We start from the raw sequence: 55,932 nt of genomic DNA on the forward strand, positions 1-55,932 counted from the left end.
AACAACCCGATCCGCCTGCTGCGCCAGCCGGACTGGAGCGACCGGGAATACGATTTTGATCAGGACCCGCTGTGGCACACCGAGGTCAAGCCGCAGGCATTCGATGCGATTCTCTGGTATCAGTGTGACCATCTGGGTACGCCGATGGAGCTGACCGACCATAACGGTGAGATGGCATGGACGGCGCAGTACAAGGCGTGGGGTGAGGTCAAGGAAACCCGCTCGGAGTGGGCCAAGCAAGTCGGCCTGAGCAACCCGATACGGTTCCAGGGGCAGTACCACGATCATGAGACCGGGATGCATTACAACCGCTATCGGTACTATGATCCGAGGGCTGGGCGCTTCATTAATCAGGACCCTATTAGTTATGGTGGAGGATTGAACCTCTACGAATATGCGGCCAGTTCGACTGGCTGGGTTGATCCACTAGGTTTAGCGAAGAATAAATATGGTGTTGGCGCCAATACTGCAGGGAAAGATGTACTCGCGCGGGGCGTCCACGTTAATGTCGAAGGACCGGGTCTACCGAGGAAGGGAGGGCATGTAAGTTTGCAGCCAGATGCAGATGGAAAGCATGTGAAGCTAGCTCCTGCGGACAAGGCGACGAGAGATATGTCACCTTCTCAGTGGCGTAATGCATGTGAGGCAGTTTCAGGCCATCTAGACGATCCTAAAAATGTTGATCGGTTGGCAAAATCAGCGCAGTCGGGCATTGACGAAAATCCGAAATCAAATCGAGTGTCTGAGTTGACGGAGGTGAAAGGGATTCTTCAACGGCATCACATGCAGGGCACAAATCCAGTTAAAAGGTAGGAAGTGTGAGTTATTTGAATTTTGATTTCATGCACTTGTTTATAATGTTTTTACGTGATGCTGAGTCTATTCATCCTGAGATGTTCGGGCTTGGCAGTTTTGGAGAAGCTGAGCTTTTGTTGCATGGGTTTGATAGAGTTGGCGATGTGGATGACTACTGCCTCTATGAAAAAGATTATCAAGCGATTTACTTCAGGTCTTCGGCGGCCCTATCGCTGAAATGTTATTTCTATAAAGGTGAGCCGCAGGGTCTGGGTATTTCCGTGGCACCAGGAGTGCGCCTGATCACGCTGCTAAAGCATTTGTTTTCGCAACAGCCGAGGGACTGGCGTGAAAGATTAAAGTTTTACTTCTATGAAGATGAGGATGAGGGGGCGGTGATAGTAGATTCCGTGACGGTAATCAGGTTTGGTGCTGATACTGGACGATCCGCTTATCATGTGAGAGAGCTGGAATCTGATCAAAAGGAGGGCGGGGCAGCTATTTCGGTCGGCACTGTAATACGGACAATGGTAAGCTACGATTTCTCGGTGTGGGATAGAAGAAGCAGTAGTTTGGCACTCTCTCAGCTTTTCGAGCTTTTAAATAACATTCACTAAGGATTCTCCGATCAAGTCGGCACAGGCCGTCTGACCTGTGCTGAAATGGCCCTCCGTCCAACAGCCCCTTTACAAGCCCTCCATCCCATGAGTCAGATGAGCTTTTCCGATTTCGAGTACGCCGGTAAGCGCAAGCAAACCCGTCGCGAGCGTTTCCTGGCCGAGGTGGAGCAGATGGTACCGTGGAGCGGTTTGCTGGCATTGGTCGAGCCGCATTACCCAAAGGCCGGCGGTGGTCGCAAGCCGTACCCACTGGAAACCATGCTGCGTATTCACCTGCAATTACCTGCGAGACCAGGGCCTGTCGCTGCGCCAGGGCACGATTGTCGACGCCACCATCATCCACGCGCCCAGCTCGACCAAGAACAAAGAAGGCAAGCGCGATCCGGAGATGCATCAGACGAAGAAGGGAAACCAATACTTCTTCGGCATGAAAGCGCATATCGGCGCCGACGCTGAGTCGGGTCTGGTGCATCACGTCCACGGCACCGCCGCCAACGTGGCTGACGTGCGGAGGTCGCTCATCTGTTGCACGGTGACGAAAACATTGTCTGTGCTGACGCGGGTTACACCGGCGTAGAGAAGCGACCTGAGCACGACGGTCGGCAAGTGATCTGGCAGATCGCTGCACGACGCAGCACCTACAAGCACTTGAGCAAACGCAGTGTTCTCTACAAAGCCAAACGTCAGATCGAGAAGGTCAAAGCGCAGACACGGGCGAAAGTCGAACATCCCTTTCGCGTGATCAAGCGCCAGTTCGGTGATGTGAAAACCCGCTTCCGTGGCTTGGCCAAGAACACGGCGCAACTGACCACGCTGTTTGCGCTGTCGAATCTGTGGATGGTACGCCGGCAATTATTGACTGCTACGGTAGAGGTGCGCCCGTAAGGCCTGATGACTAGGGTTTTTCCTGGTTGTTCAACAATCAGCGCCTGTAAATCGAGCTTTCCTTAGGCCAAAAGTCGTCCATTGTCGGTTGCTCGGCGACTTGTTCGGAGCTTCCCTAACTGACCCAGAAAATCAAAGGTCTGCCTGATGGTGCGAAATTGAAGTTGCAGGCAGGTGAGTGATGCGCGTGTAGTCAGATACAGCAGGATAAAACGCATCCGACCCAATGGGATCCTCAGGGCCCAGCCAATCTCCCGCCCAAATTGCCTATGGCCTTTAATTCCCCATTATTTTAGGCTTTCCCCCACTGGCAACGACGCCTCCCTTCAGACACGGAGTTCACCCATGAAAGACATCATCCGCCTTGGCGATTCCACCACCCACGGTGGCAAGGTGCTCGGCTCCTTCGGCAACACCAACGTCAACGGCAAGCCTATCGCCGGGATTGGCCACATGGTCAGCTGCCCATTGTGCAAGGGCGTGTTCCCCATCGTGGAAGGCAGCGCCACCTACAGCGTCGACGGTACACCTGTCGCCCTCGATGGGCACAAGACCGCCTGTGGCGCGGCGCTGATCGCCAGCGGCCCGAAGAGTGGCGTCGCCAGCTGAGGCCGGGCTGTTCGGTACCTCACAAACCGCTCGCCCGGCGCATGCGGCGCCCGCTTCGCTGGTGCCATGATCTGCGTCATCACACTTCCCTGATTCTTGGCTAGGCTGAACCCTTGGCGGTATCTGTCTACCGCCACCGTGATGACCTAGAGGCACCGGCTGCATGCCAGGTGCCCGAGAACCCGATCAGGAGTGCACGATGGATCTGAACCGTCGGCAATTCTTCAAGGTCGCCGCCGTCGGCCTTGGAGGCTCGAGCCTTGCGGCGTTGGGCATGGCCCCGACACCGGCATTCGCCGAGCAGGTGCGCCACTTCAAGCTGGCGCACACCAAAGAAACCCGCAACACCTGCCCCTACTGCTCGGTCGGCTGCGGCCTGATCATGTACAGCCAGGGTGATGCGGGCAAGAACGTCAAACAGAACATCATCCATATCGAAGGTGACGCCGACCACCCGGTCAACCGCGGCACCCTGTGCCCGAAAGGCGCCGGCCTGCTGGACTTCATCCACAGCCCGAGCCGCCTGCAGTACCCCGAGGTACGCAAGCCGGGCAGCAAGGAGTGGGTGCGGGTCAGCTGGGACGAGGCGCTCGACCGCGTCGCCGAGCTGATGAAGCAGGACCGCGACGCCAACTTCATCGAGAAGAACGCCCAGGGGCAAACGGTAAACCGCTGGCTCACCACCGGTTTTCTCGCTGCTTCTGCCGCCTCCAGCGAGGCGGGCTACCTGACCCACAAGGTCATCCGCGCAACAGGCATGCTGGGGTTCGATAACCAGGCACGTGTCTGACATGGCCCGACGGTGGCAAGTCTTGCCCCGACGTACGGCCGTGGCGCCATGACCAACCACTGGTCCGATATCGCCAACGCGAATCTGGTCCTGGTGATGGGTGGCAACGCAGCAGAAGCGCATCCGTGCGGCTTCAAATGGGTGACCGAAGCCAAGGCGCACAACAAGGCGCGGCTGATCGTGGTCGACCCACGCTTTACCCGTACCGCTTCGGTGGCGGACTACTACGCGCCAATCCGCACCGGCACCGACATCGCGTTCATGGGCGGGCTGATCAACTACCTGCTGAGCAACGACAAGATTCAGCACGAATACGTGCGCAACTACACCGACGTGTCGTTCATCGTCAAGCAAACCTATGGCTTCGAGGACGGGCTGTTCAGCGGCTACGACGAAGCCAAGCGCGTGTATGCCGACAAGTCCGGCTGGGGCTACGAGCTGGGTGAGGATGGTTTTGCCAAGGTCGACCCGACCCTGCAGCACCCGCGTTGCGTGTTCCAGCTGATGAAGCAGCACTACAGCCGCTACACCCCGGAACTGGCCAGCATGACCTGTGGCATGCCGCAGGACGCCATGCTGAAGATCTGGGAAGAGATCGCCACCTGCGCGGTACCGGGCAAGACCATGACGATCCTCTACGCCCTCGGCTGGACGCAGCACTCGATCGGCGCGCAGATCATTCGCAGTGCGGCGATGGTCCAGTTGCTGCTGGGCAACGTCGGCATGCCGGGTGGTGGGGTCAACGCCTTGCGCGGGCACTCCAACATCCAGGGCCTGACCGACCTCGGTCTGCTGTCCAACTCGCTGCCGGGTTACCTGACCCTGCCCGGCGATGCCGAGCAGGACTACGCCGCCTACATCGACAAGCGCGCCTCCAAGCCACTGCGCCCGGGCCAGCTGTCGTACTGGCAGAACTACGGCAAGTTCCACGTCAGCCTGATGAAGGCCTGGTACGGCGCCAACGCCACGGCAGAAAACAACTGGGGCTACGACTGGCTGCCCAAGCTCGACGTGCCAGCCTACGACGTGCTGCGCATGTTCGAGATGATGGGCCAGGGCAAGGTCAACGGCTACATTTGCCAAGGCTTCAACCCGATTGCCGCGCTGCCGGACAAGAACCGTGTGACCGCGGCCCTGGGCAAGCTCAAGTGGCTGGTGATCATGGACCCGCTGGCCACCGAGACTTCGGAGTTCTGGCGCAATGCCGGGCCGTTCAACGACGTCGACACGGCCAATATCCAGACCGAAGTGATCCGCCTGCCCACCACCTGCTTCGCCGAGGAAGACGGCTCGCTGGTCAACAGCAGCCGCTGGCTGCAGTGGCACTGGAAGGGCGCCGACGGCCCGGGCGAGACCCGCACCGACGTGCACATCATGAGCGAGCTGTTCCTGCGCCTGCGCCAACGCTACCAAGCCGAGGGCGGCGCCTACCCGGACGCGCTGATGAACATCAGCTGGCCATACAAGATTCCCGCAGAGCCGTCCCCGGAGGAACTGGCCAGGGAAATGAACGGCTGGGCAGTGACCGACGTCACCGACCCGACCGGCGCAGTGATCAAGGCCGGCCAGCAGCTGGCCGGCTTCGGCCAGTTGAAGGACGACGGCAGCACCGCGTCCGGCTGCTGGATCTTCGCCGGCTGCTGGACCGAGCAGGGCAACCAGATGGCTCGCCGCGACAACAGCGACCCGTACGGCATGCACCAGGTGCAGAACTGGGCCTGGGCCTGGCCGGCCAACCGCCGCATCCTCTACAACCGTGCCTCCAGCGACCCGCAAGGCAAGCCGTGGGACGCCGAGAAGAAGCGCCTGGTATGGTGGAACGGCAAGGCCTGGACCGGCACCGACGTGCCCGACTTCAAGGTCGACTCGCCACCCGAGGCGGGGATGAACCCGTTCATCATGAACCCCGAGGGGGTGGCCCGGTTCTTCGCCATCGACAAGATGGCCGAAGGGCCGTTCCCCGAGCACTACGAGCCGTTCGAGACGCCGATTGGCATCAACCCGCTGCACCCGCAGAACAAGAAGGCCACCAGCAACCCGGCCGGGCGGATCTTCGATTCGGTGTGGGACACCCTCGGCAAGCACGAGGAGTTCCCGTATGCGGCGACCACCTACCGGTTGACCGAGCACTTCCACTTCTGGAGCAAGCACTGCCGGCTCAACGCCATCGCCCAGCCCGAGCAGTTCGTCGAGATCGGCGAGGTGCTGGCCAACGAGAAGGGCATCAAGGCCGGCGACCGGGTGCGGGTGTCGAGCAAGCGCGGGCACATCGAGGCGGTGGCGGTGGTGACCAAGCGGATCCGCCCGCTCCAGGTCAACAACCAGACCGTGCACCAGATCGGCATCCCGTTGCATTGGGGCTTCACCGGTACCACCCGGCACGGCTACCTGACCAACACCCTGGTGCCGTTCCTCGGTGACGGCAACACGCAGACGCCGGAGTCCAAGTCGTTCCTCGTCAAAGTGGAGAAACTCTGATGGCCAGCCAAGACATCATCGCCCGCTCGGCCACCACCACCGTACCGCCTTCGGTACGCCAGCAGCAGGAAGTCGCCAAGCTGATCGACACCACCAAGTGCATCGGCTGCAAGGCCTGCCAGGTGGCGTGTTCCGAGTGGAACGAACTGCGTGACGAGGTCGGCCACAACCACGGCACTTACGACAACCCCCAGGACCTCACTGCCGAGACCTGGACCCTGATGCGCTTCACCGAGCACGAGCGCGACGACGGCAACCTGGAGTGGCTGATCCGCAAGGACGGCTGCATGCATTGCGCCGAGCCAGGGTGCCTGAAGGCCTGCCCGAGCCCGGGCGCGATCATCAAGCACGCCAACGGCATCGTCGATTTCAACCAGGACCACTGCATCGGCTGCGGCTACTGCATCACTGGCTGCCCGTTCAATATCCCGCGGATCTCGCAGAAGGACCACAAGGCATACAAGTGCACCCTGTGTTCCGACCGGGTGACCGTGGGCCTGGAGCCGGCCTGTGTGAAAACCTGCCCGACCGGCGCGATCGTGTTCGGCAGCAAGGACGAGATGAAGGTGCATGCCGCCGAGCGCATCGTCGACCTGCAGTCGCGGGGCTACGACAAGGCCGGGTTGTATGACCCGGACGGCGTCGGCGGTACCCACGTGATGTATGTGCTGCACCATGCCGACACGCCGAAGCTGTACGCCGGCCTGCCGGACCAGCCAGTGATCAGCCCGCTGGTAGGGCTGTGGAAGGGCATTACCAAGCCGCTGGCGCTACTGGCCATGGGCGCGGCGGTGCTGGCCGGGTTCTTCCACTATGTACGGGTCGGGCCACAGCGCGTGGAGGACGACGAGCACCCGGCAGCGCCCGACGAAAGCGTGCATCAGGTGGACCCGTCGGTGCATGTCTATGACCCGACCAAGCCCGGTGGCCAGGAGGAGCAGCGACCATGAACGACAACAAACCCATCCTGCGCTACAACGCCAACGAACGCAGCAACCACTGGGTCGTCGCGATCCTGTTCGTCCTCGCCGGGTTGTCCGGGCTGGCGCTGTTCCATCCGGCACTGTTCTGGCTCAGCCATTTGTTCGGTGGCGGGCCCTGGACGCGTATCCTGCACCCGTTCCTGGGCGTGGCCATGTTCGTGTTCTTCCTTGGCCTGGTGCTGCGGTTCTGGCGGGCGAACTTCATCAGCGCCAACGATCGCCTATGGCTGCGTCGGATCGATCGGGTGATGCTGAACAAGGAGGAGGGCGTACCGCCGATCGGCAAGTACAACGCCGGCCAGAAGCTGCTGTTCTGGACCTTGCTGGTGTGCATGTTGGTCCTGTTGATCAGCGGTGTGGTGATCTGGCGTGCCTGGTTCAGCCAGTACTTCGACATAGGCGCCATTCGCCTGGCCACCTTGCTGCATGCCCTGGCGGCGTTCGTGCTGATCCTCAGTATCATCGTGCACATCTACGCCGGCATCTGGATCAAGGGCTCGGTCGGCGCCATGCTGCATGGCCGGGTCAGCCGCGCCTGGGCGCGCAAGCACCATGAATTGTGGTACCGCGAAGTGACCGGCGACAAGACCCCGGGCAGCCACGGACGGAAAGAAGGATGAGCGCTTGAGCACGATACTCGAACCCGGGCAGATCGAAGCGTCGGCAGTGATGCCGCCGTTTCTGCATCTGCCTCCTGCCAACCTGTTCGAGCTGCGCGCCGCGCGGCTGGAGCAACTGGCCGAGGGCAATGCCCTTGGCGATTACCTGAGGCTGGTGGCACGCTTGTGTCGCATTCAGCAGCAGCTTGTGGATAACCCGCCCGGTGGCATGCCGGTGGCCGAGGAGCGTCAGCGCCTGTGCATAAGTCATGGTTTGCCGCCCCTGGCGGCGGACAGCCTGGTGCGGGAAGGGCCGTGGCTGGTCTGGTTAAAGGCCTTGCTCGAACACTTCAACGTGGCCACCAGCGGTCCTTTGGCTGAGGCGCTGCAAGCCCTGCGTGGCAGTGACGACAATCAGTGCAAGGGCTGGGGTATTGCCTTGCTCGCCGGTCAGTACGATGCAGTGCCTGCGGCGCTAGTGCCGTTCATTGGCGCGGCCTTGCAGGCGGCCTGGTCCAGTTGGTTGCTGGCGCTGCCCACCCCAGAGCTCAAGCCTGCCGGCAGCCTGGCCCAATGCCCGGCCTGCGGTTCGCCGGCAATGGCCGGGGTGGTGCGCAACCGTGGCAAGCACAATGGCCTGCGCTACCTGGCCTGTTCGCTGTGTGCCTGTGAATGGCATGTGGTGCGGGTCAAGTGCGTGTACTGCGAGTCGAGCAAGGACCTGCGTTATACCAGCCTCGACGATGACCGTCATGCGCCGGGCAAGGCGCCGCTGCGGGCCGAATGCTGCCCAGGGTGTGACAACTACCTGAAACAGAACTACCTGGAAAACGATGCAGCAGCCGAGCCGCTGGCCGATGACCTGGCCAGCCTGGCCCTGGACATTCGCCTGGACGAGGAGGGCTTCCATCGGTTGGCACCGAACCTGATGCTCGCGCCCGGGTAGTGGGTGAGTGTCTACACTGTAAGACCGAGTCGCCTTCTTCGCGGGTAAACCCGCTCCCACAGGTACCGCGCAAGCCTCAAAAACTGCGCGGGCCTTGTGGGAGCGGGTTTACCCGCGAAGAGGCCAGTACAGACAACGGAATAGTCCAAGGTAGTACCGCATGTCCTCCAGCCTAGCCAGCGACACCCCACGCCTGCCCTCCATCGATACCCTGCTGCGCCACCCGGCCTGCCTGCCGCTGATCGACCGCCACGGCCGCGACGCCGTGCTGGCTACCCTGCGCCAACTGCTCGACGACCTGCGTGACCCCGCCCGCAACGGCCAGCTCAGCGCCGCCGAGCTCGCCGCCGAGGTTCTGCTGGGCCGCGCCGGCGAACGCCTGGCCCACCAGCAACGCAGCCAGGTCCGCCGCGTGTTCAACCTCACCGGTACCGTGCTGCACACCAACCTTGGCCGCGCCCTGCTGCCGGAGGAAGCCATCGAGGCCATGCAGACCGCCGCCCGCTACCCGCTCAACCTCGAATTCGACCTGGCCACCGGCAAGCGTGGCGACCGCGACGACCTGATCGAAGGCCTGATCCGCGAGCTGACCGGCGCCGAAGCCGTCACCGTGGTCAACAACAATGCCGCCGCCGTGCTGCTGGCGCTCAACAGCCTGGGCGCGCGCAAGGAGGGCATCATCTCCCGTGGCGAACTGATCGAGATCGGCGGTGCTTTCCGTATTCCCGACATCATGGCCCGCGCCGGCGTGAAGCTGCACGAGGTCGGCACCACCAACCGCACCCACGCCCATGACTACGAGGCCGCCATCAATCCGCGCACCGGCTTGCTGATGCGGGTGCATTGCAGCAACTACAGCATCCAGGGTTTCACCACCCAGGTGCCCACCGCCGAGCTGGCGCGCATCGCCCACCAACATGACTTGCCGTTGCTTGAGGACCTGGGCAGCGGCAGCCTGCTCGACCTGACCCGCTGGGGCCTGCCTGCCGAGCCGACCGTGCGCCAGGCCCTCGCCGACGGCGCCGATATCGTCACCTTCAGTGGCGACAAGCTGCTGGGCGGGCCGCAAGCCGGGATCATCGTCGGTCGCAAGGCGCTGATCGCCAGGATCAAGAAGAACCCGCTCAAGCGCGCGCTGCGTGTCGACAAGATCACCCTCGCGGCCCTCGAAGCGGTGCTGGCGCTGTACCGCAACCCCGACCGCCTGGCCGAACGCCTGCCCAGCCTGCGCCTGCTGACCCGCAACCCGGCCGAGATCCAGGCCCAGGCCGAGCGCCTGGCCCCTGAGCTGAAGGCCTGCCTCGGTGAGCAATGGCAGGTCAGCGTGGCGCCGGCACTGGGCATGATCGGCAGCGGCAGCCAGCCGGTAGCGCGCCTGCCAAGCGCAGCGCTGTGCCTGCGCCCACAGGTGTCGAAGAAGCTGCGTGGGCGCAGCCTGCATGTGCTGGAGCGGGCCCTGCGTGACCTGCCGGTGCCGGTGCTCGGCCGTATCGACGACGACGCCCTGTGGCTGGACCTGCGCCAGCTGGATGACGAAGCCCAGTGGCTGGCGCAGTTGCCTGCCCTGCAACTGGGGCCGGTGCAGTGATCGTAGGAACCGCCGGCCACATCGACCATGGCAAGACCGCATTGCTGCAGGCCCTGACCGGCCAGGCCGGGGACCAGCGCCAGGAAGAGCGCGCCCGTGGCATGACCATCGATCTTGGCTACCGCTATGCGGCGCTGTCCGAAGGGGCCGCGCTGACCGGCTTCATCGACGTCCCGGGCCATGAGCGCTTCATTCACAACATGCTGGCCGGCGCCCATGGCATCGACCTGGTGCTGCTGGTAGTGGCTGCCGACGATGGGGTGATGCCGCAGACTCGCGAGCACCTGGCCATCATCGAACTGCTGGGTATTCCCCAGGCCCTGGTGGCGATCAGCAAATGCGACCGGGTTGAGCCGGCGCGCCTGGCCGAAGTGCAGGCGCAGGTCGATGCACTGTTGGCGCCGGGGCCCTATGCCGGGGCGCGGCAATTTCCGTTGTCGAGCGTCACCGGCGAAGGCGTCGATGCCCTGCGCCAGGCCCTGCTGGCGGCGCAACAGCAAGTGCGCCAGCGCAGTACCCGCGGCGGTTTCCGCCTGGCCGTCGACCGTGCCTTCGCCGTTACCGGCGCGGGTGTGGTGGTGACCGGCACCGCGCTGGCCGGGCGAGTCAGTGCCGGCGAAACCTTGCTGCTGGGCAAGGCTGGCAAGCCGGTGCGGGTGCGCGGCCTGCATGCACAGAACCAGGCCGCACTGGTCGCCGAAGCGGGCCAGCGGGTGGCACTGAACATTGCTGCCGAACGCCTGGCGGTAGAGCAGCTGCATCGAGGTGACTGGCTGGTGCCCGAGTGGCTGCATGCGCCCAGCATGCGGGTCGATATCGAGCTGAACCTGTTGCCGGGCGAAACCCGCACCTTTGAACATTTCAGCGCCGTGCACGTGCACCTCGGTACCCAGGATGTCACCGCCCGGGTGGCATTGCTCGAAGGGGAAACCCTGCTGGCGGGCCAGCGCATGTTCGCCCAGTTGCTGCTCAACGCGCCGCTGCAAGCGGTGCACGGCGACCGCCTGGTACTGCGCGACCAGCGCGCCCAGCGCACCCTGGGCGGTGGCAGGGTACTCGACCCGTTTGCGCCAAGCCGTCAACGCCGCAGCGAACAGCGCCTGCGCCAGTTACAGGTGCTGCGCGATGCCGAGGACTTGGAGCAGGCCCTGCAGGCTCTGCTCGCCAGCGCCCCGGGAGGCATCGACCCGCAGCGCCTGGAGCGGCAGTTCAACCGCCTGCGCGATACCTGGCAGTTGCCGGATGATGCGCGGGTGGTAGCCACTCGGCAGGGTCAGTTGCTGTTTGCCAGCGACCAGTGGCAGGCGCTCAAGCGCCTGGTGCTGGGGCAGTTGGCGCTGTTCCACGAGCAGGAGCCCGACCAGCTGGGCCCGGACCGTGATCGCCTGCGCCGTTTTGCCGCGTTGCCGCTGGAACGGCCCGCTTTCGTCAGCCTGGTGGAAGAGCTGCTCGATGAGGGCGCCATCGCCAGCAGCGGCCCCTGGCTGCACCTGCCGGAGCACAAGGTGCAGCTGAGCGAAGCCGACAGTGCATTGTGGGCCCGCTTGCAGCCCAGGTTGCTGGCGGGGCAATACGATCCGCCGTGGGTCAGGACACTGGCGAGCGAAGAAAATTGTGCCGAAGCCGATGTGCGCCTGTTGCTGCGCAAGCTGGCCCGGCTGGGCCTGGTGCACCAGGTGGTGCGCGACCTGTTCTACCCCGAGGCGACGCTACGGCGCATGGCAGAGCTGCTGCTGGGGCAGGCCAGGGAAACGCCGATAGTGCAGGTTGCTGCGTTTCGCGATATGTTGGGCATCGGTCGTAAACGCAGTGTGCAGATTCTGGAGTATTTCGACCGCATTGGCCTGACCCGGAGGGTGGCCGATCAGCGTCACATTCGCGCCGACAGCGCCCTGGCCCAACAGCAGGCCAGGCACTGAGTTCAAGGAAGGCAATCGCGCCCGGTGGCGCGGCCGGGCTTCAAACCCGGTTGGGGACGGCAGCCGTTCCCGGGCAGGTTCGACTCCCGCTGCCTTCCGCCATTTTTCTTGTATGTCAGGGCCTCTTTCGCGGGTTTACCCGCGAAGAGGCCTTGAAGCGAGAGGGCTAAGCCCGCTCCCCACACAGATCCAGCGCAAACCACCGCTCTGCGGTATCGACGTCCAGGCCAGCCCCCAGCAGCGCAAGCATCTTGCCCAGCGCTGCCTCGCGGGTCATGCCGCCACCGCTGACCAGCCCGGCCCCGCGCAAGCGGTTACCGGCTGCATAGGTGTCGAATACCACCGAGCCTTCCGGGCATTGGCTGATCGCTGCCAGCAACACGCCGCGCTGGCGCGCCGCGCTCAGCACATCCAGCAGCGCCTGATCGTCCGACGGCCCGGTACCGCTGCCATAGCACTCCAGCAGCAACCCTTGCACGCCACTGCCCAGCACGGCTTGCAGATGGCTGGCCTGCAGGCCCGGGAACACCGGCATTACTGCCAGGTTGACCGGCTGACGCGGATGCCGGTAGCCCAATTCGGCGGGAATCGCCGCCGCCCGCTCGCCGTCGCGATGACGCGGCAGCGCGGCAAAGGCATCGAAGGCCTCGCTGCGCAGCTTCGATGCGCGGCAGCCATGCAACAACTGGCCGTGGAAGTACAACTGCACGCCATCCAGCAGGCCGTGTTCGAACTGGCGCAGCGCGCCACACAGGTTATCCCAGGCATCGCTGCCAGCCGCACCTGCCGGCAGCATCGAGCCGGTCAGCAGCACCGGCACCGGCAGGCCCAGCAACAGGAACGACAAGGCAGCAGCACTGTAGGCCAGGCTGTCGGTGCCGTGCAGTACCAGCACACCGTCGTGGCCAGCGTCCACGGCTGCGACGATGGCATCGCGCATCGCCAGCCAGTTGTGCTGTTGCATGTTGGCGCTGTCGAGCAGCGGGTTCATTTCCTGCAGGGCCCAATTTACCTTCGGCGCATCGGCCATCAAGGCGAAATGCTCGCGCATCCGCGCTTCGAAACCACCTGCCGGCGCCAGGCCTTCGGGGGTTTCGAGCATGCCGATGGTGCCCCCGGTATAAAGTACGAGGAGATTCTTTACTGCACGCATGGAAAGCATCCGTAGCGGTGAGCGGAAAAAGAAAAGCCGCCCGCGGATGGGGCGGCTTGGCAGGCCAGGATATCAGCGCTGGGTTTGCGCTTGGCCAACTGCTTTGTCAGTGGCGCTTTCCACCTGCGGATTGGCAGGCCAGGCGTTGCGGTCCAGGTCGAGGTCGGCGAATTTGGCCGAATCGAACACCGGCTGGTCGACACCCGCCTTGCGCTGGTCGTCGTAGTCGCGCATGACTCGCAGGCCGACCTTGAACAGCAGGGCCAGGGCCACCAGGTTGACGAACGCCAGGCAGGTCATGGTGATGTCGGCGAAAGCGAACACGGTCGACAGGTCTTGCAGCGAACCCCATACCACCAGCGCCAGCACCAGGCCGCGGAACACCATCAGCACCACGCGGTTGCGGCTGAGGAACTGCAGGCTGTTCTCGCCCAGGTAGTAGTTGTAGAGGATGCAGGTGAAGACGAACAGCGACAGTGCAACGCTGACGAACACGCGGCCCCAGTCACCGACCACGGCGGCCAGCGAGTTCTGGGTCAGGACGATGCCGTCACCTTCGAAGCCTGGGGTGTAGAAGCCCGACAGCAGGATCAGCAGGGCGGTGCAGGTGCAGATCACGAAGGTGTCGAGGAACACGCTGAAGGCCTGGACCACGCCCTGGGCACCCGGGTGTTTCACCGCAGCCACGGCGGCGACGTTCGGCGCACTGCCCAGGCCTGCTTCGTTGGCGAACACGCCACGTTTCACGCCCATGACGATTGCGCTGCCGAGCAGGCCGCCAAACGCTGGGTCGAGGCCGAAGGCGCTCTTGAAGATGGTTTCCAGCATGGCTGGCACGTGCTCGATCTGGGTGCCGATCACGTACAGGGTCACGCCGATGTAGGCCAGGGTCTTGACCGGTACCAGCAGGTCCGACACCGCGGCAATGCGCTTGATGCCGCCGATGAAGGTGATGGCCAGCAGCACGGCGAGGACGATGCCGGTGTGCTTGGGGTCGAAGGCGAAGGCGTTCTGCAGCGAGTGGGTCACGGTGTACGACTGCAGGCCGATGAAGGCGAAGCCGTAGGTGACCAGCAGCAGGATCGAGAACACGATGGCCATGCTTTTCAGTTTCAGGCCGTGCTCGATGTAGTAAGCCGGGCCGCCACGGTACAGGCCGTCGCCGTCGGCGCGCTTGTAGACCTGGGCCAGGGTGCATTCGAAGAAGCTGCTGGACATGCCTACCAGTGCGGTAACCCACATCCAGAACACCGCGCCTGGGCCACCCAGGGTCACGGCAATACCGACACCGGCGATGTTACCGGCGCCAACACGGCCGGCCAGGCTCAGCATCAGGGCCTGGAACGAGCTCAGCTGGCCTGCCTGGCCACGCAGCGATTCTTTGAACACACTGAACATGTGAGCGAAGTGACGGAACTGGACGAACCGGGAACGGATGGTGAAGTAGCTACCCAGCCCCACGATCAGCACGATGAGCAGTTTCCCCGAGAGGAAATCGTTGAGTACTTCGAGCATTGGAAAATGACCTCGATTCTTATTGTTCGTGTGGAATGACCAGCGGATGGCAGGCACACCGCTATTCGTTGGCGCGCATGGTTGGCTATGACAAGAGCGGTTACAATTTCGCGGGTTGCTCCAATTTGGTGCGAATTGCTGCTACACTGGCGTCATTCGCGTCACCTGGGTTCCGTGTCATGAGCGATAATTTCGCTACCAACCTCAAATTTGCCTGCAGTCATTACCGCTCTATCTCCGAAGTTTGCCGCCAGCTCTCGATCAATCGCGCCCAGTTCAACAAGTACCTGAGCGGGCAGAGCCGTCCGACGGCTTTCAACCTCAAGCGCATCAGCGATTTCTTCGGCGTCGAAGAATACGAGCTGAATTTGCCGCCCGAGCAGTTCAGCCAGCTGATCGGAGCCCGCGCACCTGCGTTGGTGGAACAACCTGGCGACCCGATCAGCGAGCTGTTCCGCCCGTTGCACGATCACGGCGGCAACCTGTCGCGCTATTGCGGCTATTACCTGGAGTATTCCAACTGCCTGTCGGTGCCGGGCACCGTCCTGGTGTCGCTGGTGCACTTGTGGGAGGAGCGTGGGCGTTTCCTGTTCGAGCGTGAGGAGCGCCAGGAGCGCTCCAGCACCATCGACCACCATGCCGAGGTGCGTTGCCGTTACCTGGGCGCGGCGTTCCAGCTGCAGGACCGGATGTTCCTGGTCGACTACGAGTCGCTGACCTTCAATGAGATGAGCCACACCATCCTCATCCCCAGTTTCAAAAGCCGCATCACTCGCCTGAACGGCTTGAAGGCGGGCGTATCCAGTGGTGACCGACGCAACCCGGCGTGCACCCGGGTGGTGTGGGAGTACCTGGGTGAGCAGATCAATCGGGCCAGCATCTTCCGCCAGGTGAAACTGTACCAGCCGGATGATCCGCGTATAGATGACGATATACGTGAGCGGTTGAGTGAGCGGCCGTTGCGTAACAGCCTGTTCGAGATCGAGTAACGCTCAACGCCTCAAGCAGTGTCGAGGATGAACGTGGCTACCGCATCGGCCACCTGGTCTGCGATGGCTGGTGTACTGCGCAGATGTGCCGCGATGCCATGGTCGCAGTCTGTCAGAAACAGGCATTGCAAACGCGACGGTGAAACGGCCCTGATCAAGGCGAGGGTAACTTCTTCCGGGATCGGGCTGTAGCGTTCAGTGCCGGCAAGCCACAGGTTGCCAGCGCTGGTTCCGGGTGTTTGGCCGAATTTCTGTGAATTGAGGCCGTCGTACTCGCCGATCACCAACATTACCTTCCCTTGAAACTGGTTGAGGAAGGCATAGCTGTCGCTCAGCAGAAAACCAAAAGGCTGGCTGATGGCTGCTGTAAATGCCGGGCCGAACGGCGCAGGGTGGGCTTGGTCTGGATAGACTGCCGGGCAGATCAGTACGATTTTGTCCACTTGAGGCAACTTTGCTGCAAGCTTGAGCGTGATTGCCGCGCCAAGACTATGGCCTATGAGCGTTCGACATCGCGGTGCAATATGCGCGTGGAAGCGCAGTGCTTCATCAAGGTTGGTCGCCAATGATGGCGATACTGCGCCTGGCTCGGCGGCGAGGCTATGGCCTGACAGATTACCGGTAAGTGAACCAATGCCTGCAGCTTGCAGGCGGTAGAGCAGGGGGTTGAGCCGGGTAAAGTCGGAGCGCGCGCCTCCCAGGACGAATGCTGGGGCTGCGCGCTCGACATCAGGTACCAGCAACCGCGCCTGTTGCTGGTAGTTTCCGAAAACTTCATCGATGAATAATTCTGTACCCGGTGCGGGCTCGTCGAACTGCCATTGCAGCCGTTGAGAAGAACTCTTTTGGAAGTGCATGGTAGTTTTCTGGAAGAGCCAATGATTGGTGCCACGGTCACGCAGAACAGGCTAGTCGATACCGTTACCTTGCGCGATTGTCCTTTGCTTTAAGGCACTGTGTGAAACGCCCTGGCTGGCAAGTGGCGAACCTATTATTCAATGCAGTTTTGCTGTGGCATGGAAGTCAGCTCTTCCTGCAGCCTTATAGGGGGATTTCAGCTTGTGGCGGTTTTTGACTGGAATTACCCACGCTGTGGCAGTGAACAGGCCCGGTGTTGGACTTCCCGGGCGGGAAACCGCAAAATGACCCCTTTCCCTTGATCAACCTCTCCGGATCTGTTGACTCTATGCGTATGCGCCTAATGCTGTTGGGTGGTGGCAATGCCCTCGGGCAAGCGCTGATTCGTCTTGGGGCCGAGGAGGACATCGCTTTCCTGGCGCCGCGCCCGCCCGAAAACGGCTGGACCCCGGCCAGCCTTACCCAGTTGCTCGATGACCATCGCCCCGACGCGCTGGTCAACCTGGCCTACTACTTCGACTGGTTCCAGGCCGAGACGGTCAGCGAGCAACGCCTGGCCCTGCAGGAGCGGGCGGTGGAGCGCCTGGCGGAACTGTGCCAGCACCACCAGATCACCCTGGTGCAGCCTTCCAGCTACCGGGTATTCGATGGTTCGCGGGCCACGGCCTACAGCGAAAAGGACGAACCGGTGCCGCTGGGCCTGCGCGGCCAGGCACTGTGGCGCATCGAACAGAGCGTGCGTGCGGCTTGCCCGCAACATGTGCTGCTGCGCTTTGGCTGGTTGCTCGATGAAAGCATCGACGGCGCGCTGGGCCGCTTCCTGACCCGCGCCGAGCAACCGCAGGAATTGCTGCTGGCCGATGACCGGCGCGGCAACCCGACACCGGTCGACGATGCCGCCCGGGTCATCCTGTCGGTGCTCAAGCAGCTGGATTGCAATGCGCCGCTGTGGGGCACCTACCATTACGCCGGCAACGAGGCGACCACGCCGCTGGCGCTGGGCCAGGCGATCCTCGCCGAGGCCGGCCATTATCGCCAGCTGGCGGTACAGGCGCCGACGCCTCAGGCACATGCCGCGCGGCCGGATGCCAGCGAAGAGCCGCAGCACGCCGTGCTGGCCTGCAAGAAAATCCTTCACACCTTCGGCATCAAGCCGCGTGCCTGGCGCGCTGGCTTGCCGCCCCTACTGGACCGGTTCTACCGCCATGGCTGACGCCCCCATCCTGATCACCGGCGGTGCCGGCTTCATTGGCTCCCACCTGTGCGATGCGTTGTTGGACAAAGGCTACGCCGTACGCATTCTCGACGACTTCTCCACCGGCCGGCGCGACAACCTGCAGGTCGATCACCCACGGCTGCAGCTGATCGAAGGCGATGTTGCCGATGCCGCGCTGGTGACCCAGGCGGCGGCCGGCTGCGGTGCCGTGGTACACCTGGCAGCGGTGGCCTCGGTACAGGCCTCGGTCGAGGACCCGGTGCGGACCCACCAGAGCAATTTCATCGGCACCCTCAACGTCTGCGAAGCCATGCGCGTGCACGGCCTGCGCCGGGTGTTGTTCGCCTCCAGCGCAGCGGTATATGGCAACAATGGCGAAGGCGAATCGATTGCCGAAGACACCCCCAAGGCGCCGCTGACGCCCTATGCCGTGGACAAGCTGGCCAGTGAGCAGTACCTGGACTTCTACCGTCGCCAGCATGGCCTGGAGCCGGTGGTGTTCCGCTTCTTCAATATCTTCGGGCCGCGTCAGGACCCGTCCTCGCCTTACTCCGGAGTGATCAGCATCTTTTCCGAACGCGCGGTGCAGGGCTTGCCGATCACGGTGTTCGGCGACGGCGAGCAGACGCGGGACTTCCTCTACGTGGGTGACCTGGTACAAGTGATGGTGCAGGCGCTGGAGCAGGCCCAGGTCGAGGAGGGCGCGGTGAACATCGGCCTCAACCAGGCCACCTCGCTGAACCAGTTGCTGGCGGCGCTGAAGACGGTGGTCGGTAGCTTGCCGCCGATCAGCTACGCGGCGGCGCGTTCGGGTGACATTCGCCATTCGCGGGCGGATAACCAGCGCTTGCTGGCGCGGTTCGACTTCCCGCAGGCGACGCCGATCGTCGAGGGCTTGGCGCGGCTTCTGGGTAAGGGCTGACATCTCCGGGGGCACTATGCGCCCCTATCGCGATGCAAGGCCGCTCCTACCGCGACCGCGAAACTTCGGCTTGCGTGCCCCTCGGCCCCGCGCGCCCCTGTAGGAGCGGCCTTGCGTCGCGATAGGGGCGCATAGTGCCCCCGATAATCACGGATGCTGCACCACTTTGCGCTGGCAATCCTCGGCCGCCAGCACTCGCCCATCGCGGCTTCGAACCTGCAATATCTCCAGCGCCTGCCCGGTAACACCCTCCACCAACGCCGAACGCGCCTCACCGGGTTCGAACAGAAACCGCTCGCCCCATTGCCTCAAGCCGACCACCACCGGAAACACTGATCGGCCTTTCTCGGTCAGCACGTACTCCTTGTAGGCACTGCCATCCGATGCCGGTTGCAGTGTCAGCAGCCCGCTCTCCACCAGCAGCTTCAGGCGTGACGCAAGGATGTTCTTCGCCAACCCCAGGTTTTTCTGGAATTCACTGAAGCGCCGCAGACCATCAAAGGCATCGCGCAGAATCATCAGCGCCCAGCGATCACCCAGCACCTCCAGGGCCCTTGCCACCGGGCAGCGTGCGTTGTTTTCATCGAGCATTGTGGCCAACCTGTCCTGATCGTCTGGTTGCAGATTAAAACCACATTTGCTAGAAAGCCAGCATGTGGTTTCAATTAGAAACCAGATTGGCGAGGCCCATCCTATGCCCCCTGTGCTGACACGCTGGACAACACTGCTGCTCGCCATTACCAGCGCCATGGCCGTGGCGACCGTGTATTTCGCCCAGCCGTTGCTCGAGTCGATGGCCAACGACCTGGGCGTGGCGCAGCAGCGAATCGGTTGGGTCGTTGGCGCAACGCAGGCGGGCTACGCGCTGGGGCTGCTTATGATCGTGCCATTGGCCGACCTGATCGACCGCAAGCGCTTGTTGCTTGGGCTGCTACTGTTCTCGGCCCTGGCATTGGTCGGTGTAAGCCAGGCTCCCAACTGGCCGCTGCTGTTGCTGGCGCTGGCCATTACCGGGCTGATGGCGGTCATGGTGCAGGTCATGGTGGCGCATGCGGCGAGCCTTGCCGCAGCCGGCCAGCAAGGGCAAGCCGTGGGCATGGTCACCAGTGGGGTGGTGCTGGGGATATTGCTGGCGCGGTTGGCCTCGGGCGGGCTTGCCGACCTGGCAGGGTGGCGCAGTGTGTACCTGATAGCCGCAGGGCTGCTGCTGGTGCTGGCCCTGGTGCTGTGGCGCAGCTTGCCTTCGGCGCCGCCGGTGGCGCTGCGGTCTGGCTACCGAGCGCTGATCGTGGCCCAGTTCAGCTTGTATCGGCATGACCGGCTGCTACGCCAGCGCGGAATGTTCGGTGTGTTGATCTTCGCCGCGTTCAGCGTGCTGTGGAGCGCCATGGTCATGCCCCTGGGTGCCGCGCCATTGGCATTGAGCCACACCGAGATCGGCCTGTTCGGCATCGCCGGTGTGGCCGGCACGCTGGCGGCAGCGCGCGCCGGCCGCCTGGCCGACCAGGGGCTGGGGGAGCGCACCACCGGGGTGGCGCTGGCCCTGCTGACACTGTCGTGGCTGCCAACGGCCTTGGTCGGGCAGTCGCTGACGCTGTTCGTGTTGGGTGTGCTGATGCTGGATGTTGCCGTGCAGGCGGTGCATGTCACCAACCAGAGCCTGTTGCTGGCCGGGCGCAGCGCTATGGCCAGCCGCTTGATCGGCGCCTACATGGGTTGCTATTCGCTGGGCAGTGGGCTGGGGGCGGTGCTGGCGAGCTGGGTGTTTGCCCATTGGGGGTGGGCTGCGGTGTGTGGCCTGGGCATGGCCATCAGCACGCTCGCGCTGGGGTATTGGCTGTGGCTACGACGGGCGAGGGCGGCCGAAGCCGCCCTGCAGGGTTCAGGTCAGAACTTGTAGCCAAGGCCGACCATGTACACCCATGGGTCGACTTCGACGTCGACCTTGGTCTTGCTGAAGCCCAGGGCGGATGGGCCGTCGACGGTGGCTTTGGTGTCGATGTCGACGTACCAGACCGCGGCGTTGACCAGCAGGTTGTCGGTGAGCATGTAGTCCATGCCCAGCTGGCCGGCGATACCGACCGAGTCCTGCAGTTTCAGGTTGCTGAAGCCCTGCTGCTTGCGAGCGCTGCTGAGGTCTTCATCGAAGAACAGGGTGTAGTTGATGCCCACGCCAGCATACGGCTGGAATCTGGAGCTGGGCTCCATCGGGTAGTACTGCAGCGACAGGGTCGGTGGCAGTTGCTTGATGTCTGCCAGCTTGCCATCCAGGCCGCCGCCCAGGCCCTTGACGCCGACGGTGTGCTTGAACGGGGTGGCAGCCAGCAGCTCCAGGCCGACGTGGTCGGTGAGCATGTAGGCGAAGGTCAGGCCCAGCTGGGTGTCGCTGTCCAGGGTAGCCTTGGTACCCGAAACCTTGTTGCCATCGAACTTGAGGTCGCCACTGCTTTCGTTGGGAGCGGTGGTGATGGCGCCGGCGCGCAGGATCATATCGCCTGCCTGATAGGCGTGGGCGGCGGGTGCGGCGAGCGCAAGGGCCACGAGTGAGGCGCCGAGCAAGGTCTTGTTCATGGAAGCTCCCAGAGGACGTGAGTAATCGAGTGGCCCAATGGTACGGATGCGTTTGAACAGAAAGTTTGACCCAGCTCAAAGAAGCGTCGTCACGAATTCGAAACAGTTCTCACTTCAGCTCATAAGCGTATATTTTCTCGGCTTCCATCTGGTAGCCGGCATCCGCCAGTTCGCTGGTGGAGGCTCTAACCTGCAGCTTTCCCTCGATCCAGTAAGGCTGGTAGAGGTCTTCGATGCGCACGCCCATTTCGCTGAAGATGTGTACGATCTGGTTCGACGGCGGCGGCGGCACATGAATGCACGCGCCGTAGTAGGGGACCAGCAGGAACTCGGTGGTGCGGCCTTCTTCGCTCACCTCCAGCGGCACGATGTAGCCGGGCAGCTTGATCTGCTGGCCGTCGAGGCTTTTTACCACCGGTGCATCGGGGGCCTGCTGGCGCGCCGCAGGTGCCGATTCGGCGGACAGCGCGTTGCCGAGCTGCGACATGTCGTGCAGCGGCGCGAGTTGCGGCGGAATGACCGGGGCGCCCTCGGGGATCAGCGAAGGCCAGTCCAGCTCGCGCGGTTCGGCGGCCCACAGCGGCATTGCGACAGTCAGCAGCAGGGTCAGCAGTGTGTGCAGTGCCGGCTTCTTCGCGGGCGTGCCCGCGAACAAGGCCGTGAGGTTTCGGATCATTACGGCTCTCACAAATGTATCGACAGGCCATCGGCCAGCGACTGCCGATAGGCCCGCCACGCCGGCACGCTGCCCATCAGCAGCGCAGCCCCCAGGATGATAGCCAGCAATGTCCACTCATGGGCACTGGGCAGGGCCAGCGGCAGGTATAAACCATAGTTGGCTTGCACATAGCCCTGCGCCAGGGCGATACCGGCATACAGCAAGCCAAGCCCGGCGACGATCCCGACCGCTGCCAGCGACAGGGCCTCCAGCACCAGCAGCCCGGCGATGTGCCACGGCCTGGCACCAACCGAGCGCAAGATCGCCATTTCCCGCCGACGCTCGTTCAGGCTGGTGAGGATCGCCGTGAGCATGCCGATCAAACCGGTCAGCACGACGAACAGCGACACCACGAACAACGCCTGCTCGGCAGTCCCCATCAGGCTCCACAATTCCTGCAGGGCCACCCCGGGCAGGATTGCCAGCAATGGCTCGTTGCGGTATTCGTTGATCTCCCGCTGCAGGCTGAAGGTGGCGATCTTGTTGTTCAGGCCAAGCATGAATGCAGTGATGGCGGCAGGTTGCAGGTCCATGGTGCGCGCTTGCTCGGCGCTGATGCGCCCGGCACCACGGGCTGGTACGCCGTTGTGCCAGTCGATGTGGATGGCTTCCATGCCGCCCAGGCTGATATGCAGGGTACGGTCAACCGGCGTGCCGGTGCGCTTGAGCACGCCGACCACGGTGAACGGTTTGTCGTCGTGCTTGACCAGGCTGACCGCGGCCACGCCATGGGCCAGTACCAGCTTGTCGCCAAGCTTGTAGTGCAACGCATCAGCCACTTCGGCACCCAGTACCACCTCGAACGGGTCATCGGCAAATGCGCGGCCCTGGCTGAGCTCCAGGTGCTGGCGACGGCCGTACTGGTAATGGCTGAAGTAGTCAGCGGTGGTGCCCATTACCCGATAGCCCCGGTGCGAGTCGCCCAGCGAGATGGGGATGGCCCATTTCACCCGCGGGTCCTTGGCGTAGTGCTGGTAGCTGTCCCAGCGGATGTTGTTGGTGGCGTTGCCGATGCGAAACACCGAGTACAGCAGCAGGTTCACCGAGCCGGAGCGGGCACCGACGATCAGGTCGGTGCCGCTGATGGTGCTGGCGAAGCTGGCGCGGGCCTCGGTACGCACCCGCTCCACGGCCAGCAACAGGCATACCGAGAGGGCGATGGCAAAGGCGGTGAGCAACGCGGTGAAGCGGCGGTTGGCCAGGCTGGCCAAGGCAAGGCGAAGCAGGTACATCAGGCCTCCCGGGGCTTGGCGGCACGGTTGAGTTCGGCCAGCGACAGGTGGCGGTCGAACAGCGGCGCCAGGCTCTGGTCATGGCTGACGAACAGCAGGCTGGCACCGGCGGCGCGGCATTCATCGAACAGCAGGCGGATGAAGGCTTCGCGGGTGTCGGCGTCCAGCGCCGAGGTCGGTTCGTCGGCGATCACCAGCTCGGGCTGGCCGATCAGCGCGCGGGCGGCGGCCACCCGTTGCTGCTGGCCGATCGACAGGCTGTCGGCGCGGCGGGCGAGCAGCATCGGGTCGCCCAGGCCAAGATGGGCCAGCAACGTGCCGGCCGCCTGGTCGACACTGCCATGGCGCTGCTCGGCACGGGCCTTGCGGCTGCGCGAGAAGCGGCAGGGCAGCTCGACGTTCTCACGTACCGAGAGGAATGGCAGCAGGTTGAATTGCTGGAAGATATAGCCGGTGTGGTCAACCCGGAAGCGGTCACGGGCGCCTTGGCCCAGGCTGCCGAGGTCCTGGCCGAGCAACTGGATGCGGCCCTCGGCTGGCACATTCACCCCACCCAGCAAACCGAGCAAGGTGGTTTTGCCGCTGCCGCTGGGGCCCTTGAGGAACAGGGCCTCGCCAGCTTCCAGGTGGAACGCCGGTATGTCCAGCAGCGCTGGCTGGCCTGGCCAGGCGAACACCAGGTCATGCAGTTCGATCAACGGCTGGCGCATTCAGAACGCGACCGCTGCCTTGGCCGGCGTGGCTTCCACGCCCTTCTGGCCGTTGCGGCCGATCAGCTGCACGTTGATTTTCTGCGTGGCCGGGAAGGCCTTGAACAGCGGCGCGAGGTCCAGTTGCGCCAGTTTGTCCGGGCTGGCGCAGGTCAGCTGGTAATGGGCGCCGATGTCGCTGTGCGAGTGCTCGTGGTCATGTTCATCGCCTTCGTCGTCGGCTTTCGGGGCGTCACCGAACAGCGGGCTTTCCAGCTCTTGCTGGTCTTCCTTGCAACCGGCGGCAGCCGCCAGGCCGAACAGTTTCAGCGGCTGTTCGAGTTGCTGACGCACTGCCGCGACCTTGGCTTTGTCGGCATCGCTGCTGGCGGCGTGTTCGAAGCCGACCAGGTTCATGGCCGGGCTGTCCAGCTCCAGTTCAAGGGTGTTGCCATCGAGCACGGCATTGAGCCTGGCCACGCCATGCTCGTGGGCCCCAAGGGTGCCGTGGGCGTGGTCATGATCGTGGTCATCGTCGTGGGCTTGGGCCACGGCCAGTGGCAACAAGGCGAAGGGCAGGGCGAGCAGCAGGCGGCGCATGGACGACTCCGGGACGGCTGGAAGATGTGGTTATGTTATAACAACTTTTCTGCGCGCTGCCAGCCTGCGTGGCGCAGGTTTCATGTTCGGGTAGCATGGTTGCATTGACCTGGGTTCAAGGAATGCATCATGAGAATTCGTGGACAGATCGGTGACTGGCCGGTGGACCTGACCATCGAGCTGCAGCCGGAAGAGTGGGCGCAACTGCGGCGCCAAGAGGAGCCGGTGCTGGCGCAGACGGCTGCGGCGGCAACGGTGGCACCGCCGCGCCAGGATGACGGGCAATGGACGGCGGCGCGCGACGTGTTGCGCCTGGCGGGGCAGATGAGCGGGCCGGAGTTGCTCGACCGCCTGGAAGGGTTGGCCGGGAGTACGGCAGCAGGTAAACGGCTGCTGGTGCGCTTGCGGCACAGCAGCGAGGTGAAGGTGGAAAGTGGCGTGGATGCGCCGGTTTATCACTGGGTGGGGTGAGCTTTTTCGGGAATTCGGGGCAGCTTTGCAGCCCATCGCGACCACGCCCCTGCAAGGGAGCGGCGAATCATCTGCGTAGGCCGTCCCTGTAGGAGCGGCCTTGTGTCGCGATGGGCCGCAAAGCGGCCCCAACATGCTCAGAACATTGCCGCCGAAAGCTTGCGACGGTACACGCTGACCAGCGGGTGGTCGCCACCGAGCAACTCGAACACCTGCAGCATCGCCTTCTGTGGCAAGCCGTTTTCATAACCACGGTTGCGCTGGAACAGCTTCAGCAACCCCTCCAGCGCCGCCTCATACTGCTGGCGCGCCAGCTGCTGCACGCTCAGCTGGTAGGCGGCCTCGTCATCCTGCGGGTTCTGCGCCAGGCGGCTCTTCAGGTCAGCCACTTCCGGCAGGCTGGCGGCCTGGCGCAGGAAAGTCAGCTGGGCCTTGGCACCGGCCAATGCAGCCTTGTGCTCGTCAGTCTTGACTGCGTCCAGCACCACCTGGGCTTCACCCAGCTCACCGCGTTCGGCCAGGCAGCGGGCGTACAGGATCAACGCCTCGGCATTGCTGTTGTCCTCTCCGAGCAACGCCTGCAGCAGCGCCTCGGCCTCGGCAAAGCGGCTTTCGGCGAACAGCGCCTTGGCCTGCTCCAGCGGCGAGGCGGTAGGTGCGGCAGGCAGCTGCACGTGCGGCTCGAGCATGGCGCGGATCGCCGACTCCGGCTGGGCACCGGCAAAACCGTCCACCGGCTGGCCATCCTTGAACAGCACCACGGTCGGCAGGCTGCGGATGCCGAACTGGGCAACCACCTGTTGCTCCACGTCGCAGTTGATCTTGGCCAGCAGCAGCTCGCCCTGGTAGCCCTCGGCGATCTTCGCCAGCAGCGGCATCAGCGCCTTGCAGGGCGCGCACCACTCGGCCCAGAAGTCGACCAGTACCGGCTTGTGGAAGGAGTTCTCGATCACCAGCTGCTGGAAGGTGGCATCGGTGGCGTCGAAAATGTACGGCGTGTCTTGGCTCATCGCGACTCTCGCAAACTCATCAATGGCACCACTATAAGGTGTCGCGGCTGGCGTGGTACAGGCTGACCCGGCGGAATTCGTGTGGCTCGGCCAGGTCCGGCAGGGTCAAGGCTTCGAGCACCCCCAGTTGCTGGTAGAGCGGGTGGCTGAAGTCGCGCACCCGCGAGTCGGCCACCAGCGCCTGACGGCCGCGGTCGAGGAAGGCGTCCAGCAGCGGCAGGTTGGCGCGGTCATACAGTACATCGGCGACCAGAATCAGGTCGAAGCGGTCGTCTTCGGCGAAGAAATCACGGCTGTAACCCAGCTCCACCCCGTTCAGCGCGGCATTCGCCCGGCAGGCATCGAGGGCCAGCGGGTCGAGGTCGCAGGCCACCACCTCCAGCGCACCGGCGCGGGCGGCAGCAATGCCAGCGATGCCGGAGCCGGCGCCAAAGTCCAGCACGCGCTTGCCAGCTACCCACTGCGGGCGCTCGGCCAGGTAACGGGCCATGGCCAGGCCGCTGGCCCAGCAGAAGCTCCAGTAGGGCGGGTCTTCGAGAATACGCCGGGTCTCTTCGCTGCTGAAGGCGCGGTCCATGTTCTGATCATCGACCAGCCACAGCTTCAGCTCGCAGCCGGGCAGCTCGCTGACGACCAGGCGCGCCTCGCCGATCAGGCTGCTGAGCGCCTGTTGCAGGGCAAGCGGCGCCACTTATGGCGCCTTCTCGAAACGCAGCGGGCCGGTGGCCTGGGTCTGGGCCTGGGTAATACGCACGGGCGGCAGGTGCAGGATCAGTTGACCGGAGCGGCTGGCGCGGCCGCGCAGTTCGACCCGGGCACCGGCGGGGAAGGCCTCGGGGTTGAAGCGCAGCTGGTAGGGCAGGGCCTGGCCGGTGCCGGTCAGGTTGCTGCTGGCCAGCAGGCGCTGCGGGCGGTCGCGCTCGTCGATGACCAGCAAGGCCAGTTCGACCTCGGCCCCGGCCGGGATTTCCAGCAAGGTGCCGCTCAGCTCGCGCTGGTAGGCTGGCAGCGGGCCCGGTACGTTGGCCGGTTTGGCCACCCGGGCCGGCGTGGGCGCCGCAGGGGTATCGGGCTTCGGCCTGTCGCTGCCACAGGCGGCGAGCAAGGCGGCGGCGCACAGCACGACGAGCGCTCGGTAGTGCATGGGGTTGTCCTTCACGGGCAGATTTCCCATGGATGTTAACCCCTTTGGCTTGTCTTGCCAGTGGGATGCGCTACCATGGCCCTCCCTTTTTTTGTTGCCTGCCACCATGCACTGTCCCTTTTGCGGTGCCAACGACACCAAGGTCATCGACTCTCGCCTCGTTGCCGAGGGCGAGCAGGTGCGCCGCCGCCGCGAATGCGTGGCCTGTGGCGAGCGCTTCACCACCTTCGAAACGGCCGAACTGGTGCTGCCCCGGCTGATCAAGCAGGACGGCACGCGCCAGCCTTTCGACGAAGAAAAACTGCGCGCCGGCATGCAACGGGCACTGGAAAAACGCCCGGTCAGCGTCGAGCGCCTGGAAGCCGCGCTGGCCCACATCAAGAGCCGCCTGCGCGCCACCGGCGAGCGTGAAGTCAAGTCGCTGGTGGTGGGTGAAATGGTCATGGCCGAGCTGCGCAAGCTCGACGAAGTGGCCTACATCCGTTTTGCCTCGGTTTACCGGCGCTTCCAGGACCTCGACGAGTTCCGCGAAGAAATCGACCGTCTGGCGCGTGAGCCGGCCAAAGAGTGACCATGCCCAACCAGACTGCCATCCTTGATGCCCACTACATGGCCCGCGCGCTGCAGCTGGCGCGCAAGGGCCTGTACAGCACTCATCCGAACCCGCGTGTCGGCTGCGTGATCGTGCGCGATGGCGAAGTGGTCGGCGAGGGCTGGCACGTGCGTGCCGGCGAGCCGCACGCCGAAGTGCATGCCCTGCGCCAGGCTGGTGAACGTGCCCGGGGTGCCTGTGCCTACGTCACCCTGGAGCCGTGCAGCCACCATGGCCGCACGCCGCCGTGCGCCGAAGCGTTGGTCAAGGCCGGCGTGGCGCGGGTGGTCGCCGCCATGCAGGACCCTAACCCGCAAGTGGCAGGGCAAGGCCTGCAACGCCTGGCCGAGGCCGGCATCGAAGTGGCCAGCGGGGTGCTCGAGGGCGAGGCCCGCGCGCTCAACCCGGGCTTTCTCAAGCGCATGGAGCACGGCCTGCCGTTCGTTCGCGCCAAACTGGCGATGAGCCTGGACGGGCGCACGGCCATGGCCAGCGGTGAAAGCCAGTGGATCACCGGCCCGGCCGCCCGTTCTGCCGTGCAGCGCCTGCGCGCCCGCTCCAGCGTGGTACTGACCAGCGCCGCCAGCGTACTGGCCGACCATGCGCGCATGACCGTACGCGGTGCCGAGCTGGGCCTGGATGCCGAAGCCACCGCCCTGGCGCTCAGCCGTGCACCGCTGCGCGTGCTGGTCGATGGCCGCCTGCGCCTGCCGCTGGACGCACCGTTCTTCCAGGCCGGCCCGGCCCTGGTGGTGTGCGCTGTCGCGGATGACCCGCGCTATGCCGCTGCCGGCCACGAACTGCTCAGCCTGCCGGGCAATAATGGCCAGGTCGACCTGCCCGCGCTGCTGCAGGCCCTGGCTGCCCGTGGCGTCAACGAAATCCTGCTGGAAGCCGGGGCCGGCCTGGTCGGTGCCTTTGCCCGGCAGGGCCTGATCGACGAGTACCAGTTGTTCGTCGCCGGCACCTTCCTCGGCTGCCATGCCCGCCCGCTGCTGGACTGGCCAATGGACAAGATGAGCGAAGCGCCGCGGCTGAAAATTACCGGAATGCGCGCAGTGGGCGATGACTGGCGGGTCACGGCCGTACCCCTGCCGGCGCCCGGCGTATAATGCCCGGCTTGCCCTGCGCAAACCGTTTTTGAGGAAGACCCAATGTTCACCGGCATCATCGAATCCATCGGCACCATCCGCAGCCTGACCCCCAAGGGGGGGGACGTGCGCGTCTACGTCGAAACCGGCAAGCTCGACCTGGCTGACGTCAAGCTCGGCGACAGCATTGCCGTCAATGGCGTGTGCCTGACGGCCGTCGAATTGCCGGGCGACGGCTTCTGGGCCGACGTCAGCGTCGAGACCCTCAAGCGCACCGCTTTCATCGACCTCAAGAGCGGCAGCAAGGTCAACCTGGAAAAGGCCCTGACCCCCACCACCCGCCTGGGCGGGCACCTGGTCAGCGGCCACGTCGACGGGGTTGGCGAAATCATCTCGCGCAGCGATAACGCCCGCGCCATCCAGTTCCGTGTGCGTGCACCGAAGGAACTGGCCAAGTACATCGCCCACAAGGGTTCGATCACCGTCGACGGCACCAGCCTGACGGTCAACGAGGTCAATGGCGCCGAGTTCGAGCTGACCATTGTCCCGCACACCCTGTCCGAAACCATCATGGCCGACTACCGTGCAGGGCGTCGGGTAAACCTTGAGGTCGACTTGCTGGCCCGTTACCTGGAGCGTTTGCTGCTGGGTGACAAGGCCGCCGAACCGAGCAAGGGCAGTGGCATTACCGAAAGCTTCCTGGCCGCCAACGGCTTCTTGAAATCCTGATTGAGAAGGGGGTGCCGCGTGGCGCTCAACAGCATCGAAGAACTGGTCGAAGACATCCGCCAGGGCAAAATGGTCATCCTCATGGATGACGAAGATCGTGAAAACGAAGGCGACATCATCATGGCCGCCGAGTGCTGCCAGCCTGAGCACATCAACTTCATGGCCAAGCACGCCCGCGGCCTGATCTGCATGCCGATGACCCGCGAGCGTTGCGAAACGCTGAAGCTGCCGCTGATGGCGCCGCGCAACGGCTCCGGCTTCGGCACCAAGTTCACCGTGTCGATCGAAGCCGCTGAAGGCGTCACCACCGGCATTTCCGCCGCCGACCGTGCACGTACCGTGCAGGCCGCCGCCGCCAAGGATGCCAAGGCCGAAGACATCGTCAGCCCTGGCCACATCTTCCCGCTGATGGCCCAGCCCGGCGGCACCCTGGCCCGCGCCGGCCATACCGAGGCGGCCTGCGACCTGGCGCGCATGGCCGGTTTCGAGCCGAGCGGGGTGATCTGCGAGGTGATGAACGACGACGGCACCATGTCGCGCCGCGCCGAGCTGGAAGTGTTTGCCGCCGAACATGGCCTGAAGATCGGCACCATCGCCGACCTGATCCACTACCGCATGATCCACGAGCGCACCGTGCAGCGCGTTTCCGAGCAACTGATCGAGAGCGAGCTGGGCGAATTCAACCTGGTCACCTACCGTGACGCGGTCGAAGGCGACGTGCACATGGCGCTGACCCTGGGCAAGATCTGCGCCGAAGAGCCGACCCTGGTGCGCGTGCACAACATGGACCCGCTGCGCGACCTGCTGCTGGTCAAGCAGCCGGGCCGCTGGAGCCTGCGCGCCGCCATGGCCGCGGTGGCCGAGGCCGGCAGCGGCGTGGTACTGCTGCTGGGCCACCCGCTGGACGGCGACGTACTGCTGGCGCACATCCGCGAAAGTGCCGGCGAAGCGCCGGTCAAGGCGCCGACCACCTACAGCACCGTGGGTGCCGGTTCGCAGATCCTGCGTGACCTGGGTGTGCGCAAGATGCGCCTGATGAGTTCGCCGATGAAGTTCAACGCGATATCCGGATTCGATCTGGAAGTTGTAGAATACGTGCCCTCCGAGTGACTTGAGGCGGCATTTGCGCCCTCCAGCTCGAGTCCATACCCCTGTCGAGGCCGCCAGCAAGCGGCCTCGCTCTTGAAGATGAGAATATCGGAATGACCCTGAAGACCATCGAAGGTACCTTCATCGCCCCCAAAGGTCGCTATGCTTTGGTGGTTGGCCGCTTCAACAGCTTCGTAGTCGAAAGCCTGGTAAGCGGTGCCGTTGATGCCCTGGTACGCCACGGTGTCAGCGAAAGCGACATCACCATCATCCGTGCCCCGGGCGCGTTCGAAATCCCGCTGGTGGCACAGAAAGTCGCCCAGCAAGGTGCCTATGACGCGATCATCGCCCTGGGCGCAGTGATCCGTGGCGGTACCCCACACTTTGAATACGTAGCGGGCGAATGCACCAAGGGCCTGGCCCAGGTGTCCATGGAGTTCGGTGTTCCGGTGGCCTTCGGCGTGCTGACCGTCGACTCCATCGAGCAAGCCATCGAGCGTTCCGGCACCAAGGCCGGTAACAAAGGTGCTGAAGCTGCCCTGTCCGCTCTGGAAATGGTCAGCCTGCTGGCGCAGTTGGAGGCCAAGTGATTAGCGACGAAAGCGATCGTTTCAACCCGCGCGATCCAAAACCTGCGGATGCCGGCAAGCCGTCGAAGAGCGCCAAGCGCCGCGAGGCCCGCAAGCTCGCGACCCAGGCGCTGTACCAGTGGCACATGGCGCAGCATTCGCTGAACGAGATCGAAGCGCAATTCCGGGTCGATAACGATTTTTCCGATGTCGATGGCGCCTATTTCCGCGAGATCCTGCATGGGGTCCCGGCGATCAAGAGCGAAATCGACAGCGCCCTGAAGCCATGCCTCGACCTGCCGCTGGAAGAGCTCGACCCGGTCGAGCTGGCCGTGCTGCGCCTGTCCACCTGGGAGTTCATCAAGCGCGTCGACGTACCGTACCGCGTGGTGATCAACGAGGGTGTCGAGCTGGCCAAGGTGTTCGGTGCCACCGACGGCCACAAGTTCGTCAACGGTGTGCTGGACAAGCTGGCGCCGAACCTGCGCGAAGCAGAAGTCAAGGCGAACAAGCGCTGATCCTGGCGCCGCTAGCCCATGGGTGAGTTCGAACTGATCAACCATTACTTCGCCGCCGCGCCTTGTGCGCAAGGTGGCGAGGGCGTGGCGCTGGGTATCGGCGACGACTGTGCCCTGCTGGACCTTCCCCCTGGCGAGCAACTGGCGGTGTCCACCGACACCCTGGTGGCCGGCGTGCATTTCCCTGCGGTGTGCGATCCGCTTCTGCTGGGCCAGCGGTCGTTGGCCGTGGCGGCCAGTGACCTGGCGGCCATGGGCGCGACTGCCATAGGCTTCACCCTTGCGCTGACCTTGCCCGACGTCGGCCCCGACTGGCTCGAGGCATACGCCAACGGCCTCAGCCGCATGGCCCATCGCTGCCGCATGAGCCTGATCGGCGGTGACACCACCCGTGGCCCGTTGAGCATCACCGTGACCGTATTCGGCCGTGTGCCCGTCGGCCAGGCCTTGCGCCGCAGCGGCGCAAGGCCTGGCGACCTGCTGTGCGTGGGCGGTTCGCTGGGCAAGGCCGCCGGTGCGTTGCCGTTGGTGCTGGGTGAGCGACAGGCGCCTGCTGAGCAGGCCAAGCCGCTGCTGCGCCACTACTGGGCGCCGATGCCGCAGTTGACCCTCGGCACCTGGCTGCGAGGCCGCGCTACGGCTGCGCTGGATATCTCCGACGGCCTGCTCGCCGATTGTGGCCATATCGCCAAGGCATCCGGGGTCGCCCTCGAGGTGAACCTGGCCCAGGTACCAGTGTCTGCTGAGGTGGAGGCACTACTGGGTCGTGAGGCCGCACTGCAGGCGGCGCTTAGCGGCGGCGATGACTACGTGCTGGCCTTTACCCTGCCGCGTGAAACACTTGCGCCGCTGACGGGCCTGGGTTTCATCGAAGTGCATGTCATTGGCCGTGTGGTCGAAGGGCAGGGCGTGACCTTGCGCGATGCGCAGGGCCGTGACATCACCCCCGCACAACGCGGCTACCAACATTTCAGGGAGACACCGTGACCGATCACCCCAACCAGGTGCCTGCGGAGTTCGTTCCGCCCTCGGTCTGGCGCAACCCATGGCACTTCATTGCCTTTGGTTTCGGCTCCGGCACCTTGCCCAAGGCCCCGGGTACCTGGGGCTCGCTGGTCGCAATCCCGTTCATCCCGCTGTGGCAGATGCTGCCCGACTGGGGCTACTGGCTGCTGCTGGGCGTGAGCATGCTGTTCGGTTTCTGGCTGTGCGGCAAGGTTGCCACTGACCTGCGTGTGCATGACCATGAAGGCATCGTCTGGGACGAAATCGTCGGCATGTGGATAACCCTCTGGCTGGTGCCGGAAGGCTGGCAATGGCTGCTGGCAGGGTTCCTGATGTTCCGCTTCTTCGACATCCTCAAGCCGTGGCCGATCCGCTGGGTCGACCGCCACGTACATGGGGGTGTCGGGATCATGCTCGACGATATCCTGGCCGGTGTGTTCGCCTGGCTGGGCATGCAGGTGCTGGTGTGGGCGGTTGCCTGATTCGCCGGCGGTTGCCGACGCTGCTGCTGGCCATGCTGCTCAGCTTTGCGCCGTGGCTAGCGGCTGCCGAGCGGGTACCCGCTCAAATTCACCTGGTCAGCGAGCAGTGGCTCGACTACACCAACGCCGACGGTACCGGGGTGGCCTGGGATGTGCTGCGCAAGGTGTTCGAGCCGGCCGGGGTCAAGGTGCTCGCCCAGAGCGTGCCCTATAGCCGGGCGGTCGGGCTGGTCAAACGCGGCGAGGCGGATGCCTGGGTGGGGTCTTACAAGGAAGAGAACGCCGACAACCTGTATCCGCGTTGGCACTTCGACATGGACCACATCTACGCCCTGGGCCTGGCCAGCAAGCCCGTACCTACCCTGGAGAACATAGGCCAGTATCGTCTGGCCTGGGTGCGTGGCTACGACTTCGGCAGCTACCTGCCCAATATCCAGGATTCCCGCGAAGTGCAGCGCCGCGAGAGCATTCTGCCGATGCTCGAACATGACCGGGTGGACTTCTACATCGATGCGGCGGCCGAAGTCGATAACGTGCTCGGCCGGGCTTCCCAGCCCGAGCGTTTCCGCCGCACCCACATCGCCGAACTGCCGCTGTACCTGGCTTTTGCCCGCAGCGACAAGGCCAAGGCCCTGCGTGAGCTGTTCGACAAGCGCATGGCCGAGCTGGTGCGCAGCGGCGAACTGAAACCGATTTTCGAACGTTGGCAGCAGCCGTATCCGTTCGGTCCGGGCAGCAAGCCGCAATAGTGCCGAGGCAGAGCGCCTCAGCATCATGGCTGCTCCCTGCTAAGCATCGAACTTTTCGATCTTACCCCACGGTATTCAGCCAGCGCACAGCCCTCAACCTGCTGATACAATCGGCCCACGAGAAATTTCCTACTTATTCCAGGAGCACAACGTGCCCGTCGTCTTTGTTGCCGCCTCTAAACTCCCGACTCCCTTCGCGACCTTCACCATGCATGGTTTCCTCGACGAAGCCACGGGCCGTGAGCATGTGGTGCTCAGCCTGGGTGACATCGCGGACGGCCAGCCGGTGCTGGGGCGCCTGCACTCCGAGTGCCTGACCGGCGATGCCCTGTTCAGCCAGCGCTGTGACTGTGGCTCGCAACTGGAAGCGGCGTTGCAGGCCATCGCCCGCGAGGGCCGCGGCGTGCTGCTGTACCTGCGCCAGGAAGGCCGTGGCATTGGCCTGCTGAACAAGATCCGCGCCTATGAACTGCAGGATGGTGGCGCCGATACCGTCGAGGCCAACGAACGCCTGGGCTTCGCCGCCGACCAGCGCGACTACGCCATGTGCCTGCCGATGCTGGAGCACCTGGGGGTGAAGTCGCTGCGCCTGATGACCAACAACCCGCGCAAGGTCAAAGCCCTGACCGACATGAACATCGTCGTCGCCGAGCGCGTGCCGCTGCACACCGGGCACAACCCGCACAACCGCTATTACCTGGCAACCAAGGCCGGCAAGCTCGGTCACATGCTGGGTAACGAGCACCAGGGCGAGGTGCCCCAGGCGTGACCCGCGCCGAGGTCAAGCGGCGTCTGGCGCTGGCGTGGTGGCAATACCTGGCGGTGGGCCTGGTGCCGCTGCCGGTCATGGCCTGGGCCTTTGGCGGTGGTGATGCGCTGGTGCCGGTGCTGGCCATGCCGCTGTTCATTGGCGGCGCGGCGACCATGTTCCTCAGCCTGCCGCGCTTCGCGGCCTACAAGCGCGCGTTGATTGCCACCTCGCAGGTGCTGGGCACTGGCGAAGAGCCCGCCGCCTGGATCGAGCTGGCGCGGGTACGGCGCCTGGCCATGCTGTATGCCTGCTTCCCGGCCTGGGTCGCTGCGCTGTCGGTGTTGGTCGGCCTTGAGGCGGTGCCGCAGATCCTGCTGGCGTTGTCCACCGTGGTGGTGCTTTACCTCTACCGCATTCCGCGCCAGCTCGGCTGACGCCTGCTGCCTGGCCCGCTGGGCAGATGCTCGAAGCGATGGGGCACCGATGTGCTAGCGCGCGCTGGCGTCCAGGTGAGATTCGGCGAGGGCTGCGCCCTCGATCGCGACACAAGGCCGCTCCTACAGGAAGGCGCAGCCCTCGGTCGCGGCGCAAGGCGCATCAGGAAGGCGCAACCCTCGTTCGCGATGCAAGGCGCATTCCTGTAGGAGCGGCCTTGCGTCGCGATGGGCCGCAAGGCGGCCCCAGGGGGATTACAGCCCGAGCCTGGCCATCCGAGCCTTCACCGAAGCCTCGATCCCGGCCGCATCCAGCCCACACTCAGCCAGCATCTGCGCCGGCTTGGCATGCTCGACGTAGATGTCCGGCAGCCCCAGATGCAGCAACGGTTTCACGATTGCCTGGCTGGCCAGGAACTCGCCGACGGCAGCCCCCGCACCGCCCATGATGGCGTTTTCTTCGATGGTCACCAGCAGTTCATGGCTAGCAGCCAGCTCCAGCACCAGCGTCTCGTCCAGCGGCTTGACGAAGCGCATGTCGACCACCGTGGCGTTGATCTGCTCAGCCACCTGCATGGCCTCGGCCAGTTGCACGCCGAACACCAGCAAGGCGACTTTCTCGCCCTGGCGCCGCACGATACCCTTGCCGATCTCCAGCGGTTCCAGGTCGCCGCTGATCGGCGCGTTGGGGCCGGTGCCGCGCGGGTAGCGTACCGCCGCCGGGCCGTTGTACAGGTGGCCGGTGCTGAGCATCTTGCGCAGCTCGTTCTCGTCGCTCGGGGTCATCACCAGCATGCCCGGGATGCAGCGCAGGTACGACAGGTCGTAGCTGCCCGCGTGGGTCGGGCCGTCTTCGCCGACCAGGCCGGCGCGGTCGATGGCGAACAGCACGTCGAGGTTCTGCACCGCCACGTCGTGGATCAGCTGGTCATAGGCGCGCTGCAGGAAGGTGGAATAAATCGCCACCACCGGCTTGCTGCCCTCGCAGGCCATGCCCGCCGCCAGGGTCACGGCATGCTGCTCGGCAATCGCCACGTCGAAGTAGCGCTCCGGGTAGCGTTCGCTGAAAGCGACCAGGTCGGAACCTTCCTTCATCGCCGGGGTAATACCCACCAGGCGCTTGTCGGCAGCGGCCATGTCGCATAGCCACTGGCCAAACACGGCGGAATACTTGGGCCCGCTGGCTTTTTTCGGCGCGGCGGGCTTGTCTGCTGGTTCCAGCTTGGTAATGGCGTGATAGCCGATCGGGTCAAGCTCGGCGGGGGCGAAGCCCTTGCCCTTCTTGGTGACCACGTGCAGGAACTGCGGGCCCTTGAGGTCACGCATGTTGCGCAGGGTGGCGATCATGGTTGGCAGGTCATGACCGTCGATCGGGCCGATGTAGTTCCAGCCCAGCTCTTCGAACAGCGTACCCGGCACCAGCATGCCTTTGGCGTATTCCTCGGTGCGGCGGGCGATTTCCCAGGCGCCTGGCAGGCGTGACAGCACTTTCTTGCTGCCTTCGCGCATGCTCGCGTAGGTGCGGCTGGAGAGGATCTTGGCCAGGTAGTTGGACAGGCCGCCGACGTTGCGCGAAATCGACATGTCGTTGTCGTTGAGGATCACCAGCATGTCGGCGTTGACTTCCTGGGCGTGGTTCAACGCCTCGAAGGCCATGCCGGCGGTCAGCGCGCCGTCACCAATCACCGCGATCGACTTGCGCGCGCTGTTTTGCAGACGGGCGGCAATGGCCATGCCCAGCGCGGCGCTGATCGAGGTGCTGGAATGGCCGACGCCGAAGGTGTCGTACTCGCTCTCGCTGCGGCGCGGGAAGGCGGCGATGCCGTCTTTCTGGCGCAGGCTGAGCATGCGCTTACGGCGCCCGGTGAGGATCTTGTGCGGGTAGGCCTGGTGGCCGACGTCCCACACCAGCCGGTCGTCCGGGGTGTCGAAGACGTAGTGCAGGGCGATGGTCAGCTCGATGACGCCCAGGCCGGCACCAAAATGCCCACCGGTCTGGCCCACGGTGTAGAGCAGCTCCTGGCGCAGTTCGTCGGCCAGGGTCTCCAGGTCGGCTTCGGCCAGCCGGCGCAGGCCGGCAGGCGTGTCGGCGCGGTCGAGCAACGGCGTGACCGGGCGTTCGCGGGGGATCTCTTGAAACGTCGTGGGCATCAGGCGAGTCGTTATAGGTGTGTAAGACGCGGCAGTTTACCCCATTGTAGGAAATACTGCCCATTCAGACGGGTGTCGCATGGGCCTGCTTTGCAGCCCATCGCCGGCAAGCCAGCGCGCACAGGGTATTCAGTTTTCTAGCCACTGAGGCGTCTGTGGCCGCTGGCTTGCCGGCGATGGGCCGCACCGCGGCCCCAATCAAATCAGTTGCGGCGCTCGACGATATAGCGCGCCAAGGCTCGCAGCGGCTCGGCTTTTTCGCCAAAACCATCCAGTGCGAGCAGTGCCTGGTCGCGCAGTTCGATGGCATAGGCCTTGGCCGCCTCCAGGCCCAGCAGCGCCGGGTAGGTCGGCTTGTCGCGGGCGATGTCGGCGCCCTGACGCTTGCCAAGGGTGGCGGTGTCGCTTTCCACATCGAGGATGTCGTCCTGCACCTGGAACGCCAGGCCGATGGCCTGGGCATAGGCCTGCAAGGCATCCAGTTGCGCCTGTTCGGCGCGGGCGCTGGCCAGGGCGCCCAGGCGCACGCTGGCTTCGATCAGCGCACCGGTCTTGTGCCGGTGCATGGACTCCAGCGCCTGCTGGTCTAGCTTCAGGCCCACCGAGCCGAGGTCGATGGCCTGGCCGCCGACCATGCCGGCCGGGCCGGCGGCCTTGGCCAGCGCCTGGACCATGGCCAGGCGGATGCTGTCGGCCTGCGGGCTCAGGCGTGGGTCGAGCAGGGCGCTGAAGGCCAGGCTCTGCAAACCATCGCCAGCGAGGATGGCACAGGCTTCATCGAAGGCCTTGTGAGTGGTTGGCTGGCCCCGGCGCAGGTCGTCGTCGTCCATCGCCGGCAAATCGTCATGCACCAGCGAGTAGGCGTGGATGAGCTCTACCGCACAGGCCGCGCCGTTGGCCTGTTCGGCCGGGGCGCCCAGGGCTTCGCAGGCCGCATAGACCAGCAACGGGCGCACGCGCTTGCCGCCGTTCATCACGCTGTAGCGCATGGCGGCGTAGAGGCGCTCGAGTTCCCGGGTGGGGGCGACGAACAGCGGCTCGAGTGCGGCGTCGACCCGCGCCTGGCAGTTGGCCTGGTAGGTGCCGATCATGCTTCCGGCTCCGCGTCGAAGGGCTGCGCGGCCAGCTCGCCGTCGCGTTCCAGCAGGATCTGCACCTTCTGCTCGGCCTGGGCCAGGGCGCCTTGGCAATCACGGGTCAGGGCGATGCCTTGCTCGAAGGCGGCCAGCGACTCTTCCAGCGACAATTCGCCGTTCTCCAGGCGCTCGACCAGGGCTTGCAGGTCTGCGAGGGATTGCTCGAAATCGAGGGAGGCTTTTTTGCGGGCCATGGCGACTGTCTCGGTGGCATTCAGAACGGCGCGACACTAGCAGAGCGGGGCGGGGGGAGCAAACTTCCGGCCACCCGATCGGCTAACGCCGTCAATTGTGTAGGAGCGGCCTTGTGTCGCGAAAGGGCCGCACAGCGGCCCCACGATGTCAGCGCAGATGCACAAATTGCTGGGGCTGCTTTGCAGCCCTTTCGCGACACAAGGCCGCTACAGGCACTGTGTCCCGGTGCGGGATCAGGCTGGCTCTGCTTCTAGCTCCAGCATGGCCTCACGGTACTGCGCCAGTTCCTCGATGGTCAGCACCGGCAAATTGTACTGCCGTGCATACACCGCCACCTGCTCGCCGCGCGCCATGCTGCCATCGGGATTCATCAGCTCGCACAGCACCGCCGCCGGGCGCAGGCCGGCCAGGCGCGCCAGGTCCACCGAACCTTCGGTGTGGCCACGGCGGGTCAGCACCCCGCCATTGCGCGCGCGCAGCGGGAATACATGGCCCGGGCTGACGATATGGCGCTGCTCGGCAGTAGAGCGCAGCGCCGCGCCGATGGTGGTGATGCGGTCCTGGGCGGAAACCCCGGTGCTGATTCCTTCGGCCGCCTCGATGGTGACGGTGAAGCCGGTGCCATGGCGAGCCTGGTTGTTCTGCACCATCGGTGCCAGCTGCAGCTCGTCGACGGTGGCTTCGTCCAGGCACAGGCAGACGATGCCGCTGCAATCGCGAATCATCATGGCCATGGTCTGCAGCGAAATGTTCTCGGCGGCGGCAATGATGTCCGCTTCGTCCTCGCGGTCGTCATCGTCGAGCAGCAGCACAGGGCGCCCGGCCTGGAAGGCGGCGATGGCGGCGGCAACATTGGGAAATTGTGGGTGGTGCTGGGTGGACATGAAACGCTCCTCGTGAATGATCGATGAACGTCTCGGGGCGAACCAAATGCGCGCGCAGGGGCGCCCGGATGGCCCCTGCCTGACGCCTTCTTTCATCCGGACTATGACCGTCGGCCCTGGAATTGCACCAGATCTGCTGACCCCCGGCATGGCCGGGGCGCTCGCGGGCTCATCTTTCGATTTACCGCCGGTGGGGACTTTCACCCCGCCCTGAAGACCGGCCAAGCATACCGCACCTCGCCACCCCGCTGGCAACCCACGGCGCTACGACCTTTGGCGGTATCATGCCGGCATGGCCTTTCAGGAACAGCCCCATGGACATTCTCCAGGTTGCCGGCGGCAAGCCGGTCAAGTTATGGACCGATGGCGTGCCGGTCGAAGACGACGCCCGCCGGCAATTGCTCAATACCGCCAGGATGCCGTTCATCTTCAAGCACCTGGCGGTGATGCCGGACGTGCATCTGGGCAAAGGCTCGACCATCGGCAGCGTGATCCCGACCGTTGGCGCGATCATCCCCGCGGCGGTAGGGGTAGACATCGGCTGCGGCATGATCGCCGCGCGCACCTCGCTGCATGCCCGCGACCTGCCGGACCATCTGCACGGCCTGCGCAGCGCCATCGAGCAGGCGGTGCCGCATGGCAAGACGTTCGGCAAACATGACCAGGGCGCCTGGGCCGATGTGCCAGCCCAGGCCGACCAGGCCTGGGGGCGGTTGGCCGGGCGGTTCAAGGCCATTACCGACAAGTACCCGCGCCTGGCGAAGACCAACAACCGCCAGCACCTGGGTACGCTGGGGGGTGGCAACCACTTCATCGAGGTGTGCCTGGACGAGGCCGACCGTGTCTGGTTCATGCTGCACAGCGGCTCGCGGGGGGTGGGCAATGCGATTGGCAACCTGTTCATCGAACTGGCCCAGGCCGACATGCGCCAGCACCTGGCCAACCTGCCAGACAAGGACCTGGCGTACTTCGAGGAAGGCAGCCGCCATTTCGCCGACTACGTGGAAGCGGTGGAATGGGCGCAGGACTATGCCCGGCAGAACCGCGAGCTGATGATGCTGGCGGTGGTCGGGGCAGCCCGCAAGGTGCTGGGCAAACCGTTCGAGGCTAGCCTGGAAGCGGTGAACTGCCACCACAACTATGTGCAGCGCGAGCAGCATTTTGGCCGCGAAGTGCTGGTGACGCGCAAGGGCGCGGTGTCGGCGCAGAAAGGGCAGCTAGGCATCATTCCTGGGTCGATGGGGGCCAGGAGCTTCATCGTGCGGGGGCTGGGTAACGAGGAATCGTTCTGTTCCTGCAGCCATGGCGCCGGCCGGGTGATGAGCCGGACCAAGGCCAAGAGTCGCTTCACCGTGGAGGACCAGCGACGGGCCACGGCGCATGTGGAATGCCGCAAGGACAAGGAGGTGATCGACGAGATCCCGATGGCCTACAAGGACATCGATGCGGTGATGCGCGCGCAGCAGGAATTGGTGGAGGTGGTGCACACCCTGCGCCAGGTGGTGTGTGTGAAGGGCTGACGGGGGTATTCCTGCACTGGCCTCTCGCGGGTAAACCCGCTCCTACAGGGGCTCCACAGGCTTCAAGATTTGCACGGTACCTGTGGAAAAGTTCAGTGTTTAAGACCTGCACAGTACCTGTAGGAGCGGGTTTACCCGCGAAGAGGCCGGCACAGGTCTACTACGTAATGCCTTCGATCGCGCAACGGCATGAATCGCTGATAATCAGATTTTTCCCGTTGCGTGTAGGCCATTTCTGAAATAGCTTCCTACCGCCTTTGCGCCATTGCGGTGGTGTTCTCAGCGACCTAGTCTGGCCCCGTCGTTGCCAAATCAGCGACCGGGCCTGCAAGCCCGCAGACGATTCAGTACCGCTTTCCAAGTTGCCGCGTGCCGGCGATTTCGGTCAATGGTGGCTGCGTGCGGGAGATCTTCGGATCTGCCGGTTTATCGTCTGTCCGGTCTTGCAGACCCGTACGTAGCCGCCACCCATCAACTGCAAGTGATGTCGTGGCTGTCCCTTCGGAACAGACGAGATTACACCATGCTCAAGATTGTCCCCGATCCACCCCACGATATTCATGCCCTTGAAGACACCCTGATCCAGGCCACGGACTATGCGCTGTGCGCTGCGACCGTCGTGCGCCAGGCAATGCTGCTGCAGCCCAAGTCACCGGCATCGATCCTGATGATGACCTCGATGCATGAGCTGGAGACGCTGCGGGCTTTGCTGGAGACGGCACTGGTTCAGGTGCAGATGCCTACAGAGCCCAGGATTTTGCACTAGGCATTAGTGATGTGTTTTCTGGGCTGGCCTCTTCGCGGGCATGCCCGCTCCCACAGGCTCACCACAGGCCTCAAGGCTTGCACAGTACCTGTGGGAGCGGGCAAGCCCGCGAAAGGGCCGGCCCGGAGAGTCGAGAACTATCAGGGAATTCAACAATGACTACCGACGACACCCAATTCACCGTCGGCAAGACCACCTTCTACCAAGGCGAAAACGGCACCCACCCACTGTTCCGCATCGAGCCCGGCATCCCGTGCGAGGACGCCCGCGAGCAGGCCTCGGAACTGATGGGCTATGTCCGCGAGTTGACCATCACCGGCCTGATGGATGAAAAACCGATGATGATCTGGGCTGCGCACTACCTGAGTGCGATGGCCAAGGCGCTGATGGATGATGCTGAGCTAGGCATGAGGCACTGAAATGAGAGGCCTGCTTCGGACCGAGCGGCCTTCAGTTCCCATGGGTGTGCGCTTTGCCATCACGGTGCATATGTGTCTTCGGAACTGGGTTGCCGGGCGCTGGGTGATGCGCTTCTGAATTGCCCATTGCGTGGTGGCCCGCGCGCTCAGGCGCGTGGCTGCCGTGCTGGCCTTCATGGTTGTGCATTTGGCTTTCGCCACCGCCATGCTGGTGGCCGCTGCTGCTCGCTACCAGCGCGTTGTACTGCTGGGTATCGAGCTTGGGCAATTGGTCGAGGAAGGCCACGATGCCCCAGATGTATTCATCACCCATGCTTTTGCCCCAGGCCGGCATGCCAGTGGCCTTGATGCCATGCTTGATGATCCAGAACGCTGCGGCAGGGTCGCCGCCGAGGCCACGGGTGGCCAGGTTGGGCGGCGAGGGGTACAGCGCCTGGCTGAGCTCGGTTTTCTCCACGCCCGGGGCCAGGTGGCAACCGATGCACATGGCATTGTAGTTGCCCGCGCCAGTACGGATCAGGGCTTCGTCTTGCAGGTCGGGCACTTCGATGTCGTTGGCACGTACCGCAATGGAACGGTCCCGGGCCATGGCCAGAAAGGCATGCACGGCGGGGAAGTGCGGGTCATCGGCGCCGACGTTGACCAGGCCGGAGTAGGCGGCACCCAGCACTGCCGCGCTGGTCAGCACGCCAGCCATGACAAGCGTTGTTATTGTTTTCTTCATGTCAGGGTCTCAAAACCACATGCGGATACCGGCGACGAAACGCGCTTCATCCACATCGCCACCCTCATCCCGGACGAAGTCGGCAGTTTTGCCATAGGAACGTTTCCAGGTGATGCCGATGTAGGGAGCGAACTGGCGGACAATCTCGTAGCGCAGGCGCAGCCCGACCTCGGTATTGGCCAGGCCGGAACCTACGCCGCGCTCAGGGTCGTTCTTGCCGTAGAAGTTGGCTTCAGCGGTTGGCTGCAGGATCAGGCGGTTGGTCAGCAGGATGTCGTAGTCGCCTTCCAGGCGAGCAGCAGCCTGGCCGTTCTCGCCAATGAATGCGGTGGCTTCGGTCTCGAAGTCGTACAGTGCCATGCCCTGGATACCGAATGCCGCCCAGGTCTGGGGCGATTCGGGCTTGAAGTCCTGGCGCACCCCGGCAACCACATCCCACCAGGGGCTGACCGAGCGGCCGTATAGCAACTGCAATTCGGCATCTTCGCTGACGCCGTTGGTGCGTTCGCCTTCGGAGCGGATCCACAACCGGTTAATATCGCCACCTATCCAGCCGGATGCATCCCAGGCCAGGGTGCTGCCTTCGTCCGCATCCTGGTACTCCAGCTGATCCAGCAGCAGGAAGCTGTTGATTGCGCTGTCGTGCATCTGGTGCCCACCCAATGGCGGACAGGCTGCCTGGCGGTCTGCATCCGTCAACACCGGGATCGGGGTACGGCTGGTTGTCGTCGGCGCCTCTGCCGAGCCGTGGTTCATCGTCGAGTGGTCCATGCCATGCATGCTGCCGTGGTCCATCTTGCCGTGGTCCATGCCCTGCATGCTGCCGTGGTCCATCGTGCCATGGTCCATGCCCTGCATGCTGTCATGGTCCATCTTGCTGTGGTCCATGCCCGGCATCGAATCGTGCGACGAGCCGCTATCCATCGGCATGGCATCGTGCCCCATGGCCGAATGGTCCATTGCCCCGGCGGCGAAGCTGGGCGCAGTGCCCAGCATGCCCAGGGCAACGCCCAATGCCAGTAGCGATGGTCGTGCCAGGCTATTGAGCATCGTTCCCTGCCTTAGCTTTATCGCTGCCATGCGATTCCATCATCTTGCCGTGGTCCATGCCTTGCATCGCGCCATGGTCCATTCCCTTCATGGTGCTATGGTCCATGCCTTTCATGGCGTCATGGTTCATACCCTGCATATTGCCGTGGTCCATGCCTTTCATGGCGCCGTGGTCCATGCCCTGTGCGCCTTTGGCGTTTGCAGCATTGGCCGGTTGTTTGCTGGTGTCGCCGGACCACGAGGAGGGGGCATGGACAGCAAGCAGGCCCGCCATCGCGGCAGAGAGGAAAAACGCGCTTCGTTTCATGGCTTTGCTCATCTCGGATCTCCAGTTCATTCGTCCACACGGACTTCTCGGAACATGCCCATTTCCATATGGAACAGCAGGTGACAGTGATAGGCCCAACGCCCCAAGGCATCTGCAGTGACGCGATAGCTGCGTTTCGAGCCAGGCGGCATATCGATGGTGTGCTTACGCACCATGAAGTTGCCGTTGTCATCCTCCAGGTCGCTCCACATGCCATGCAGGTGGATGGGGTGAGTCATCATGGTGTCGTTGACCAGGGTGATACGCAGGCGCTCGCCATACTTCAGGCGCAGTGGCTCGGCATCGGAAAACTTGATGCCGTCGAAGGACCAGGCGAATTTTTCCATGTGACCGGTAAGGTGCAGTTCGATTGTGCGCCCCGGCGCGCGGCCGTCCGGGTCAGGGAAGGTGCTGCGCAGGTCGGCATAGGTGAGCACGCGACGGCCATTGTTGCGTAGCCCAATCCCGGGATCGCTCAGCTTTGGCGTCGGCGACATCGTCTGCATGTCGACCAGCGGGTTCTTGGTCTCGGAGGCCGGGTGGCGCTGCATGGCGGCGCTTGTGCCGGTCATGGCGCCGTGGTCCATGCCGGCCATGCTGTTGTGGTCCATGCCGGCCATGCTGTCATGGTCCATACCGCCCATGTCGCCATGGTCCATGCCCATATCGTTCATCGAGATGATGGGGCGTGGATCCACGGTTGGCACAGGCGCCTGCAAGCCCTCGCGGACAGCCAGGGTGCCCCTGGAATACCCGGTACGGTCCATGGACTGGGCGAAAATGGTGTATGCCTGCTCGCTTTCAGGCTCGACGATGACGTCGTAGGTTTCGGCAACGGCGATGCGCAACTCGTCGACCGAAACAGGCTTGACGTGCTGCCCGTCTGCCGCGACAACGGTCATCTTCAGGCCGGGAATGCGCACGTCGAAATAGGTCATGGCAGAGCCGTTGATGAAGCGCAGGCGGATTTTCTCGCCCGGCTTGAACACGCCCGTCCAGTTACCGTCCGGCGCCTGGCCATTCATCAGGTAGGTGTAGGTGTAGCCACTCACGTCTGCGAGGTCGGTGGGGCTCATCTTCATCTCGGCCCACATCTTCCGGTCGGCTAGCGCAGCCGACCAGCCCATTTCGCTGACGTCGTTGACGAAGTCACCCACCGTGCGCTTGTGGTAGTTGTAATAGTCCGACTGCTTCTTGAGCTTGGACAGCACCCGGGCAGGGTCTTCGTCTGTCCAGTCGCTGAGCATCACCACGTAGTCCCGGTCGTAGCTGAACGGCTCGGGCTCTTTCGCATCGATGACCAGGGCGCCGTACACCCCAACTTGTTCCTGGAACCCGGAGTGGCTGTGGTACCAGTAGGTACCATTCTGCTGGACCTTGAACCGGTACTCGTACATGCCGTCGGGGGCGATGCCGTGGAAGCTCAGGCCCGGCACGCCGTCCATGTTGGCCGGCAGGATGATGCCGTGCCAGTGGATGGAGGTGTCCTGCTGCAAACGGTTACGCACACGCAGGGTGACGGTGTCGCCTTCGCGCCAGCGCAGAATGGGCCCGGGCACGGAGCCGTTGATGGCCATCGCCGTGCGCTTGGCGCCGGTGAAATTCACCGGCAGTTCACCGATGTACAGGTCAAAGTCGGTGCCCGTCAGTACATTCGGTTGGCCAGGGCTGGTCACCGCCCAGACCGGCGCGCGCCACATGCCCAACCCGCCAAGCAGTCCGGTAGCGGCCAGGCCTTTGACGAAGGAGCGTCTCGTGGTTTTGCTTTGCATGCCGTTGCGTCCAGTCAGTCGATAATTTTTCGATAAGCACCAACAGACTGCAGGCTAGCCGGCCCGCGCTGTCAACTGGCTGAGCGCTACATTACTTTTTAGTCAGCTTGCGCAGGCGAGGCGTGCACGCGCAGCCTTGAAGGCAGGGAAGGAATTTCAGGAGGGCATTAAAAAGCCGGCTTGTGGCCGGCTTCTCGGGGACGCTTCCGACTAATTTTTGGTAAGCCGCAATCGCCTTAACTGTGTGGCCATCAAGGCCTGAAAGAATTGGCAGATGCCCGTGTGGGACATCGCCGAGCCCTCTGGACCGCGGCATGCGCCGGTCGGGGCTGAATGTGCGGCGTAGCATACAAGGGCGCGCGCGGGATGCCCAGCAAAAAATGGAACAGGTTGTTTCAGCCAGGCCGTTGCTGGCGAAAATGCGACCAGTGGAAGACCCAGCCGAGGATTTCCAGCCCCTGCGCCTGGCGCTGCACGGTGGTATAGCGTTCGACCGCGTAGCTGCGCCGGTCAAGGCTGTGCAGGTACAGCGTGCCGTGCTGGCCGAGGCTGAGGTTGTTCACCCGGAGCGTGCCATTGTGCAGCAGGGCATAGGTTTCGCCCTCAACCACCTGGGTCATGCCCAGGTCGATGGCAAGGGTGGCCTGCTGCGGCATCAGTGGGGCCATGTTGCCGGCGGGCATGGCCAGGCAGATGGCGTTTTCGGCTTGCACGCCGAGGCTTCTCAGCGCTTTTGCGGGCAGGCACAGGTGCCTGCCGGGCACGGGCGACAGCAGGCCGCTGTGCAATTCGTAAAAGGGCAGCTTCAACACCCGGCCCCCTCGCGCCGACAGCGGCGTGGGCAGGTTGCCGGGCGCTGGCGCCGGGGAATGGTTGCGCGGGATCGGGTTGAGGTGCTTGGGCCCTTCACCGGTGCGCAACCAGCGACGATGTACGCAGAACAGGTCGGCCAGTTCGTCCAGCCGGGCCAACGGCACACCGCGCTTGAACCAGTTGTTGACGTGCTGGGGTGTGACGCTGCGCTGGGCGGCGAAATCGGACGGGGTAAGGCCACATTCGTGGAGGAGAGCTTTGAGGCGGTCACCGGATGTGTTCATGGCGGCGAGTGTAGCGGCGCGGTGCCAGCAAGGATATCAACCGGATGTTGATGAGGTCTGTGTGAAAACAGCGATTTGTAGGGCGTTGGAGTAGGACGGTGTAGGATTTTTTACTAAGCGTCGCACTTGCCACAGGCCGCCTCCACAGCCCCCTGGGCCAGCCTCCAAGCATAAAAAAACCCCGCCGAGGCGGGGTTCTTCGTGCAACCGGTATCAGCCCTTGTAGGCAGCCACCGACTTGGTGATCGCGGCACGAGCGGCGTCGGCGCCTTCCCAGCCTTCGATCTTGACCCACTTGCCCTTTTCGAGATCTTTGTAGTTGGCAAAGAAGTGCTCGATCTGCTGGATCAGCAGGGCTGGCAGGTCGGTGTATTCCTTCACGTCGACGTACAGCTGCGACAGCTTGTCGTGAGGAACAGCGATGACCTTGGCGTCGCCGCCGCCGTCGTCGGTCATGTTCAGTACGCCAACCGGACGGGCGCGGATAACCGAACCAGGGGCAACCGGATAAGGGGTAACGACCAGCACGTCCAGCGGGTCGCCGTCGTCAGCCAGGGTGTTCGGGATGAAACCGTAGTTGGCTGGGTAGAACATCGGGGTAGCCATGAAACGGTCGACGAACAGGGTGTCGCTGTCCTTGTCGATCTCGTATTTGATCGGCGCGTGGTTGGCCGGGATCTCGATGGCGACGTAGATGTCGTTCGGCAGGTCTTTGCCCGCCGGAATCTTGCTGTAGCTCATTGGGCAGTGCCCCCGTGTTTGACCAAAAAAGTGGCGGCGATTATAGGCACATTCTGCCGGGGCATGCCACGCCTGGCCTGATGTGCGGCCCCGTCAGGCGTGGCTTGCGCGGTAGTCCGGGTGTTCGGCCTGCAGCCGGCACAGGCGCGCCAGCGGGTCCTGGCGGTAGAACTGCGACAACTGGTGGTAGACCTTTGGATAAGCCTGCTGCAGCAGGTCGGGGGCACTAAAGAAGTATTCGCTGGTGACGGCGAAGAACTCGGCCGGGTTTTCCGCTGCATAAGGGTCGATGGCGGTTTCGGCGTCGGGGTCGTTGTCCAGCTGGCGGTTGAGGTCGTCGTAGGCCTGTTGCATGGCGCTGGCCCATTCCTCCACAGGCATGCCGTTGTGCAGCGGCGGCAGGCCGTTGGCGTCGCCATTGAGCATGTCGAGCTTGTGCGCCAGCTCATGGATGACCAGGTTGTAAGCCTCCCAGCCGCCACTGGCCAGTACGCCATTCCAGGCCAGGATGACCGGGCCTTGCTGCCAGGCCTCGCCGCTGTGTTCGCCATCCCAGACGTGTTCCACGCCACTGGCATCGCGGTGGCGTTGGGGGCTCTTGAAGTCGTCGGGGTAGAGGATGATCTCGTGGAAACCCTGGTACCAGTTCAGCTCGCCCAGGTGCAACAGAGGCAACTGCGCCTGGGCCGCCAGCAACAGGCGCTGCTCGTCGTCCAGTTCGACGCCGGGCAGGCAGGTGAGGTGTTTGTCCAGCAGGAACAGGATGCAGGCTTCTCGCAGCCAGCGGTCTTCTGCTTCAGTGATGCCGTCCAGCATCGGCAGGCGCGCGCGCACGGCCTGCCATTGCTGGGGGGCGATGGGGTAGCGCGCCAGGGTGCGCTTGCGCCGCCAGGCGCTGAACGACCACATCGGCCAGCTTCAGTGAGCCTTGGCCGTACGGCCCAGGCGGCCACGCAGCAGGCCCAGGATCATCGGCACCAGCGACAGGAGGATGATACCCACCACCATCAGCGACAGGTGCTGCTTGATGAATGGCACGTTGCCGAAGAAGTAACCCAGGGTTACCAGGCCTCCGACCCACAGCAGCGAACCGGCAACGCTGAAGCCGAGGAAGCGCGGGTAATGCATGTGGGCGATGCCGGCGACGAAGGGCGCGAAGGTGCGCAGGATCGGCAGGAAGCGCGCCATGGTCACGGTCTTGCCGCCGTGGCGCTCATAGAAATCGTGGGTGCGCTGCAGGTAATCGCGGCGGAAGATCTTCGAGTTGGGCTTGTTGAACAGGCGTTCGCCAACCGTGCGGCCGATCACATAGTTGGTGCTGTCGCCGAGGATCGCTGCAGCCATCAGCAGGCCGGCCAGCAGCAACGGGTCCATGCCGCCACCGGCGGCCACGGCGCCAGCAATGAACAGCAGCGAATCACCAGGCAGGAAGGGCATGACCACCAGCCCGGTTTCGCAGAAGATCACGGTGAAGAGGATGGCGTAGATCCAGGGACCGTAATTGGTGACCAGCAGATCGAGGTAGGCATCGAGATGCAGGATAAGGTCCAGCGGGTTGAAATCCATGTACAGCACCTGTGTTCTTGGGGCGTAGGCTCGGTTACCTGGCGATGGGTAAAATTTCACACATGACAGGTGGGCCATTATACGGCGAAGTCGGGAACATGCCCGGGGAGTTTGTAGCGGGGGGTTACGGCAGGGGAGTCCTGTTCCGGCCTCTTCGCGGGCACGCCCGCTCCCTCAGGGATATCACCGCTTCCTGAGGCTGTGCTGTACCTGTGGGAGCGGGCGTGCCCGCGAAAGGGCTGGAACAGTCAATCCTGATTGATCGGCAGGATATAGCTCTTGAACTCGTTATCCTCACGAAACCCGATGGACTCGTAAGTCTTGTGCGCGACCTCGTTGTCCGCGCTGGTTGACACCCGCATGCGCACGGCGTTGGTTTCCTTGGCCATCTTCTTCGCCTCGCGCATCAGGTGGTCGGCCACCAGCATGCGCCGCGAATCCTCGGCCACATAGATGTCGTTGAGAATCCACACCCGCTTCAGCGACAGCGACGAATAGCTCGGGTAGAGCTGGCAGAAACCCAGCAGCTTGCTGTCGTCGTCATCCGGCAAGGCCAGGTAGATCACCGACTCATCCCGCTTCAGGCGCTTTTCCAGGAAGCTGCGCGAGCTGTCGGGGTAGGGAAGCTGCCCGTAGAACTCACGGTATTTGACGAACATCGGCGTGAGCAGGTCGAGGTGTTCCAGGGTTGCCTTGATTATGCGCATGTGCGGCCCTCAGAGTCCATTAGGGGAAACAGCGGATTGCCAGCAGCTTTCCTGGGCATGCTGCCCAATGCGCGGCGCAAGTGCAATCCGCCTTCCGTTACAGGTTTTTTACCCTTTGCCGAGCAGGAAGTTGCCCTTCTGGCCGGCGCCATGTTCACTCTCAAGGCTATGGACTTCGGCTTCGTCCTTCAGATTCACTCCGGAAAGCTGACGTCGGCAGGCTTCGCGCATCAGGTACAACAGGCGGTGCGCCGCCATCCCGTAGCTCAGCCCCTCCAGGCGGATGTTGGAAATGCAGTTGCGGTAGGCATCGGTCAGGCCGACCTTCGGCGCGTAGGTAAAATACAGGCCGAGGCTGTCGGGCGAGCTGAGCCCCGGGCGTTCGCCAATCAGCATCACCGTCATGCGCGCACCCAGCAGCTCACCGACCTCGTCGGCCACGGCCACGCGGCCCTGCTGCACCAGCACCACCGGGGCACTGCTCCAGCCGTCGGCGGCGGCCTGCTCTTCGAAGCGGTCCAGGAACGGCAGGGTGTGGCGGTGCACGGCCAGGGCCGACAGGCCGTCCGCCACGACGATGGCCAGGTCGACCCCGCCGGGGTTGGCTTGGGCGTGCTGGCGCAGCGCCGCCACCGAGTCCTGGTTCAGGCGCCGCCCCAGGTCCGGGCGTTGCAGGTATTGGTTGCGGTCGCTGGCGGCGCTGTGCAGCACCAGGCTGTCGCGGCCGCGGTCAGCCAGCTGCGCAGCCAGGCTGGCGTGATCGAACGCCAGGTGCACGGCGTCGCGCGCCTGGGCATGGGCGAACTGGAAGTCCAGCTGCGCGCCGGTTGGCAGGCTGGTGCCGGCACGGCCCAGGGCGATGCGCGCCGGGGTGAGGTTGCGCAGGGCCAGCCAGGGGTTGTCGGGGGTAGGCGTGCGATGGTCCATGGTCATCCCTATGCAAGCTGTGCCAAGGCCTGGCGGAAAGCCGGCGGCAGGTTGTCACCAAAGCGTACCCGGCCATCGGCCTGGGTGAAGATGCCGGTGCGGGCCAGCCAGGCCTCGAATTCCGGCCCGGGTTTCAGGCCCAGGGTCTGGCGCGCGTACAGCGCATCGTGGAACGAGGTGGTCTGGTAGTTGAGCATGATGTCGTCGGAACCGGGGATGCCCATGATGAAGTTGATCCCGGCCACGCCCAGCAAGGTCAGCAGGGTGTCCATGTCGTCCTGGTCGGCTTCGGCGTGGTTGGTGTAGCAGATGTCGCAACCCATCGGCACCCCCAGCAGCTTGCCGCAGAAGTGGTCCTCGAGGCCGGCGCGGATGATCTGCTTGCCGTTGTACAGGTATTCCGGGCCGATGAAGCCGACCACGGTGTTGACCAGGAACGGCTTGAAATGGCGGGCCACGGCATAGGCGCGGGTTTCGCAGGTTTGCTGGTCGACGCCGTGGTGGGCGTTGGCCGACAGGGCGCTGCCCTGGCCGGTTTCGAAGTACATCAGGTTCTGCCCGAGTGTGCCGCGCTTCAGCGAAAGGCCCGCTTCGTAGCCTTCCTGCAGCACATTGAGGTTGATGCCGAAGCCGGCGTTGGCCGCTTCGGTGCCGGCGATGGACTGGAACACCAGGTCCAGCGGCACGCCACGGTTGATCGCCTCGATCGACGTGGTCACGTGGGTTAGTACGCAAGCCTGGGTGGGGATGTCGTAGCGCTGGATGATGGCGTCGAGCATCTCCAGCAGCGCGCAGATCGAAGCGATGCTGTCGGTGGCCGGGTTGATGCCGATCATGGCGTCGCCGTTGCCGTACAAAAGGCCGTCGAGGATGCTGGCGGCGATGCCGGCCGGTTCGTCGGTCGGGTGGTTGGGCTGCAGCCGGGTCGACAGCCGCCCGCGCAGGCCCATGGTGCCACGGAAGCGCGTGACCACGCGGATCTTCTGCGCCACCAGCACCAGGTCCTGCACGCGCATGATCTTCGACACCGCTGCGGCCATTTCCGGGGTCAGCCCGGGCGCCAGGGCGCGCAGGCTGTCCTCGTTGGCTTCATCGCTGAGCAGCCAGTCGCGCAGGCCACCCACGGTCAGGTGGCTGACGATTGCAAATGCCTGGGCATCGTGGCTGTCGATGATCAGCCGGGTGACTTCGTCTTCTTCGTAAGGGATCAGTGCTTCATTGAGGAAATGCGTCAGCGGGATATTGGCCAGGGCCATCTGAGCGGCGACGCGTTCACCGTCGTTGCTGGCGGCGACACCCGCCAGGTAGTCCCCCGAACGGGCGGGGCTGGCCTTGGCCATCACTTCCTTGAGGCTGTCGAAGCGGTAGACCAGGTGGCCCACCGTGTGTACGAAACTTGCCATACAGACTCTCCAGAGCCGCGGGTTGCCCCGCGGCGGGTGGCGGCGATCAGTGCAGGGCCTCTTCGGCCTTCTGGATCGCGGCGAATTCCTCTTCCGGTGTGCCCGCTACCAGGTGGTGGCGGCTGTACAAAGCAAAGTAGGCAATTAATACCGCATAGATCACTGCGGCGCCAATCACCACCCGTGGGTCGACCAGGAAACCGGCGACCACGGCGATGCAGGCCAGTACCAGGGCCACGCCCGAGGTGACGATGCCACCGGGGGTGCGGTACGGGCGCTCCATCTTCGGCCGGCGGATACGCAAGGTGATGTGCGCAGCCATCATCAGCACATATGACAGTGTGGCACCGAACACCGCCACCAGGATCAGCAGGTCGCCCTGGCCGGTCAGCGACAGGGCAAAGCCGATGATGCCAGGGATGACCAGAGCCATGACCGGGGCTTTGCTCTTGTTGGTTTCCGACAGCTTGCGCGGCAGGTAGCCGGCGCGCGACAGGGCGAAGATCTGCCGGGAATAGGCGTAGATGATCGAGAAGAAGCTGGCGATCAGCCCGGCCAGCCCGACCAGGTTGACGAAGCCGCCCATCCAGGTGGAGCCGCCGTAGGCCTTGGACAAGGCTTCGACCAGCGGGTTGCCGGAGGCCTTCAGCGCCTCGGAGCCTGCGCCGCCGGGCCCGACCACCAGGATCAGCAGGGCGAAGGCGAGCAGGACCAGCATGGCCCCGATCAACCCGCGTGGCAGGTCGCGCTTGGGGTTCTTGGTTTCTTCCGCGGCCAGCGGCACGCCTTCGACAGCCAGGAAGAACCAGATGGCGTAGGGGATGGCTGCCCACACACCGACGTAGCCGAACGGCAGGAAGCTGCTGGCGCCCACGGCATCTGTCTTGGCGATGTCGAACAGGTTGGCTGCATCAAAATGGGGCACCATGCCCAGCAAAAACACAGCCAGGGCAATGGCGGCGATGGCGGTGATGATGAACATCAGCTTCAGTGCCTCACCCACGCCGAAGATGTGAATGCCGATGAACACGATGTAGAACGCCAGGTAGATCATCCAGCCGCCGATACCGAACAGCGACTGGCAATAGGCGCCGATGAACACCGCGATGGCGGCGGGGGCGATGGCGTATTCGATGAGGATTGCCGTGCCGGTGAGGAAGCCGCCCCACGGGCCGAAGGCGCTGCGGGCAAAACCGTAGCCGCCGCCTGCGGTGGGGATCATCGACGACAGTTCGGCCAGCGAGAAGCACATGCACAGGTACATGGTGGCCATCAGCAGGGTGGCGAGGAACATCCCGCCCCAGCCACCCTGGGCCAGGCCGAAGTTCCAGCCGGCGTAGTCGCCGGAGATGACATAGGCCACGCCCAGGCCGACCAGCAGTACCCAGCCGGCGGCGCCTTTTTTCAGTTCACGTTGCTGGAAATAGTCCGAGCCGACCTTTTCGAAGTCGACGGAAGAGCCTGCCGGAGAGCCGGCGGAATGATCGCTTGGCATAGATTCACCTGTTGTTTTTCTTGGTGGCCGGAAGGGTTCCGGGCCGATGGTGATAGGTGTTGCAGGAAGCGAGCCAGAGCGGTTGGTGCGCGGTTGCCGCTCTGGGTTTGGTGTATGCAGGCCTGGCCTCTTCGCGGGCTTGCCCGCTCCCACAGGGACTGCACAAGTTTCAAGACCAGTGCAATACCTGTGGGGGCGGGCGTGCCCGCGAAGGCCGCGAAGGCCGCGACGCGGTTTAGAAGAAGCCCAACGGATTGATGTCGTAGCTCACCAGCAGGTTCTTGGTCTGCTGATAGTGGTCCAGCATCATCTTGTGCGTCTCACGCCCGACGCCCGACTTCTTGTACCCGCCAAACGCCGCATGTGCCGGGTACAGGTGGTAGCAGTTGGTCCACACCCGGCCTGCCTTGATCCCACGGCCCACGCGGTAGGCACGGTTGATGTCACGGGTCCACACGCCGGCGCCCAGGCCGAACTCGGTGTCGTTGGCGATCGCCAGCGCTTCGGCTTCGTCCTTGAACGTGGTGACGCTGACCACCGGCCCGAAGATTTCCTCCTGGAACACGCGCATGCGGTTGTTGCCCTTGAGCAGGGTCGGCTGGATGTAGTAGCCGGTGGCCAGCGAGCCTTCGAGTTTTTCCACCTTGCCGCCGGTCAGCAGCTCGGCGCCTTCCTCCTGGGCAATGTCGAGGTACGACAGGATCTTCTCGAACTGCTGCTGCGATGCCTGGGCACCGACCATGGTGTCGGTGTCCAGCGGGTCGCCACGCTTGATCTGCTGCACCTTCTTCATCACCGCTTCCATGAACTGCGGGTAGATCGACTCCTGGACCAGGGCACGCGACGGGCAGGTGCACACCTCACCCTGGTTGAAGAACGCCAGCACCATGCCTTCGGCGGCTTTCTCGATGAAGCTCGGCTCGGCCTGCATGATGTCTTCGAAGTAGATGTTCGGCGACTTGCCGCCCAGCTCCACGGTGGACGGGATGATGTTCTCGGCGGCGCACTTCATGATGTGCGAACCCACCGGGGTCGAGCCGGTGAAGGCGATCTTGGCGATGCGCTTGCTGGTGGCCAGCGCCTCACCGGCTTCGCGGCCATAGCCCTGCACCACGTTGAGTACGCCTTTTGGCAGCAGGTCGCCGATCAGTTCCAGCAGCACGGTGATGCCCAGTGGGGTCTGCTCGGCCGGCTTGAGCACCACGCAGTTGCCGGCGGCCAGGGCCGGGGCAAGCTTCCAGGCGGCCATCAGGATCGGGAAGTTCCACGGGATGATCTGCCCGACCACGCCCAGTGGCTCGTGGATGTGATAGGCCACGGTGCCTTCGTTGATCTCGGCGGCGCCGCCTTCCTGGGCACGAATGCAACCAGCGAAGTAGCGGAAGTGGTCGACCGCCAGCGGGATGTCGGCATTCAGGGTTTCACGCACCGGCTTGCCGTTGTCCCAGGTTTCGGTGATGGCCAGCAGTTCGAGGTTCTGTTCGATACGGTCGGCGATCTTCAGCAGGACGTTGGAGCGGTCCTGCACCGAGGTACGGCCCCAGGCGTCGGCAGCCGCATGGGCGGCATCCAGGGCTTTTTCGATGTCTTCGGCAGTGGAGCGGGGGAATTCGGCGATCGGCTGGCCGTTCACCGGCGAGGTGTTGGTGAAGTACTCACCCTTTACCGGAGGAACGAACTCACCACCGATGTAGTTGCCGTAGCGGCTCTTGAAGGAAACCTTCGCGCCTTCGGTACCGGGATGTGCGTAACGCATGGTGTGT

57 protein-coding genes, 1 tRNA gene, 1 pseudogene and 1 riboswitch are annotated in these 55,932 nt (G+C 64.0%); of the genes and pseudogenes, 30 read left to right on the top strand and 29 right to left on the bottom strand.

All coding sequences use genetic code 11. The annotated features are described in order from the left end of the window. From JKP78_RS25030 to JKP78_RS05170, 11 genes and pseudogenes are all read left to right on the top strand, one after another. A partial coding sequence (locus JKP78_RS25030; protein ID WP_234454550.1) for an RHS repeat domain-containing protein occupies nt 1–813 on the top strand: 813 nt, incomplete at its 5' end. A gap of 5 nt (nt 814–818) precedes the next feature. Then, on the top strand, nt 819–1,412 hold the full coding sequence (locus JKP78_RS05125) for a hypothetical protein (protein WP_186689747.1): 594 nt from the start codon (nt 819–821) through the stop codon (nt 1,410–1,412). 87 nt (nt 1,413–1,499) lie between these two features. Next, nucleotides 1,500–2,300: pseudogene (locus tag JKP78_RS05130) on the top strand (IS5 family transposase). A 345-nt stretch (nt 2,301–2,645) separates the two neighbouring features. Beyond that, nucleotides 2,646–2,909 carry a PAAR domain-containing protein gene (locus tag JKP78_RS05135; RefSeq protein ID WP_200626173.1) on the top strand — a complete coding sequence of 88 codons (264 nt, stop codon included), beginning with the start codon at nt 2,646–2,648 and terminating at the stop codon, nt 2,907–2,909. A gap of 199 nt (nt 2,910–3,108) precedes the next feature. Further along, a complete protein-coding gene (gene fdnG, locus JKP78_RS05140) occupies nt 3,109–6,177 on the top strand; it encodes a formate dehydrogenase-N subunit alpha (RefSeq protein ID WP_186689745.1) in 3,069 nt (1,022 codons plus the stop codon). Beyond that, nucleotides 6,177–7,127 carry a formate dehydrogenase subunit beta gene (fdxH, locus tag JKP78_RS05145; protein ID WP_200626174.1) on the top strand — a complete coding sequence of 317 codons (951 nt, stop codon included), beginning with the start codon at nt 6,177–6,179 and terminating at the stop codon, nt 7,125–7,127. The genes fdnG and fdxH overlap by 1 nt, the downstream gene beginning before the upstream one ends. Next, nucleotides 7,124–7,780, top strand: coding sequence for a formate dehydrogenase subunit gamma (locus JKP78_RS05150; protein ID WP_200626175.1), 657 nt, complete (start codon nt 7,124–7,126; stop codon nt 7,778–7,780). The genes fdxH and JKP78_RS05150 overlap by 4 nt, the downstream gene beginning before the upstream one ends. Nucleotides 7,781–7,784: 4 nt before the next feature. After that, nucleotides 7,785–8,705, top strand: coding sequence for a formate dehydrogenase accessory protein FdhE (fdhE, locus tag JKP78_RS05155; RefSeq protein WP_200626176.1), 921 nt, complete (start codon nt 7,785–7,787; stop codon nt 8,703–8,705). Between the two features lie 160 nt (nt 8,706–8,865). Continuing rightward, nucleotides 8,866–10,293 (top strand): L-seryl-tRNA(Sec) selenium transferase, encoded by a 1,428-nt coding sequence (gene selA / locus JKP78_RS05160; protein WP_200626177.1) that lies wholly within the window; start codon nt 8,866–8,868, stop codon nt 10,291–10,293. After that, nucleotides 10,290–12,212 (top strand): selenocysteine-specific translation elongation factor, encoded by a 1,923-nt coding sequence (gene selB, locus JKP78_RS05165; protein ID WP_200626178.1) that lies wholly within the window; start codon nt 10,290–10,292, stop codon nt 12,210–12,212. The genes selA and selB overlap by 4 nt, the downstream gene beginning before the upstream one ends. Nucleotides 12,213–12,218: 6 nt before the next feature. Further along, nucleotides 12,219–12,314: transfer RNA gene (locus tag JKP78_RS05170), tRNA-Sec, on the top strand. A 64-nt stretch (nt 12,315–12,378) separates the two neighbouring features. Here the strand turns inward: JKP78_RS05170 and JKP78_RS05175 are convergent. Both JKP78_RS05175 and JKP78_RS05180 read right to left on the bottom strand, forming a co-directional pair. Next, nucleotides 12,379–13,365, bottom strand: a complete 987-nt coding sequence (locus JKP78_RS05175) for an asparaginase (RefSeq protein WP_420831030.1) — start codon at nt 13,363–13,365, stop codon at nt 12,379–12,381. A gap of 72 nt (nt 13,366–13,437) precedes the next feature. Next, entirely contained in the window at nt 13,438–14,880 is a 1,443-nt protein-coding gene (locus JKP78_RS05180) for an alanine/glycine:cation symporter family protein (RefSeq protein ID WP_200626179.1), read from the bottom strand. Nucleotides 14,881–15,059: 179 nt separating this feature from the next. On the opposite strand from JKP78_RS05180, the gene JKP78_RS05185 reads away from it, so the two are divergent. Then, complete coding sequence (locus JKP78_RS05185; protein WP_170028040.1) at nt 15,060–15,869, top strand: helix-turn-helix domain-containing protein; 810 nt, start codon at nt 15,060–15,062, stop codon at nt 15,867–15,869. Nucleotides 15,870–15,880: 11 nt separating this feature from the next. Here the strand turns inward: JKP78_RS05185 and JKP78_RS05190 are convergent, their stop codons facing one another. Next, nucleotides 15,881–16,726: an alpha/beta hydrolase gene (locus JKP78_RS05190; protein WP_200626180.1), complete on the bottom strand. Its 846-nt coding sequence runs from the start codon at nt 16,724–16,726 to the stop codon at nt 15,881–15,883. Between the two features lie 329 nt (nt 16,727–17,055). Here JKP78_RS05190 and JKP78_RS05195 point away from each other — a divergent pair, with 329 nt between their 5' ends. Continuing rightward, complete coding sequence (locus JKP78_RS05195) at nt 17,056–17,940, top strand: sugar nucleotide-binding protein (protein ID WP_170028042.1); 885 nt, start codon at nt 17,056–17,058, stop codon at nt 17,938–17,940. Beyond that, nucleotides 17,933–18,865, top strand: coding sequence for an NAD-dependent epimerase/dehydratase family protein (locus tag JKP78_RS05200; RefSeq protein ID WP_170028043.1), 933 nt, complete (start codon nt 17,933–17,935; stop codon nt 18,863–18,865). The genes JKP78_RS05195 and JKP78_RS05200 overlap by 8 nt, the downstream gene beginning before the upstream one ends. Nucleotides 18,866–19,012: 147 nt before the next feature. Here the strand turns inward: JKP78_RS05200 and JKP78_RS05205 are convergent, their stop codons facing one another. Next, nucleotides 19,013–19,456: a winged helix-turn-helix transcriptional regulator gene (locus JKP78_RS05205; RefSeq protein ID WP_200626181.1), complete on the bottom strand. Its 444-nt coding sequence runs from the start codon at nt 19,454–19,456 to the stop codon at nt 19,013–19,015. A gap of 103 nt (nt 19,457–19,559) precedes the next feature. Between JKP78_RS05205 and JKP78_RS05210 the strand changes: the two genes are divergently transcribed. Then, a complete protein-coding gene (locus JKP78_RS05210; protein WP_200626182.1) occupies nt 19,560–20,765 on the top strand; it encodes an MFS transporter in 1,206 nt (401 codons plus the stop codon). Here JKP78_RS05210 and JKP78_RS05215 read toward each other — a convergent pair. The 5 genes from JKP78_RS05215 to JKP78_RS05235 all read right to left on the bottom strand — a co-directional run bounded on the left by JKP78_RS05215 (nt 20,753) and on the right by JKP78_RS05235 (nt 24,675). After that, a complete protein-coding gene (locus tag JKP78_RS05215) occupies nt 20,753–21,436 on the bottom strand; it encodes an OmpW/AlkL family protein (RefSeq protein WP_186689730.1) in 684 nt (227 codons plus the stop codon). The genes JKP78_RS05210 and JKP78_RS05215 overlap by 13 nt on opposite strands. A 109-nt stretch (nt 21,437–21,545) precedes the next feature. Next, complete coding sequence (locus tag JKP78_RS05220; RefSeq protein ID WP_225931918.1) at nt 21,546–22,112, bottom strand: DUF3299 domain-containing protein; 567 nt, start codon at nt 22,110–22,112, stop codon at nt 21,546–21,548. Nucleotides 22,113–22,120: 8 nt separating this feature from the next. Continuing rightward, complete coding sequence (locus JKP78_RS05225) at nt 22,121–23,386, bottom strand: ABC transporter permease (RefSeq protein WP_170028047.1); 1,266 nt, start codon at nt 23,384–23,386, stop codon at nt 22,121–22,123. After that, nucleotides 23,386–24,096, bottom strand: coding sequence for an ABC transporter ATP-binding protein (locus JKP78_RS05230; RefSeq protein ID WP_200626183.1), 711 nt, complete (start codon nt 24,094–24,096; stop codon nt 23,386–23,388). The genes JKP78_RS05225 and JKP78_RS05230 overlap by 1 nt, the downstream gene beginning before the upstream one ends. After that, the gene (locus JKP78_RS05235) at nt 24,097–24,675 is read right to left on the bottom strand and encodes a DUF2796 domain-containing protein (RefSeq protein WP_186689726.1); all 579 of its coding nucleotides are present in this window, start codon (nt 24,673–24,675) and stop codon (nt 24,097–24,099) included. A 129-nt stretch (nt 24,676–24,804) separates the two neighbouring features. On the opposite strand from JKP78_RS05235, the gene JKP78_RS05240 reads away from it, so the two are divergent. Continuing rightward, a complete protein-coding gene (locus JKP78_RS05240; RefSeq protein WP_200626184.1) occupies nt 24,805–25,146 on the top strand; it encodes a hypothetical protein in 342 nt (113 codons plus the stop codon). 137 nt (nt 25,147–25,283) lie between these two features. On the opposite strand, the gene trxA is transcribed toward JKP78_RS05240, so the two are convergent. Genes trxA through JKP78_RS05255 form a run of 3 tightly spaced genes read right to left on the bottom strand, consistent with a single transcriptional unit; the run spans nt 25,284 to nt 27,300 of the window. Then, complete coding sequence (trxA, locus tag JKP78_RS05245; RefSeq protein WP_170028051.1) at nt 25,284–26,156, bottom strand: thioredoxin; 873 nt, start codon at nt 26,154–26,156, stop codon at nt 25,284–25,286. A gap of 31 nt (nt 26,157–26,187) precedes the next feature. Beyond that, nucleotides 26,188–26,847, bottom strand: a complete 660-nt coding sequence (locus JKP78_RS05250; protein WP_200626185.1) for a class I SAM-dependent methyltransferase — start codon at nt 26,845–26,847, stop codon at nt 26,188–26,190. Next, a complete protein-coding gene (locus JKP78_RS05255) occupies nt 26,848–27,300 on the bottom strand; it encodes a YbaY family lipoprotein (RefSeq protein WP_170028053.1) in 453 nt (150 codons plus the stop codon). 106 nt (nt 27,301–27,406) lie between these two features. On the opposite strand from JKP78_RS05255, the gene nrdR reads away from it, so the two are divergent. The 11 genes from nrdR to JKP78_RS05310 all read left to right on the top strand — a co-directional run bounded on the left by nrdR (nt 27,407) and on the right by JKP78_RS05310 (nt 35,309). Then, a complete protein-coding gene (gene nrdR, locus JKP78_RS05260; RefSeq protein ID WP_003255402.1) occupies nt 27,407–27,871 on the top strand; it encodes a transcriptional regulator NrdR in 465 nt (154 codons plus the stop codon). A gap of 2 nt (nt 27,872–27,873) precedes the next feature. Beyond that, the gene (gene ribD, locus JKP78_RS05265; protein WP_186689718.1) at nt 27,874–29,004 is read left to right on the top strand and encodes a bifunctional diaminohydroxyphosphoribosylaminopyrimidine deaminase/5-amino-6-(5-phosphoribosylamino)uracil reductase RibD; all 1,131 of its coding nucleotides are present in this window, start codon (nt 27,874–27,876) and stop codon (nt 29,002–29,004) included. A gap of 42 nt (nt 29,005–29,046) precedes the next feature. After that, nucleotides 29,047–29,712: a riboflavin synthase gene (locus tag JKP78_RS05270; protein ID WP_170028055.1), complete on the top strand. Its 666-nt coding sequence runs from the start codon at nt 29,047–29,049 to the stop codon at nt 29,710–29,712. 18 nt (nt 29,713–29,730) lie between these two features. Beyond that, complete coding sequence (ribBA, locus tag JKP78_RS05275) at nt 29,731–30,822, top strand: bifunctional 3,4-dihydroxy-2-butanone-4-phosphate synthase/GTP cyclohydrolase II (RefSeq protein ID WP_170028056.1); 1,092 nt, start codon at nt 29,731–29,733, stop codon at nt 30,820–30,822. A gap of 92 nt (nt 30,823–30,914) precedes the next feature. Continuing rightward, entirely contained in the window at nt 30,915–31,391 is a 477-nt protein-coding gene (gene ribH / locus JKP78_RS05280; protein WP_003255395.1) for a 6,7-dimethyl-8-ribityllumazine synthase, read from the top strand. After that, the gene (gene nusB / locus JKP78_RS05285) at nt 31,388–31,888 is read left to right on the top strand and encodes a transcription antitermination factor NusB (RefSeq protein ID WP_170028057.1); all 501 of its coding nucleotides are present in this window, start codon (nt 31,388–31,390) and stop codon (nt 31,886–31,888) included. Before ribH ends, nusB begins: the two co-directional genes overlap by 4 nt. 18 nt (nt 31,889–31,906) lie before the next feature. Then, the gene (gene thiL, locus JKP78_RS05290; protein WP_200626186.1) at nt 31,907–32,875 is read left to right on the top strand and encodes a thiamine-phosphate kinase; all 969 of its coding nucleotides are present in this window, start codon (nt 31,907–31,909) and stop codon (nt 32,873–32,875) included. Next, nucleotides 32,872–33,375, top strand: a complete 504-nt coding sequence (locus JKP78_RS05295) for a phosphatidylglycerophosphatase A family protein (protein WP_170028059.1) — start codon at nt 32,872–32,874, stop codon at nt 33,373–33,375. Before thiL ends, JKP78_RS05295 begins: the two co-directional genes overlap by 4 nt. 32 nt (nt 33,376–33,407) lie before the next feature. Beyond that, nucleotides 33,408–34,124, top strand: coding sequence for a substrate-binding periplasmic protein (locus JKP78_RS05300; protein WP_186689753.1), 717 nt, complete (start codon nt 33,408–33,410; stop codon nt 34,122–34,124). A gap of 151 nt (nt 34,125–34,275) precedes the next feature. Then, complete coding sequence (gene ribA, locus JKP78_RS05305) at nt 34,276–34,893, top strand: GTP cyclohydrolase II (RefSeq protein WP_003260612.1); 618 nt, start codon at nt 34,276–34,278, stop codon at nt 34,891–34,893. After that, nucleotides 34,890–35,309: an MFS transporter gene (locus JKP78_RS05310; protein ID WP_186689714.1), complete on the top strand. Its 420-nt coding sequence runs from the start codon at nt 34,890–34,892 to the stop codon at nt 35,307–35,309. Before ribA ends, JKP78_RS05310 begins: the two co-directional genes overlap by 4 nt. 255 nt (nt 35,310–35,564) lie before the next feature. On the opposite strand, the gene dxs is transcribed toward JKP78_RS05310, so the two are convergent. The 4 genes from dxs to ribB form a co-directional block, all read right to left on the bottom strand. Then, nucleotides 35,565–37,460 (bottom strand): 1-deoxy-D-xylulose-5-phosphate synthase, encoded by a 1,896-nt coding sequence (gene dxs / locus JKP78_RS05315; protein ID WP_200626187.1) that lies wholly within the window; start codon nt 37,458–37,460, stop codon nt 35,565–35,567. A 203-nt stretch (nt 37,461–37,663) separates the two neighbouring features. Continuing rightward, nucleotides 37,664–38,551, bottom strand: coding sequence for a (2E,6E)-farnesyl diphosphate synthase (gene ispA / locus JKP78_RS05320; protein ID WP_186689711.1), 888 nt, complete (start codon nt 38,549–38,551; stop codon nt 37,664–37,666). Continuing rightward, nucleotides 38,548–38,790 (bottom strand): exodeoxyribonuclease VII small subunit, encoded by a 243-nt coding sequence (locus JKP78_RS05325; protein ID WP_003255380.1) that lies wholly within the window; start codon nt 38,788–38,790, stop codon nt 38,548–38,550. Before JKP78_RS05325 ends, ispA begins: the two co-directional genes overlap by 4 nt. Before the next feature lie 234 nt (nt 38,791–39,024). Further along, nucleotides 39,025–39,675, bottom strand: coding sequence for a 3,4-dihydroxy-2-butanone-4-phosphate synthase (gene ribB / locus JKP78_RS05330; RefSeq protein WP_200626188.1), 651 nt, complete (start codon nt 39,673–39,675; stop codon nt 39,025–39,027). 80 nt (nt 39,676–39,755) lie between these two features. Beyond that, a riboswitch (FMN riboswitch) is annotated at nt 39,756–39,897 on the bottom strand. A gap of 92 nt (nt 39,898–39,989) precedes the next feature. Here ribB and JKP78_RS05335 point away from each other — a divergent pair. From JKP78_RS05335 to JKP78_RS05345, 3 genes are all read left to right on the top strand, one after another. Further along, complete coding sequence (locus JKP78_RS05335; protein WP_200626189.1) at nt 39,990–41,195, top strand: RtcB family protein; 1,206 nt, start codon at nt 39,990–39,992, stop codon at nt 41,193–41,195. A gap of 523 nt (nt 41,196–41,718) precedes the next feature. Beyond that, entirely contained in the window at nt 41,719–41,961 is a 243-nt protein-coding gene (locus JKP78_RS05340; RefSeq protein ID WP_186689707.1) for a hypothetical protein, read from the top strand. A gap of 155 nt (nt 41,962–42,116) precedes the next feature. Then, nucleotides 42,117–42,380 (top strand): DUF3077 domain-containing protein, encoded by a 264-nt coding sequence (locus JKP78_RS05345; RefSeq protein ID WP_200626190.1) that lies wholly within the window; start codon nt 42,117–42,119, stop codon nt 42,378–42,380. A 31-nt stretch (nt 42,381–42,411) separates the two neighbouring features. Here JKP78_RS05345 and JKP78_RS05350 read toward each other — a convergent pair whose 3' ends face one another. From JKP78_RS05350 to exaC, 13 genes are all read right to left on the bottom strand, one after another. Further along, nucleotides 42,412–43,104, bottom strand: coding sequence for a c-type cytochrome (locus tag JKP78_RS05350; RefSeq protein WP_186689705.1), 693 nt, complete (start codon nt 43,102–43,104; stop codon nt 42,412–42,414). A 9-nt stretch (nt 43,105–43,113) separates the two neighbouring features. Then, nucleotides 43,114–44,154: a copper resistance protein B gene (locus JKP78_RS05355; protein ID WP_200626191.1), complete on the bottom strand. Its 1,041-nt coding sequence runs from the start codon at nt 44,152–44,154 to the stop codon at nt 43,114–43,116. Then, nucleotides 44,144–44,491 carry a hypothetical protein gene (locus JKP78_RS05360; RefSeq protein ID WP_186689701.1) on the bottom strand — a complete coding sequence of 116 codons (348 nt, stop codon included), beginning with the start codon at nt 44,489–44,491 and terminating at the stop codon, nt 44,144–44,146. Before JKP78_RS05360 ends, JKP78_RS05355 begins: the two co-directional genes overlap by 11 nt. After that, entirely contained in the window at nt 44,488–46,233 is a 1,746-nt protein-coding gene (locus tag JKP78_RS05365) for a copper resistance system multicopper oxidase (protein WP_200626192.1), read from the bottom strand. The genes JKP78_RS05360 and JKP78_RS05365 overlap by 4 nt, the downstream gene beginning before the upstream one ends. A 395-nt stretch (nt 46,234–46,628) precedes the next feature. Continuing rightward, on the bottom strand, nt 46,629–47,330 hold the full coding sequence (locus tag JKP78_RS05370) for a LexA family transcriptional regulator (protein WP_170028075.1): 702 nt from the start codon (nt 47,328–47,330) through the stop codon (nt 46,629–46,631). A 213-nt stretch (nt 47,331–47,543) separates the two neighbouring features. After that, nucleotides 47,544–48,071: an inorganic diphosphatase gene (ppa, locus tag JKP78_RS05375; protein ID WP_003255365.1), complete on the bottom strand. Its 528-nt coding sequence runs from the start codon at nt 48,069–48,071 to the stop codon at nt 47,544–47,546. A 93-nt stretch (nt 48,072–48,164) separates the two neighbouring features. After that, complete coding sequence (locus JKP78_RS05380) at nt 48,165–48,980, bottom strand: zinc-dependent peptidase (RefSeq protein ID WP_170028076.1); 816 nt, start codon at nt 48,978–48,980, stop codon at nt 48,165–48,167. A 9-nt stretch (nt 48,981–48,989) separates the two neighbouring features. After that, a complete protein-coding gene (locus JKP78_RS05385) occupies nt 48,990–49,637 on the bottom strand; it encodes a DedA family protein (protein ID WP_170028077.1) in 648 nt (215 codons plus the stop codon). A gap of 248 nt (nt 49,638–49,885) precedes the next feature. Continuing rightward, nucleotides 49,886–50,344 carry a GNAT family N-acetyltransferase gene (locus JKP78_RS05390; RefSeq protein ID WP_170028078.1) on the bottom strand — a complete coding sequence of 153 codons (459 nt, stop codon included), beginning with the start codon at nt 50,342–50,344 and terminating at the stop codon, nt 49,886–49,888. Nucleotides 50,345–50,452: 108 nt separating this feature from the next. After that, nucleotides 50,453–51,271 (bottom strand): ethanolamine ammonia-lyase subunit EutC, encoded by an 819-nt coding sequence (eutC, locus tag JKP78_RS05395; RefSeq protein ID WP_200626193.1) that lies wholly within the window; start codon nt 51,269–51,271, stop codon nt 50,453–50,455. Nucleotides 51,272–51,279: 8 nt separating this feature from the next. After that, nucleotides 51,280–52,674 carry an ethanolamine ammonia-lyase subunit EutB gene (locus tag JKP78_RS05400; protein WP_186689697.1) on the bottom strand — a complete coding sequence of 465 codons (1,395 nt, stop codon included), beginning with the start codon at nt 52,672–52,674 and terminating at the stop codon, nt 51,280–51,282. Nucleotides 52,675–52,720: 46 nt separating this feature from the next. Further along, nucleotides 52,721–54,169, bottom strand: a complete 1,449-nt coding sequence (gene eat, locus JKP78_RS05405) for an ethanolamine permease (protein WP_186689695.1) — start codon at nt 54,167–54,169, stop codon at nt 52,721–52,723. A 235-nt stretch (nt 54,170–54,404) separates the two neighbouring features. Continuing rightward, nucleotides 54,405–55,925, bottom strand: coding sequence for an acetaldehyde dehydrogenase ExaC (gene exaC, locus JKP78_RS05410; protein ID WP_200626194.1), 1,521 nt, complete (start codon nt 55,923–55,925; stop codon nt 54,405–54,407). Nucleotides 55,926–55,932: the final 7 nt, after the last annotated feature.

Origin of the sequence: Pseudomonas sp. LAM2023 (assembly GCF_016620375.1) — a bacterium.
Lineage (GTDB): Bacteria > Pseudomonadota > Gammaproteobacteria > Pseudomonadales > Pseudomonadaceae > Aquipseudomonas > Aquipseudomonas anuradhapurensis.

Bases quoted from the DNA above. Each gene is read 5' to 3' on its own strand.
- JKP78_RS05365 (WP_200626192.1), bottom strand. From the start codon at position 46,233: ATGCAAAGCAAAACCACGAGACGCTCCTTCGTCAAAGGCCTGGCCGCT.
- JKP78_RS05385 (WP_170028077.1), bottom strand. From the start codon at position 49,637: ATGGATTTCAACCCGCTGGACCTTATCCTGCATCTCGATGCCTACCTC.
- JKP78_RS05190 (WP_200626180.1), bottom strand. From the start codon at position 16,726: ATGCACTTCCAAAAGAGTTCTTCTCAACGGCTGCAATGGCAGTTCGAC.
- JKP78_RS05340 (WP_186689707.1), top strand. From the start codon at position 41,719: ATGCTCAAGATTGTCCCCGATCCACCCCACGATATTCATGCCCTTGAA.
- ribB (WP_200626188.1), bottom strand. From the start codon at position 39,675: ATGTCCACCCAGCACCACCCACAATTTCCCAATGTTGCCGCCGCCATC.
- JKP78_RS05225 (WP_170028047.1), bottom strand. From the start codon at position 23,386: ATGTACCTGCTTCGCCTTGCCTTGGCCAGCCTGGCCAACCGCCGCTTC.
- trxA (WP_170028051.1), bottom strand. From the start codon at position 26,156: ATGAGCCAAGACACGCCGTACATTTTCGACGCCACCGATGCCACCTTC.
- JKP78_RS05390 (WP_170028078.1), bottom strand. From the start codon at position 50,344: ATGCGCATAATCAAGGCAACCCTGGAACACCTCGACCTGCTCACGCCG.
- selA (WP_200626177.1), top strand. From the start codon at position 8,866: ATGTCCTCCAGCCTAGCCAGCGACACCCCACGCCTGCCCTCCATCGAT.
- JKP78_RS05210 (WP_200626182.1), top strand. From the start codon at position 19,560: ATGCCCCCTGTGCTGACACGCTGGACAACACTGCTGCTCGCCATTACC.
- JKP78_RS05135 (WP_200626173.1), top strand. From the start codon at position 2,646: ATGAAAGACATCATCCGCCTTGGCGATTCCACCACCCACGGTGGCAAG.
- JKP78_RS05205 (WP_200626181.1), bottom strand. From the start codon at position 19,456: ATGCTCGATGAAAACAACGCACGCTGCCCGGTGGCAAGGGCCCTGGAG.
- dxs (WP_200626187.1), bottom strand. From the start codon at position 37,460: ATGCCCACGACGTTTCAAGAGATCCCCCGCGAACGCCCGGTCACGCCG.
- ribD (WP_186689718.1), top strand. From the start codon at position 27,874: ATGCCCAACCAGACTGCCATCCTTGATGCCCACTACATGGCCCGCGCG.
- JKP78_RS05335 (WP_200626189.1), top strand. From the start codon at position 39,990: ATGGACATTCTCCAGGTTGCCGGCGGCAAGCCGGTCAAGTTATGGACC.
- JKP78_RS05350 (WP_186689705.1), bottom strand. From the start codon at position 43,104: ATGAAGAAAACAATAACAACGCTTGTCATGGCTGGCGTGCTGACCAGC.
- JKP78_RS05180 (WP_200626179.1), bottom strand. From the start codon at position 14,880: ATGCTCGAAGTACTCAACGATTTCCTCTCGGGGAAACTGCTCATCGTG.
- ppa (WP_003255365.1), bottom strand. From the start codon at position 48,071: ATGAGCTACAGCAAGATTCCGGCGGGCAAAGACCTGCCGAACGACATC.
- ispA (WP_186689711.1), bottom strand. From the start codon at position 38,551: ATGATCGGCACCTACCAGGCCAACTGCCAGGCGCGGGTCGACGCCGCA.
- JKP78_RS05370 (WP_170028075.1), bottom strand. From the start codon at position 47,330: ATGAACACATCCGGTGACCGCCTCAAAGCTCTCCTCCACGAATGTGGC.
- JKP78_RS05300 (WP_186689753.1), top strand. From the start codon at position 33,408: ATGCTGCTCAGCTTTGCGCCGTGGCTAGCGGCTGCCGAGCGGGTACCC.
- JKP78_RS05360 (WP_186689701.1), bottom strand. From the start codon at position 44,491: ATGAACTGGAGATCCGAGATGAGCAAAGCCATGAAACGAAGCGCGTTT.
- eat (WP_186689695.1), bottom strand. From the start codon at position 54,169: ATGCCAAGCGATCATTCCGCCGGCTCTCCGGCAGGCTCTTCCGTCGAC.
- JKP78_RS05345 (WP_200626190.1), top strand. From the start codon at position 42,117: ATGACTACCGACGACACCCAATTCACCGTCGGCAAGACCACCTTCTAC.
- JKP78_RS05175 (WP_420831030.1), bottom strand. From the start codon at position 13,365: ATGCGTGCAGTAAAGAATCTCCTCGTACTTTATACCGGGGGCACCATC.
- JKP78_RS05240 (WP_200626184.1), top strand. From the start codon at position 24,805: ATGAGAATTCGTGGACAGATCGGTGACTGGCCGGTGGACCTGACCATC.
- nrdR (WP_003255402.1), top strand. From the start codon at position 27,407: ATGCACTGTCCCTTTTGCGGTGCCAACGACACCAAGGTCATCGACTCT.
- JKP78_RS05230 (WP_200626183.1), bottom strand. From the start codon at position 24,096: ATGCGCCAGCCGTTGATCGAACTGCATGACCTGGTGTTCGCCTGGCCA.
- JKP78_RS05195 (WP_170028042.1), top strand. From the start codon at position 17,056: ATGCGTATGCGCCTAATGCTGTTGGGTGGTGGCAATGCCCTCGGGCAA.
- JKP78_RS05215 (WP_186689730.1), bottom strand. From the start codon at position 21,436: ATGAACAAGACCTTGCTCGGCGCCTCACTCGTGGCCCTTGCGCTCGCC.
- JKP78_RS05185 (WP_170028040.1), top strand. From the start codon at position 15,060: ATGAGCGATAATTTCGCTACCAACCTCAAATTTGCCTGCAGTCATTAC.
- thiL (WP_200626186.1), top strand. From the start codon at position 31,907: ATGGGTGAGTTCGAACTGATCAACCATTACTTCGCCGCCGCGCCTTGT.
- eutC (WP_200626193.1), bottom strand. From the start codon at position 51,271: ATGGACCATCGCACGCCTACCCCCGACAACCCCTGGCTGGCCCTGCGC.
- JKP78_RS05355 (WP_200626191.1), bottom strand. From the start codon at position 44,154: ATGCTCAATAGCCTGGCACGACCATCGCTACTGGCATTGGGCGTTGCC.
- JKP78_RS05150 (WP_200626175.1), top strand. From the start codon at position 7,124: ATGAACGACAACAAACCCATCCTGCGCTACAACGCCAACGAACGCAGC.
- ribH (WP_003255395.1), top strand. From the start codon at position 30,915: ATGACCCTGAAGACCATCGAAGGTACCTTCATCGCCCCCAAAGGTCGC.
- JKP78_RS05220 (WP_225931918.1), bottom strand. From the start codon at position 22,112: ATGATCCGAAACCTCACGGCCTTGTTCGCGGGCACGCCCGCGAAGAAG.
- JKP78_RS05200 (WP_170028043.1), top strand. From the start codon at position 17,933: ATGGCTGACGCCCCCATCCTGATCACCGGCGGTGCCGGCTTCATTGGC.
- JKP78_RS05380 (WP_170028076.1), bottom strand. From the start codon at position 48,980: ATGTGGTCGTTCAGCGCCTGGCGGCGCAAGCGCACCCTGGCGCGCTAC.
- exaC (WP_200626194.1), bottom strand. From the start codon at position 55,925: ATGCGTTACGCACATCCCGGTACCGAAGGCGCGAAGGTTTCCTTCAAG.
- fdxH (WP_200626174.1), top strand. From the start codon at position 6,177: ATGGCCAGCCAAGACATCATCGCCCGCTCGGCCACCACCACCGTACCG.
- JKP78_RS05325 (WP_003255380.1), bottom strand. From the start codon at position 38,790: ATGGCCCGCAAAAAAGCCTCCCTCGATTTCGAGCAATCCCTCGCAGAC.
- JKP78_RS05235 (WP_186689726.1), bottom strand. From the start codon at position 24,675: ATGCGCCGCCTGCTGCTCGCCCTGCCCTTCGCCTTGTTGCCACTGGCC.
- JKP78_RS05270 (WP_170028055.1), top strand. From the start codon at position 29,047: ATGTTCACCGGCATCATCGAATCCATCGGCACCATCCGCAGCCTGACC.
- JKP78_RS05255 (WP_170028053.1), bottom strand. From the start codon at position 27,300: ATGCACTACCGAGCGCTCGTCGTGCTGTGCGCCGCCGCCTTGCTCGCC.
- JKP78_RS05400 (WP_186689697.1), bottom strand. From the start codon at position 52,674: ATGGCAAGTTTCGTACACACGGTGGGCCACCTGGTCTACCGCTTCGAC.